The sequence below is a fragment of the Labrys sp. 22185 genome (genome assembly GCF_052045555.1).
Lineage (GTDB): Bacteria > Pseudomonadota > Alphaproteobacteria > Rhizobiales > Labraceae > Labrys > Labrys neptuniae.
Genome location: NZ_JBQEPH010000019.1, coordinates 80,820 through 134,225, shown reverse-complemented (window position 1 = coordinate 134,225; position 53,406 = coordinate 80,820). Strand labels below are relative to the sequence as shown.

The following is a 53,406-nucleotide window of genomic DNA, read 5'->3' as shown; positions in this document are numbered from 1 at the left end:
TTGGGGGCATAGCCCGCATCGACCGCGGCGCGCGAGGCCCCCATGGCGGCGCCGAGCTTGTCGGCCACCGGTTCGATATAGGTGGCGAAGTTCTCGCGGTTGGCCATGGCCCGCCCGCCCGAGATGATGATCTTGGCCGAGGCCAGTTCCGGACGGTCGGACTTGGCCAGTTCCTCGCCCTTGAAGGTCGACAGGCCCGGATCGGCCGCGGCCGCTGCCGGTTCCACCACCGCCGAACCGCCTTCGCCGGTGGCGGCGAAGGAGGCGGTGCGCACGGTGATCACCTTCTTGGCGTCGACCGAGGTCACGGTCTGGATGGCGTTGCCGGCATAGATCGGCCGCTCGAACGTATCGGACGAGACGACCTTGACGATGTCGGAGATCTGCATGACGTCGAGCAGGGCGGCGACGCGCGGCAGCACGTTCTTCCAGGCCGCCGTCGAGGGCGCCACGATGGCGTCATAGCCGCCGGCCAGGCTGACGATCAGGGCCGCCGTCGGCTCGGCCAGGCGATGCTCATAGGCGGCATCGGCCACCAGGACCTTTTCGACGCCCTGCAGCTTGGCGGCCTGTTCGGCGGCAGCCTGGGCGTTGGCGCCGGCCACCAGCACATGCACCGGGCCACCGAGTTCCTTGGCGGCGGTGAGGGCACGGTTGGTGACGTCCTTGAGGCCGGTGGCGTCGATCTCGGCGATGAGAAGAGTGGTCATGATATCAATCCTCCTGCGCTCAGATGACGCCGGCTTCGTTCTTGAGCTTGTCGACCAGCTCGGCCACCGAGGCGACCTTCTTGCCGGCCTGGCGCGCCGGCGGCTCCACCGTCTTCACCACGGTCAGGCGCGGGGCGATGTCGACGCCCAGCGCCTCCGGGCTGGTCTCGTCGATCGGCTTCTTCTTGGCCTTCATGATGTTGGGCAGCGAAGCATAGCGCGGTTCGTTGAGGCGCAGATCCGTGGTGATGATCGCCGGCAGGTTGAGCGCAACCGTCTGCAGGCCGCCATCGACCTCTCTGACAACGTCGATCTTGTCGCCGCCGACCTCGAGCTTGGAGGCAAAGGTGCCCTGCGGCCAGCCCAGCAGCGCCGCCAGCATCTGGCCGGTGGCGTTCATGTCGTCGTCGATGGCCTGCTTGCCCAGGATGACCAGGCCCGGGTTCTCGTTGCCGATCACCGCCTTCAGGAGCTTGGCCACCGCCAGGGGCTCGACGGTGGCATCGGTCTTGATCAGGATGCCGCGGTCGGCACCCATGGCCAGGCCCGAGCGCAGCGTCTCGGCCGCCTGGGCCGGGCCGATCGAAACCACCACCACTTCGCTCGCCTTGCCGGCTTCCTTCAGACGCAGCGCTTCCTCCACGCCGATCTCGTCGAAGGGGTTCATCGACATCTTGACATTGTTGAGATCGACACCCGAACCATCGGCCTTGACGCGGATCTTCACATTGTAGTCGACCACCCGCTTCACGGGCACGAGCACTTTCATTTTTTCGTTTCCCTGAGTTTGCATTGGGCAACGTTACATGCGGCTGCGAAAGCCTTGAGGATCGTAGGGGGACTCTGAAATCACCTGCGCTCTGCGCATATCGCCGAGGATTGGTACTTCGAGCTTGGTACCTGGATCAGCCAGTTCCACCGGCAGCAGTGCAAAGGCTATGTCGTGCCCGAGGGTGTAGGAATAACCACCGGACGTGATGCGACCGACAAGCTTGCCGTTGTGATAGACGCCTTCGTAGATGAGAGAGCTTGCTCCATCGGTGTCGATGGAAATCGTAACGGAACGCTGGCGAATTCCCTGTTCTTTCTGGCGGATGAGCGCGTCCCGACCAGTGAAATCCGCCTTGTCGAGCCGGATGAACCGATCCAGGCTGCTTTCCCACGCTGTCAATTCTGGGTTCATATCGCGAGACATGGCGCGATAGGATTTCTCCAGCCGCAGCGATTCAAGCGCGTGCAGGCCAACCAGTCGCAAGCCATGCGGCTCGCCCGCCTCCAACAAAGCCTCAAGAAGGTGGCGTTGGTAGCAGAGCGGGTGATAAAGTTCCCAGCCAAGCTCACCCTCGTAGTTGACGCGCAGCAGGCGAACGTCGCTTGCAAGGCCGACCGTGCCGGACCTGACGCTGAACCAGGCAAAGGCCTCGTTGGTAAGATCGATCTCGGTGAGTTCCTGAAGCACATCGCGTGCTTTCGGCCCGACGATCGTGAAACAACCGCGCTCGTTGGTTACATTCCGCAGTTGCACGCCGCCGTCCTTGGGCAAGAGCCGGGACAGGTCATCGAAATTCCAGCGCTCGGCCTTAGGCGTCGAAACCAGGTAGAACATGTCGTCGGCAATCCGCGCAACGACGTACTCGGCCTGCACTCCGCCCGACCGCGTCAGATGATGACTAAGATTGACTCGTCCTGTCTTGGGCAGGCGATTGGCTAGAATGCCGTCGAGCCATGTTTCGGCGGCGGGACCGGACACCTCGAACTTTGTCATCGGCGTCATCTCGACAAGGCCAACGCCATTGCGGACGGCATGAACCTCTTCGCCGACATATTGTCCCTTCTCGGTCCAGCGCCAGCTGTACTGATCTTGGGCCTCTATCCCCGCCGGCGCGAACCAGTTCGGCATTTCCCAGCCATTCAAGACGCCCCAGACGGCGCCCCGCCCGGTGAGAATGTCATAGGAGGGAGCAGTCTTCTGCGGACGGGCGGCGGGCATGTCCTGCCCAGGATAATGCTGCTCGGCATGCGTGCCCCAGCTCTCGCGGACCTTGCGGCGTGTCCACTCCTTGTTGGCATAGTCGCCGAATCTGCGCGGATCCAGTTCGGACGTATCCAGGCTGTTCCCGCCCTCGACGATCCGCTCGGAGAGGTAGTAGCCGATCGCCCCGCCCCAGAGGATACCTCCCGGCACGCCTTCAGCGAGCCAGACATTTTCCAATCCCCAGGCAGGCCCCATCAGAGGCAATTCGTCGGCCGTCATCTGGAAGGGGCCGCGCACATTGGCCTTGATGCCGACCCGCCCGAGCGCTGGAACGAGGTCCATCGCGCGCTCCCAGTTCCATGCCACGGCGTCGAAATCCTCCTCGACGAGATCAGCTCCGAACCACTCCGGAACGCCATTTTCGGCGAAGAGCTTGAGATGCTCGGTCTTCTCATAGGGACCGAACATCAGGCCGTCGCCTTCCTCTCGTAGATAGCCTTCGAAGGCTTCGTCGCGCAGGATCGGCATTTCCCGCAGACCCTGCCGCTTGCGATCCGCGATCTCCGGAACGGTATCGGTGATCCAGTACTGATGAAGGATCGGAATGGCCGGAATCTCCAACCCCAGCATCGCGCCGGTCTGCCGGGCATAGTTGCCGGTCGCGGAAATGATATGTTCACAGACGATCTCGCCCTTGTTCGTCAGAACTTTCCATTCGCCGCTCATAAGACGTTCGAAGCCGCGTACTTCGGTGTTGAGATGGACCTTGGCACCGCGGTCGCGAGCGCCCTTGGCCATGGCCTGGGTCACGTCGGCGGGTGCAATATGCCCATCATCGGGATGATAGAGTGCACCAAGCATCTCATGATTGTTCTCCAGCAGCGGCCAGAGCGCCTTGATTTCCTGTGGAGTTACCAACTCCGCCCGGATCCCCTGGACCTCGGCTACACTCATGTAGCTCTTGTATTCGTCGAGGCGATCACGCGTATTGGCGACCCGGAGCTGACCGCATTTGTGCCAGCCGACATGCTGCCCTGTTTCGGCTTCCAACTGCTCGTAAATTTCAATCGTCTTGGCGATCATACGCCCGATATTGATACTGCGGGCATAGGAAGGAATAAGCCCGGCGGCATGCCAGGTCGAGCCAGCGGTCAACTGCGTGCGTTCCAGCAGCGCTATATCGGTCCAACCTCGCTTGGTCAGGCCATATAAAATGGCCGCGCCAACGCAGCCGCCACCGATAACGACCGCTCGAGCATGAGTCTGCATGAATACCGATCCCAATAAGATTTCATGTGAGACTACAAAGCCATCCGCCGTTTGTGACGTTGCAAAAAAATGCACCAAAGCATAACTTCAATTCATGCATAGACTGCGATCCCTGGTCCCCTCCGCGAATTACCTGTTCGTCTTTGAAGCTGCGGCGCGGCGAAGAAGTTTCACGGCCGCCGCCCAAGAACTGAACGTATCGCAGCCAGCGGTCAGCAAGACGATTAAACTTCTGGAAGAGGCGACCGGTCTGAAACTGTTCAGACGTGAAAATGCGCGCCTGGAACTCACCGCTGAAGGACACAGATTCTACAAGGAAACGCAGCAGGCCTTCGATCATCTGCACATGGTGCTGACGTCGCTGAGAACCAGGCATTCGAACGACACGGTCAGAGTGTCGTTTTCCGCTTCGTTCGTGCAGCTATGGCTTTTGCCGCGCCTGAAGGATTTCAAGTCCCGGCATCCGGACATTGTCCTGCGTATCGAGGAAAGCAGCCGCGACGACCAAGACCTCAACGAAGAGGACATCGATATTTCCGCGAGGCTGGGCAACGGCAAGTGGCCGGGGCTGGAGGCATGGCATTTCGTGACCGAGGAAGTCGCGCCGGTCTGCAATGCGGAGTATTTGCGGGATCATGGCGCCATCGATACGCCCGCTGATCTACTGAGCCACCCGCTTCTGCATTTCGAGGAGCGGCATCGTACGCGCTTGGGATGGCGGGAATGGCTCACACGTCAGGGCGTGCCCCTGCCGCGTCTTCGCCAGGATTTCGTTTTTACCGATGCCCTTGGATCGATCGAAGCCGCGGTTCTTGGCCAAGGCATAGCGCTCGGCTGGAAGCATCTCGTCCATGACCATGTCGAGGCGGCACGCCTGGTCTACCCGATCGATGCCGTGCATCGTTCGGGGCAGGCGATCTATCTCATCATGCCGACACAACGTCCCGCCAAACCAGCGGCCATGCTGTTTCGGGACTGGCTGCTCCAGCAGAACGCGGACGCACCCATTCGCATGATCGGCGGAACATCCGCGAATGCACAGAGCGCACCCCCCTCAGTTCCGCCCGAGGGAAAGAGATAGGGGTCCGTCGGCGCTGGATGGTGCCTATGGTCGGGGTTCCGAACCTTACATGTTGCCGGCATACGAACGACGAACAAGGCTTTGCTGGACATAGTTGATCATCGTGATGAAGTCGAAAACCGGCCGTCCGGTAGCTGCCTGTACGGCATGCGCATAAGGCGGCAGATCACTGCATTCCAAGAGGATGGAACGCACCTGGGGATGTTGCTCTACCAATTTGCTGGCGACCTCGGTCACCTCGCGTTCGATTTCGTCAGAATCCAGCGTACCCTTTTCTTCGAGAATCGCTCCCCGAAATTCCGTCTGGCCCTCCATGCCGGCGATTGCAAGGGGAATGTCGCCGGGCACCGAGCAGGCTGAAAAATGCCGTGGCGTTAGCCGTGAGGCGTCCGCCGTGATGATACCGACACTGCCGCCGCAAAGCGCATGCATGAAGGGTATCTGCATGAGGCTGGACAGGAAGACCGGAATGTCGACCGCTGCCGCCACCTCCTCCTGGAAGTAAGCCATGAACCCGCAGGCACCGGTGATGGCCCGCACGCCTCTGTCCCTCAATTCGACCGCGGCTTCCACGAAAGCTTCCTTCAGAGCTGGATCGCGCTGGTTCAGCAGCCGATCGATGGAAGCGCCACGCACCTCCTGGAACCGCACGGGATAGTCATAGGTGGTTGCGTTGCCGACATTGCCGGGAATGCAGGGATAAGCGGCATCCAGTATGAGAATGCCGATCTGCTCGCCGTACCAGGACTGGGACTTGCGCCGAACCTTGTACACACTCATCGTTATTGTCTCAGTGTCATCAAAAAAGGGGGAGCAGAAGATAGTTCTGCTCCCCTGGCCCGGCTATTGAACCAGGCGCGGAGCGCCGGTATCGGCTGCGGTACCGTCGAGACCGTAGGACTTCAGGATCTTGACGATGGTGCCGTCCTGATGCATCGCCGCGATATCGGCATCCAGGGCCTGGCCAAGGTCAGTCGCCTTCATGGAGTAGGGGAAGGCGGCCTGAGCGGCTTCCTTCGTGGCTTTCACGCGATCATCGGGTGCCGCGATCTCGACCTTGACGTCCTTCAAGGCACCTTTCTGCGCGGCGACGACGCCGGTGGAATAGCCGTCGACGGCAACCTGGATACGGCCCGCGAACAAATCCTGCTGCATGTTGACCGAGTTGGGATAAAGCTTCAGCGACGAGCCCAGCATGGTCTTCAGGTCGGCGACCCAGAGATAGCCCTGGACGGTGCCGACTTTCTTGCCTTGCAGATCTGCGACCTGCTTGAAGCCTTCCTTCGAATAGATCGCCATCTGGTCCGTATAGAGGGGCGCGGACAGGCTCATGACCTTTGCTCGCTCCGCGGTGCGATACCAATCGCCGGTCGTGATGTCGGCCTGGCCTGAGAGGATGTACTGGATCGCTGCGGCGGGATCGACAGCCACGGCTTTCACCGTCAGACATTCTCGCTTGGCGAAATCGGCAGCGATGTCTCCATCGATACCTTTCATCGTGCCAGTCTGATCCATGAACGAATGCGGCGCGTAGGTTGTCACGGCGACGGTCAAGGTTCCAGGTGCGATGGTGGTGAACTTGTGCTTGGGCGTGCAATCTTGCGCCGACGCCAGCTGCACGCAGGCGGCCAAGCCGGCAGCGGCTGCCAAGATAGTATAAGCCTTTGATTTATTTGAAGGCACGCTGGGCTTCCTTTCAATGCGGGTTAACGTTGGGCATAGAGGCCCGCCCGCCTCTCGACATGACTCACGAAGAGGGCGGCTGGTATCGATACGCAGGCGTAGAGGGCGCCAGCGCACAGAAGAGCTGGAAAGTATCGGAATGTGGTCGAGCCGATCTCATAGGCGCTGCTGACCAGTTCCGGCAGAGCGATTGCGAAGCAGAGTGACGTACCCTGGAAGATCAGGATCGAAAATCCCAATAGGGCCGGCAGAGCGACTCGCAAACTTTGAGGCAGGAGGATGAAGCGCAGTTCGTCTATTCGGGTGAAGCAAAGCGCCTCTGAAGCTTCACGCTGCCCCTGCGGTATGGACAACAGGCTGGCCCGCATGATCTCGCTCGTATAGGCGCCGGTGTTCCAGGCCAGGGCGATGATCGCCGCGGCGAATGATTCGATCGTGAAGTTCAGGCTGGGCAAGCCGAAATAGATGAATTGCAAAAGCACCAGCGCGGGCGCGCCGCGCCCCACTTCGACCAGGAACAGGCAAAGGGCTCGCAGGGCCTTGTTGCGGACCATCACGCCAAGGGCGAGCAGGAGTCCGAAGGGAATCCCGAGAAGAAGGCTTAAGGCCGTGATCTGAAGGCTGATGGAGAAGCCCGCCAGCAGTTGCGGCATCCAAGAGAGGAATTCGTCATATGTGGGAAACATCAGCGCGCCACCTTGCTTCGAAGGGCGGCATCCGCCTTGCGCGAAAGCCAGGCCACCGGCAGGCTCAACAAGATGTAGAAGAGCCCGACCACGGCGAAGATTTCCAAGCCCCTATACGTCAACTGCGAAAGCTGATTGCCCTGATAGGCGAGTTCCGCCACCCCTATGGTGGAGGCGACAGCGGTTTCCTTCATGAGACCAATGAGGTAACTGGCGGTCGTTGGTATCGCCACCCGCAGAGCCTGGGGAGCGATAATATCCTTCATTGTCGACCAGCGACCGAGGTCGAGCGCAGCACATGCCTCCCATTGGCCGGCATGGACGGCATTCAGCGCGCCGCGATAAATCTCCGCCATGTTGGCGCCGGCGATCAGGCCGAGCCCGCACAAGGCGGCCACGAAGGGACTGATCGGAAAGTAGGACATCCCGACACCAAAAAAGATGATGAACAGCCAGAGCATCGGCGGTATGGCCCGAATGATCTGGATGGCGATCAGGGTAGGCACGCGCACCAAGGCCAGGCGGTTCGTACGCGCCGCCAGGAGCGGCGCACCCAATATCGCTCCAATGATGAAGGAGCCCAGGGTCAGGGCTGCCGTCCAGGCCAAGCCCCGGAGAAAGATCGTTGTATAGGCCATGCTCATCGGTCATGCACCGCGCGCAAAAATCGCTGCGTCCGCTCATGCTGCGGATTACGCATGACTTGGGCCGACGGGCCTTTTTCGACGATCCGACCATCTGCCATGATCATGACCGTATCGGACACGTTCTCGGCAAATCCCATTTCATGCGTCACGACAATCATCGTCATGCCGCTGTCCGCGAGTGCGCGCATGACTGCGAGCACTTCGAGCCCCAATTCAGGATCAAGAGCGGAGGTCGGCTCGTCGAACAGCATCACTTCCGGATCGAGCGCGAGCGCGCGGGCGATGGCAATGCGCTGTTGCTGGCCACCCGAACAGCGGACTGGAAACTGGGATGCCTTGTCGGCAAGTCCGACTCGGCTGAGCAGTTGCAACGACCGCTCATCGGCTTCGGCGCGCTTGCGGCCGAGAACCCGTTCCTGAGGAAGGCTGACGTTCCGAAGCACCGACATATGGGGGAAGAGGTTGAAGGACTGGAAGACCATGCCGACGCGTCGACGCAGGCCTGACAATTCCTCACGGGAGACTGGCCGTGCGGCGTTGATGGTTGTTGGACCAATTGTGATCGTGCCGCCGTCCGGCCGCTCCAGGTAGTTGACGCACCGGAGCAATGTGCTTTTCCCCGAACCACTCGGGCCTATGATCGCAAGGACTTCGCCTGCCTTTATGTCAAGGTCGATTTTATCGAGGACCGTCAGTGTTCCATAATGTTTGCTAATGGAATCAAGGCGAATGAGTGAATTGTTATTCTCTTTTTTCATCGCCTTATGATTCCTGAATTAGTACAATTCTTCTGCTCCTCGCTGTGACTTTAACAAGTAGATACGCATTGTATCCCATCGAATTCCTCCCCTATATTCAATATTCCGATACAAAAAAGAAACATAGTCTTTATCGAGCTAATTCTTGTCATTTATTATAGTTTTTATTTCCCCTTCGGCGTTTTTTACTTATATTTAAAACGGTTTTAGCATGAGGGGTAGCAGTGGAGGAGTAGGAAAAAAATGTGCCGATGCATATCCTCAAGTTATGCATATTGCTTCAGAATTCCGGGGGGCTCTCCAGGCAGTTGGGCTCAGGACTTCGGTAACGGGGCGTCGCAGTCAGGCGATTTTGGGCGAGCATAGTCGTCCGCTTGCAGGCAGATGTGTCGATGGCTTAGAGCGCTCGACAAAGCCTCTTCCTTGCTCTGAAGGCGATGATGGCGTCGGCGATAGTGAGTTCGACGACCCAACGGAGCTTTCCGAGATGGCTGCTGCTTTCGATGCCCCGTCTGGCGATGCGCGGTATGATGGATCGGTTCCGCAAATAGCGTCGGCAACGATCGAAGTCGTAGGCGTTGTCGGCATGGACCTTGCGTCTGCCGAACCGGTCGGACGGCATCGACGCCGGCGGTGAGGGTCATGCTGTCGTGGCGATTGGTTCCGGTCAGGACGACGGCGAGAGGAACGCCGGCACCGTTGACCATGATGTGGCGCTTGGTGTCCGGCTTGCCGCGGTCGGTCGGGTTCGGCCCCGTCCCGTCGCCCCCCTTTTCGCGGGAACGCAAGAAGCATCCACACTGGCGCGTGACTAGTCGATCTGTCTGGCGAGGCTCAGCCGGTCGAGCATGTGCCGATGGATCTTGTCCCAGAGCCCGGCATCCTGCCAAGTCCGCAGCCGACGCCAGCACGTCATGCCCAAGCAACCCGCTACCTCGAACGGCAGGCGTTCCCAGGGGATCGCCGTGTAGAGAACGAACAGGATGCCGCCGGGCATGCCCCGAGCCTCCACCGAAGGTCGGCCGCCCTTGGGGCGCGTCTCCCAGGCCGGCATCAACGACGCGATCTCAGCTCACAAATCATCAGGAAGAAGCTTCTTCGCCATGCCGACAAACTCAGGCCGGCTTGGTTAACAAACGGTTTTGTTAGGCGTTCTAAGCCATTTCACGAATCGCATGATGGAGGTATTATAATATTGCATTCTCAGGTTCTTCGATAAAGGCAGCTCACAATGATGAGCAAGATGGACTTAGCTGAAGTCACCAACTGTCTTCGCCCGAGACTTCCGCGAGCTAGAGCACCGCGTCGAAGAGTGGATGCCGATTTTCGGAAAAAACGGTGCAACAACAATGATCTACAGAATCAGATCCGATTCCGGAATCGAGTCTGATCCTGTAGCGAATGACGAACATGGAACCAAACGAAGTTACTTTGGACAATTGCCTGGTGGGGGCGGTGTGAGCGACGTGCTACAGCCGCAAAGTCCCCACGGGCGGCAGATGCTGCCTATCATACGCCAAGTGACGCCGGGTTTGGCGCTGGCGTGGCTGGCATTGGTGGCCCTCCTGGGATGGTGGATGTCACAGCGGATCGTGGCGGAGCATCTGGACAGCCTGGCGTCCAGCGCCCAATACGAGACCATCACCACCGCGCGCATCATGGATCGATTGTTCACCGAGATGGTCAGCGTGGCCCACATGGTGGCAGGCCAGGCCGAGGTGATCCAACTCGCAGTCCGCTATCGCACGGATCCGCCCGGCGTCGTCGCCCTAACGCGCCAGCAGCGTGCCGTGCAGTTCACGCAAGATCCCTTGGTACGCAAAGTCGGCGACTTCATGAACGCGCTGGCAAGTGATCTGGGCTATGCTCGCATTTATATGAACAATATGTCGGACGACACGGTGACGGCCAGCAATTGGGCCGCGTCCGATAGCATCGTCGGCATGATTTATTCGGGCCGGTCTTACCTCATCGATGCATTGCGCGACGGCACGGGGTCTTCATTCGGCATCGCCCGGCTGAACAAAACCCCATCCTATTTCGTGGCCAGCCGTATTGTTGACTCGAACGATGCGCCGCAGGGTTCAGTCACCGTTAAGTTCGATGCGCCCAATGTGGCATCCTATCTGACAGGCCGGCACATTGCGCTGATCGTGAACCGCCAGGGGCGTGTGATCACCACTTCGTCCGAACGCTTCATGCTTCGCAATGTAGCGGCACTTCTCTCGCCAGGCACGGTGCTGCCGCCGGACAACGAAGAGGAGCCGGGCGAGCCCATGGACGTGCGCGCGATCGCGGGTTCGGCTCATGCCGATCAATGGCTCATCGACGGCAGGCCTTATCTGCTGAGGCATCAGCCGCTGGCCGGTACGCCGTACCAATTGTTCACGCTTGCTTCTCTCGAGCAATTGGTACCCATGCGCAGGCAGCATTTTTGGACGGCCGGGTTGATGGCGGCGTTCGGGCTGGCCTTGATCCTGCTCTTCGACCGTGTCGCCGCACAACTTGCCGAGCGCCGCCGGCGGGCGGAACAGGATCGCGAGATGGCTCTTTCCCAAGCAACCGAGCGAGAACTGACAATCAAGGTGGGCGAGAGGACTGCGGAGCTCGCGGAAAGCAACAACTCGCTGAAGGCGGAGATCGATCGACGTCATTTGCTCGAGGCGAAGCTCCGGCAGTCCCTCGATTCCGTCAACGACGCTTTGGCTCAGCAACAGGACTTTGTGGCTATGGTGTCGCATGAGTTCCGGGGGCCGTTGGCCGTGATAGCCGCCGCCGCGGACAATTTGATGGCTTCCGTGGCTGAGGGTTCCGACAACATCAAGCTGCGCATCGACAAGATTGGCCGCACGGTCAAAAGGATGTCCATGCTGATTGAAAACGTCCTCGCTGGTGACCGGCTTAATACCGGGCTGGTGCCTTTTGTTAAGGTGGAGGTGTTTGACCTCAACGACATATTGCATACCGCCAAAGCGGGGCTGGATGATATTGCCGCGAGGCGGGTCAGCTTCATTCACGAGGACGCGGCAATGGTAAAGGGTGACCGCGTTCTTCTGGAGATTGCGGTGCAAAATCTGATCCAGAACGCTCTGAAATATTCAGCTTTAACGAAGCCAGTGACGGTGCGGCTCTCGACTAGCCAAGACTCTGCGTTTGTACATGTGACGGACCAGGGTACTGGTGTAGCGCTCGGTGATCGTGATTTCATATTCATGAAATACTATCGCGGATCCGGCAAAAGCGCGAGTGGCTCTGGTCTGGGTCTCTACATTTCACGGGAGATCGCCCAGCAGAACGGAGGTGAGCTTATACTGGCGGCCAGTGACGCTACGGGGGCGACATTCTGTCTTTCACTACCCCTCGAGAGGTCAGCCCGCCCGTCTCAAGAGCATGAACTTCGCAACTCCCAACCCGCTCGGCTCGAGCCCTGAGCGCTTGTAGAGAATTCTGCCTGCGATCAACGTCCTGCGGGCAGGATTTTCTCGCCTGCAATGGATGCCCGGCTTCGTAATACTGGTGTTGACACGGTTCGCACGCAGGAGAGGATTACGGCCAATCCGGCGATCGAGCCGGGCGCAGCTTGGTTTTGCGTATCCTGTATATCACCGTTACTGGTGCTGGCTAAGCAGTCTGGAGGGCAGCCCAGATCGCCATATGATGACGTGATGCTTTTGGGATGGGCCGGCCCTGGCTTTTCGCATTCTCGATCCACAGGCTGATTGCCTCCTGCACTTTGGCTAGCGTTCCCTCAGGTGTCTCGCCATTGCTCGAGCAGCCAGGCAGGTCCGGGACAATCGCGGTGAAACCACCACCATCAACCGCTGATCTTGGCTCGACCAAAATTGCATATTTGAGATCGCTCATGGTTCCCTTCCGATCGAGCCGGACTGCCAATCGACGAGTTGAGCAGCTCGGCAAGAATCTCCTTAGCCGGCTTGTCGCGAGCAGGCTCTTGCGACATTCTCCATACGGTGACCGAACGGCTGGCCATGGGCACATCCAGATGCCAAATCGGCAACAATGCTTTCTACTTTCACAATCGGCAACGTATTTGCTGATGTGAGCAGAGCTGTTCGATCAGGCACTTCTCAACCGTATGTTCAGAATTCAGGGTAAAAGCCTGCCTTCATCGAAAAGCGGCTTTACTCCGAGTGCAGTCGCTGCACTGCGTCAGCTGTCGCTGGCAGGCCGACCTACCATCTATAGCGTGCGCCCACTGTGCCCTTGACCGTGTAGTTGTCGTTCCCAGAGGAGCCGCCGGACAGGGCGGTGGCATAGTCTGCCTCGCCATAGACGCTCCACTTGTCGTTCCAGGCATAGGTGCCGCCGAGACCAACCTCGCCCCAAAGGCCCTTTTCCCGCTGCTTGACCGAGGTGCCGGCGACGTTGATTTTCGTGCCCCGGAGGAATTCGTTGGTGAGGTTGGCGATGCCATAGACCTGCATCCGTCGGATATTGCCGTCGGCGTCCTTCCAACTGTCCAGCTTTTCCACGCGCACGCCGGCTCGGCCCTTGAGGCTGTTGCCGTCGCCGAGGGAAACCTTGTTGCCGAGCGTATCGGCGAAGCTGTCGAAATTGACATATGTCCAGGCGAGCTGCACCTGCGGCACCACGCTCCAGCCCGAGCCGAGATCGAAACGCCGGCCTATTTCGAGGCTGAGGGCGGTGGAGTAGCCCCGATTGTCGCCGCCGACCTTGTTGGAAAGGCTGCTCTGGTAAAGGGTGAACTGGCCAATGCCGTCGGCGTAGAAGCCATTGGCTCCGAGCCAGGTCGCATTGACGCCGATGCCGTAGCCCTCACTGGTGATCTTGCCCTTGCGCACCGCGCCGGTGACAGGATCGCGGGTAATGTCGATGTCGGCCCGCGAGGTGCCGATAGTGGCATAGCCGCCGAGCGTCATCTCGCCGGCCGCGCTTTCGGATACCGTGCCTTCATAGCCGGCCTGCAGGAAACCAATGCTTTCCTTGTAGGACGAGCCAATCGAGGGGCTGAAGGATGAGTATTGCCCTCCGATACGCCCCCAGGCGCCCTGGCCATAGATGACCGGGCCGCCATTGACATAGACGCTGGCCTGCTCGGCATTGACCTTGCACTTGTAATTCTGGGCCGGGTCCTTGCACCAAATGGTTTCCGCCGGGGTGCCGTTCGGCCAGATGCGGTTGCCGGTGCGCTGCTGCAGCGTCCCCAGCGTCGAAAAGGCGAAGTTGCTCAGGATCTGGGCATAGGGCAGGGAGGTTTGCGTCGGCTCGTTCAGGCCGACATTGCGCAGGAACCAATTCTCGTCCGTCGGCGTGCCCGTATTTGGATCGAGGCCTCCCCGGAACAGGTTGTAGTCATAGGCGCCCGCTGAAACGGTCCGGGTGAGATGGAAGGCATCGGAGTTGGTCGTTCCGCCATTCTCAACCTGCACCACTTCGATGCCGTCCTTGATGGTCGCCGCGCCCGGGCCGCCATTGTTGACGATGGTCAGGCCGGTCGATCCCGTGGCGGTGCCGCCATCGATCACGATCTTATCGGACGGCGAGGAATCATCGCCCAGATAGGTATTCAGGACGACCGTCCCGATTGCGCCGCCGGTTCCTCCAACGAAATTCGAGGTCGTCAGTGTCTTGTAGGCGCCGCCCGCGGGCGGCGTGAAGACGATGAGACCTGTATTGTTGGTGGTGCTAGCAGCATTGTTGTTGACTGTGGAACTGGCCGTCATGGTCCAGATGCTGGCGGCGTCGACAGTCATGTTGTCGGCGTTCAATGCTACACCGGTCAGCCGGCTCCCGGTCAGCGTTGCGTTGGCCCTGGCGGCTCCCTCTCCCACGACGTTGCCGGTCAGCGCCATGTTGGTGAAATTGCCGCTGCTGGTGCCGCCAACGGCATGCACCACGATGCCGCTGCCTGTCGTGGGAGCGACACCGGTGAGATTGGCGACGACATTGCCGGCCGTTCCGGTGATCAGGTCACCGGTTGCGCTCAGGGAACCGCCCGTCATCGTCACCGTGCCATCGCCCGTGCCGAGAATACCCGACGAGCCGGCCCCGTTGGCCGTCACGGCGGTGCCGGTCGTGTTGATCTGGCCGCCCCCGTTGACGGAAAGGCCCGAAGCGGCCTGCGTGGTGACGGTCGAGGTTGTCAGCTTGACATTGCTGCTCGCCCCTTCAGAAAGCGCACCGAAGGCTCCGGCGCCACTGGTGTTGACTGTGGTATTCGTGGCGGCGACGATACCACCCTGCATCGCGTGCAGGCCCATGGCGTTGACACCCGAAGTGCTGACCGCCGTGCCGCCGTTCGCACTGCTCGCCAGTGTGACCGTGCTGCCGGGACCGGTTGCCCGGACACCATCGGCGCTGAAATTGGCGGTCGGGGCGCCACCGGTCGTGATGGTGCCTCCGGTAACCGTGGCGGTGCCACCGCCATTGGCAGCGACACCGATGGCACCGTCACCGGTGGTTGTGAGCTCATTGTCCGTGATCGTGATCGTGCTGCCGGCTCCGATGGCCTCCGCGCCGTTTGATTCCTTGCCAATCTCACTCGCCAGGTAATGGCCGCCGGACGTGTCGAAACCCGGCTTGTACCCGGTGGTGATCTCGCCGCCGGTTACACTCATCGTACCGCCGCCCGTGGCACGGACACCGGCGCTGGACGGGCCGGTCGTCCGGACGATGGCATCGGTGATGGCTATCTTGCTGGCTGTTCCGTTCCCATCCGTCCCATCCGCTACCGCGCCGGCGGAGCCGGTCTCATAGGTGAAAATGCCGTAGCCCTTGAAATCGATGAAAGCCCCGCCTTGAGCCACTGCGCCGGCACTGGCCGCGCCATAGGTGGTTACGCTGCCCCCCTGGTCAATCGTGATCTGGCTGCCGGCACCCTGGGCAAGGAGAGCCGCGGAATTGCTGATGAGCGTTCCATGATAATTACCGGTCACGACCGCGCCGCCATGGATGGTGGCTGCTCCCCCGTCGGCAACCAGCATCCCGGCGCTGTTATTGCCATAGGTGTTGATGTAGCTGCCGTTCGTGACGATGCTGCTGCCGGCACCCGAAACGGAGGCGCCCGCCGTATTATCGCCGCTAATGAAGCCGCTCACACCGGCGAGGGTGATCTGGCCGCCTGACTCAGCGACGAAGGCAGAACTGCCCGTGCCATAGGTAATGATGCCGGTTGTCGTGGCATCGATGCCGGTTATCTCGACCTTGCCACCATTGGCTGCATAGGCGGCATATGCATCGTTGCCGTATGTGACCACGATTTGTTGACCGGTATTCGCTGGCAGCGTCACTCCGTTAGAGTCAACCTTCACGTCACTGCCGGTTCCGGTTGCGAAGATGCCGTGGCTGCCATCGCCCGATGTGGTGACAAGCACACCATGTCCGTTGATGTGGCCGCCACCGTCGGCATAGAGGCCGTGACTGCCCGCACCCGTCGTATTGACGTTGGTGGTGTTGTACCCCCCGCTACCATCCGGTGCGCCGTTCAAATTGATCGTTCCGCCGCCGCTTGCGTGGGCGCCGGAGCCGGTACCGCTCGCGTCTAATTCAACGACGTTTCCTGTATAGGTCCCGGTGCCGAACGCGCTGACCGCGTCCGTGGCGTCAGTGCTCGATCGGGTTGGAGTGCCCGGCGAACCGGAATCTGTACAACTGCCCGAGGAGATACTCACAGGCGCGTCCGGTGCCGGTGCGCATTGTGCCAGGGCTTGGGACGGCATTGCCGTCGCTGACAGGGCTGTCGCGAGCAGCGTGCTTCCCAGGAACAGCGCTTTTGGGCTGCACCCGCGAAGGAGGTGACGAAGCACCAATTCTCTTCTCACCATCCGCCTCAGGCTCTCGCCCTGTTCATTGCCAGCCATGTTCCGCCCCCTAACGCGCCCGGTCTCGTAGGCATCCGGCTGGCGATTGACTTAATCACACAGCCGAGTCTGTTCCGTAATGTATCGGGAGATCATGAATATTAAATACGTTTAAAAATGTAAATACGAGTAATGATTTTTAAATTAAATCTATTATATATTTTATTTTCACTTCCTTTCACTTTCTGTCTCTTACTTTCATTTGTGTTTGTGTCGTATTGTTATGTTTTCATGGCGGTGCTCCGTGGCCCGGGCGCGCGAGGACGACCTCGTCGACTTCATTGGGGTTGATTTGCCCGATAAAGTTAAAATTATAGTTATAAATTTTAAAATATATGATCAAATATAGATAATAAATTGAAATATAGTCATTCTTTTTCAATTGTATCTATAATTAATTTTATGTATTAAATATAAAAATTAAGTATTTACATTTCTAAGTGAGTAAGTATATATTTTTTCGGATGTGTTGGCATATATTATCCGAGGGGTGTAGGGCAAAATGGTCTTTGTGACGCGAATTTTCATACCGATGACTGTTGGAGTCGTGCTGGCAGGCTGTGTTTCCAACCCGACTACGACGGTGCGGCAATCGGCGCCTGACCAGTTGGCGATGTCCCAACGAGATGCCCGTTTCCTGGCCTCCCTGCCCGACGTAAAAACAAACCCGTCCTATGTGCGGACAGTGGTCGATACCCCCACCAAGGCGCCGCCCGGAACGATCGTCGTGGATGCACCGAGGCATCTTTTGTATTTGACCCTCCCTGACGGCAAGGCAATTCGGTATGTCGTGGCAACCGGACGTAACGGCTTTGCCTGGCGAGGGTCTGTCTATGTCGATCACCAGGCCGCATGGCCGGACTGGAATCCGCCGGCTGACATGCGTAGCAGGGATCCGCGCGTGCAGAAAACGAGCGGCGGTCCTGAAAATCCGCTGGGAGCCCGGGCGCTCTATCTCTACGCCAATGGTGCGGATACCCTTTATCGTATACACGGCACCAACGATCCCTTCAGCATCGGCATGCCGGTTTCCTCCGGATGCATTCGCATGAGCAATGCCGACATCATCGATCTGGCCAGTCGCGTGCCCAATGGCACGCGGGTTATGGTGTATTGAGGGAGGCCGAAGCCGAAGTAAATCTTCCCTGCCACATAGGGCCCTAATCGCATCGCAAGAACCTCGAACGAGGAAAACCCGTGAAGCGGAACATGCGGCCTCAATGCGTATGGATGTAGCCATGCCGGCTTTCAGGTCTTTGTGGGCTTCTTCTTGGAGGACGGTATTTTCTCCGCTTTGCTTCTTTTGGTTCCGGTTCCAGAAGCCCGCTTTTCATTGGGTTGTAGCTTTGCAGGCTGTTCCGACCTAGCGGTTGGGAGATTGTCGACCGAAGGCGATTGCGTCGGTTCAGGCGGAGCCGCCCCGTAAGCGGTCTGGAAGCTTGGGAAGGCCTGACGCATTACGACAGCGGGGGTCGGTTTGTCGCTCTGGAACGCGGTGGCGAGCTGGCTCGGCACGTCCAAAGCGGTGCGCTGGTCCGGCTGCTCGGCGGAAATCGGCGATTTGAGGCTGCGCTTGGTGCGGTGATCCGGGTCCGCAACCGTTCGCCCACTCGGGGATTTGCCGACAAGATAGTTCTTCTGCCATTTCTGCTCCAAGGTTATCGGATCCCCCTGGGCAAGCCCGATGTTGAACTTGGTGCGCTCGCTGAGCCAGAGTTTGTATTCCCTTTCCAGCTGGGGCTCGTCCGCGAGGGGGCGAGTTACCGGCTGAACGCTCTCGATCGGCAGGCTGGGCACCAGCGTAATGAAGCAGAACGGCTCGTCCTTGGCGAAGTAGACGGTGCCCGGCTCGGTGAATTTCCAGTTCATGGTGAAGGTGAAGGGCAGCCAGCTGGTTTCCACCAAACCGTCAAGCGCCTGGATGCCGTGTTTGAGGCGATTGGGCGCACCACGCGCCCACGTCATCCATCCGGGCGCCGTGCGGAAGAGATAGCCGGGGTGAAATGTGATGATGCCGTGCCCGAAGCCGAGGGACACATGATGCATAGGCGCCTTGGGATCATCCGGACGCAGGATCACATCATCCTTGCCGTTGAGACCCGTCCAGGTTGCCCAAAAGCCGGTTGGATTCAAAAGCTCCCATCCGGTGGTATTGGCCATGGTCAAGGGCGTGCAGCGATAGGCAAAACGCTGGTTGGTGAAGTCCATCCAATCGCGTTCGGCGCTGCCAGGAACGAGGCGAGGGGGGCTTGCTGTGACGGAAAAACATTCCAGCTGCGGTGCGCTGATCGCCAGGTCACTCATGCGACACTCTTACTTGGCACTGTGGTTCACAGGACAGCCGAAGACGGGCTGGTTGAGCGCCCGCTTGACGCGGTGGTCCGCGTCGGCGGCGCTTTTTCCCGAGGGCGACTTGCCGGTCAAATAGTTCTTCTGCCATTTCTGTTCCCGGGCAAAAGGATCACCGGCATCCTTGGCCGCGCTGAATTTGCTGCGTTCGCTCGCCCACACGAGATATTCCCTGTGCAAACCGGGCTCCTCTTCAAGCGGGCGGATGACCGGCTGGACATCCTCGATCGCCACGCTGGGCATCAGCGTAATGAAGCAGAAGGGTTCGTCCTTCTCGAAATGCACGGTGCAGGGCCGCGTGAAACGCCAGTTCATGGTGAAGGTAAAGGGCAGCCAATTGGTCTCCACCACGCCATCAAGCGGATGGATGCCGTCCTTGAAACGATTGGGCGAGCCGCGCACCCAGACGACCCAGCCCGGATCGGTGCGGAAAAGATAGCCGGGGTGAAAACTGATGATGCCGTGGCCGAAGAAGAAGCCAGTCTGATGCAATTTCTCCCCGGCGACATGCGGGCGTAGAATGATGTCGTCACGGCCGTTTCCACCAGTCCAGGTCGCCGAGAAACCCGACGGATTGAGCAGTTCCCACCCCGTTGCATTGGCAATGGCCAAGGGCGTGCAGCGATAGGCATAGTGATCGCTCGTCCGATCCATCCATTCGCGCTCGCTGCCAGCGGCGACGAGTCGCGCGGGATTCGAATGGATTGAAAAGCCTTCAAGCTTCGGCGCCTGCATGATGAAGATTCCGGTTGAATATATCGTCTCGCCCGAAAATCCGGATCGGATCGAGAACTGGAACGGGCATTCCTGGCCTCGGAGCACCCAACAATTATGCGACCCGCGCCTGCCGGACATCGTTCAACGAGAAGCAGTGTCTTTACGCCGGCCTAGGAACTCGCGACTGTCGGCCTCCCGGCCAGTTCAAGATCTCAAGACAACACGTTTAAAGCCAGCCGTTGATGAGCATCAATCTGGGATACTGTCCGGTAGCCTCGACGCCGCCGCGGCAGTTTAAGTAAGACCAAATTGGGAAGGGCGCACCGGACGCACGAACCCGATTTCCGGGCTACCCTCTTCAATTGGCCTCTACACGGTCTGAACTGTCGCAAGACCCGTCTATTCCAGAATTTTCTCGATCTGTACCAATCTCCCATCCGAGGCCTCGGGAATAGCACCTGCTGTCCCGAAGCCTCGTCTGGTCACGGGTGGCCCCCGGTCGTGGGCCACCCGATAATGGAGACCGATCGAACTTCGTGGATCAGACCGTTTATACGCCGGAGGGACCGGGAGGACCGGGAGGTCCCACTGGGCCAGGATCTCCAACTGGGCCGGGCTCACCCGGCGCGCCAGTCTCACCGGACGGACCGGTTGGACCCGTGGGACCGGCTGGTCCGGTCGGACCCAGCGAGCCCGGAAGTCCATCTTTCCCAGGCTCGCCGGGGGCGCCAGGCTGACCAGGAGCGCCAGGCTCGCCATTTGCACCAGGAGCGCCGGGCTGTCCATCTGTTCCAGGCGTGCCGGGCGGGCCTTCGGCCCCGGGCGCACCAGGCTCGCCATTCTGACCAGGCGTGCCGTCTGTTCCGGGCGTCCCGTTCTGTCCAGGCGTTCCGGGAAGTCCGTCCTTCCCAGGCTCGCCAGGCGCTCCAGGCGCGCCCGGCGGACCGACGACCACGATCGGAGGCGGCCGCTTGGTTCCCCTCGGCATCTCGGCGGCGTCTCGGCCGATGTAACTCGGCAGATAATCCTCGCGGTCACGCTGTTTGAGGGTGCGTTCGGTCGGCGAATCCGGCGCGGTGAAGACTCCGCTGCGCTTCTCGCCGAAACCATCGCCGCCATAGGTGACTGCCGGCATGCTGGTGTTGCTGCCCGTGCCCAGGAAGAAGCGCAGACCGCCCTGGACGGTCAGGTCGTTGCCCTTCTTGCGGCCGAAGGAGCTGTCGAAACCACTAACCCTCTTGCCGTAGGCCACATCCGCGAAGAGGGAGGCGGCGGTATTGGTGTTGAAGTTCACGAGATATTCGGCACCGCCGACGACCTGGTTGCGACCGCCGGTGTAACGATGGCCCACATTCAGCTTGAGATTGTCCGTCGCATACCAGGCGACGCGAACATCATCGAAGAATCGCAGCTTGCTGTTGAGGTTCTCGTATTCGAGCCCGGCCACGCCCTGCAGCGTGAAGGGGCCCCAGTAGAGCTGGCCCTCGAGGCCGCCCTTGGCATTCTGGTAGCCATAGACCGAGTTGCCCTGGCGCGACGCGAAATAGCCGGTGCCATAGAGGAAACTGCCGTAGCCGCCGATCGCACCGATGGTGGGATCGCGCCAGAACACATGACCAGCCCCGCCATAGAAGCCGGTATTGCTGGCAACGCCCCCGACGACGTCGGCCTGCGCGCCAAACGACTGCCCGAGTGGCAGCGCCAGCGAGCCGCCGGCATAGCCATAGCCCGAGCCGCCAAAGCTGTTGCCGCCACCCAGTTCCAGCTTGCCGTTGACCGCGGCCACGGCCTGCGTGCCGGGCGGTGCCTGCACGGATCCGGCCACGGGCGTGGCGACCGGGGCCATCTCGACATAGTCGGGCCCAGCCCCGGCCGGCGGTGCATGAGCCGTCTTCCGCCCCAGCCGCCGCAACTCCGCCTTGGCCTTGGAAGCTTCGGACGTCGCGACCTTCAGCTGACTCTCCAGTGCCTTCTGGCGATTCTGGAGGTCCACGATCATTTTGAAGAGTTGTTCATTGGTCGCAGATTGCGCCCAACCCGTGGCGGGCGCCCAGAAGCACGCCATCGCCAGGACAGAACAACTTAGACTAAACTTTCCATGTACGGCCATGATTGACCTTTCTAAACAGAGGTTAGCCTAGGTCATGCACCGAAAGTTTGAGAATCATAATCCCCCCAACATCGACGATCACCAAACAAAGAATCGCTACCGCGATACCTTCGATTCGTCAAGCTTTGTTGAAATTATATCTTAATAATTTGAAAAGTTTATTAAAATTACCTTACGTAATTAAAGCAAATATAGCCACGCGATGTCGTCGCGTGGCTAATAGATAATATCGGAGAAAGTGGGCCATCACAAAACCGTCGGCCCTCGGACCTTCAAAAACCCAGGACGGAGGCGGGGGCGAAGAAGAAGTCCTTCGACCCTCCTGGCCGTACCAAACCGCGCATCGATAGGTGACGCATCGGGCTCTATTTTCTGTCGCCGCGTGAGAGCGGCGACAGATGTGCTTGTGGCTATGGGCCGGTCTTTCCACTTACCACTTGTAGCGGAAGCCCACCGTTCCCTTGGCGGTGTAGTTGTCGCCCGAGGCGAGGGCGTGGCCGTAGCTGGCCTCGGCATAGACGCTGGACTTGTCGTTCCAGGCATAGGTCGCGCCCGTCCCGATTTCACCCCACAGCCGCTTGTCCTGCTGTTCGACGGTCGTCGGGCCGATCTTGGCCGAGGTGTCGCCCATGAACTCGTAGCTCAGGTTGGCGATGCCGTAGAACTGCAGGCGGCGGGTTTCGCCATCCTCGCCCTTCCAGCTCGTCAGGTTCTCGACCCGCACGCCCAAGCGGCCAAGCACGCTGTCGCCATCGCCGATGGAGACCCGGTTGCCGAGGGTGTCGGTGAAGGAGGAGAAGTCCACATGGGTCCAGGACAGCTGTGCCTGCGGCACCACCGACCAGCCCGATCCAACGTCGAAGCGCTTGCCGACCTCGAGGCTCAGCGCGCTTGCCCAGCCCTGGCTGCTGCCGTTCTTATTGGACAGATTGGTGTCATACCAGGTGAACTGGCCGATCGCATCGGCATAGAGCCCATCATTGCCCAGCCAGGTCGCGTTGACGCCCACGCCGTAGCCGTTGCTGGTGATCTTGCCCTTCGAGCGCACCGCCTTGGTGATGGGGTCCCGCGTAGTGTCGACCGTGACCCAGGAGCGGCCCACCGTGGCATAGGCGCCCAGCGTCAGCTGGCCGTCCGTCGTCTCATAAGCCGTGCCTTCATAGCCGGCCTGCAGGAAGCCGATGCCCTGGGTGTAGGAGCCCCCCTTCTTCGGATCGTAGGAGGCATAAAGTCCTCCGACACGACCCCAGGCGCCCTGGCCATAGATCACCGGTCCACCGGGGGCATATTTCATCACCTGGTCGGACGGCAGGTCAGCAGCGACCTGCGATCCGCCGTTCGGCCAGATCCGGCCGCCGGTGCGCTGCTGCAGTGTGCCCAGTGTCGCCTGCGCGAAATGCGAGAGCGCGCCGGCATAGACCACCGTGGTCTGTCCCTCGGCATTCAGTTCATTCGTCGAACGCAAATACCAGTTGTTCGGCTTACCAGCATCGCCGCCGATGCCACCCATGTACAGGCCGTAGTCATAGGCGCCGGCCGCCACGGCGTGGGCCAATTTGAAGGCGTTCGCATCCGAGGTGCCGCCCACAACCACCGTTTCAATGCCGTCCTTGGTTTGTGCGCCCAGGCCGCCGACATTGTTGATTGCCAGCGTTGTGGTGCCGGTGGCATTGCCGGTGATCACCAGCTTATCGATCTTCGAAGAGTCGTCGCCCAACTCCGCGTCGAGCTCGACCTTACCGCCGTCGCCGACATAGTTGCCATCGATGGTTGTGGTGTCGCCGGTACCCCCGTCACCCATGGTCAGTAGGCCGCCATTTCTGAAGGTGCCGACATTGTTGAAGACGGTATTGGCGACGGCCGCGCCGTCCTTGGCGGCGATGATCGTGCCGGTGTTGTTGACGCTGTTGTTGGCGGTTCCCGCGCCGAACTCGTTGGTGGCGCCCGACGTGTCCCAGGTTCCGGAATTGACGAGTGTGTTGCCGCCGGCGCTGACCAGCTCCACCCTGCCGATGATCGTGCCGTTATTGGTGACCTTCGCGGGACCATTGGCGAAAATCGCGCCGTCAGTGGCGACGCCAGAGCGGTTGCGGATGGTGCCGGAATTGTTGATGTCGATCTCCTGCCCGGTGGAAAGGGCATGGATACCGTGGACGCCGCCCTCCGTAACACCGGTCGTGGTGATCGTGGTCTTCCCCGTACCGTAATACTCGGTATAGATGCCGTCGTCGCCGCCCGACGCATTGTTGGAGGTAATGTTCAAGTTGCCGCTGATGGCACTGCCGATGACACGGATACCGGAGACCGCGGTGCCGGTCGCCGTCCCGGCCACCTTGATATCGGTTATACCAGCGCCGGTCCCCGCGACAAGAACACCGACATTGCCACCGGTAGCATCGTTGACGTCGATGGTCATATTGTTCGCGTTGGCGTTTCCGTCGACGCGAATGCCGTCCCAAGCCGTGCCCGTCAGGCTGCCGATCGACTTGATTGTGACATCCCCAGTACCGGCGTTGTTGAGATAGATGCCCCGCAGGCCGCCCACAACATCGCCGCCGCCGGCGTCAATGTTCACGCCGCTTGTATTGGCGCCGTTATCGACATAGATGCCGGTTTCTCTACCGGTTAGCGTTCCTGTGGCGGTGACTGCCGTCGTGCCGCTGCCGCCATTCAGCGCAGTGATGGCGTTGCCACCCTCGGCATCCACGGCCTTGATGTCGATGCCCGTCGTCGAAGCACCATTGTTGACATAGATGCCCGCATATGCCGACCCCATGCCACCAGCGGCTTTTCCGGTCGAGGTTACGTTGGTCGTGCCAGTACCATTGTTAAACACCGCAATGGCAGAGAAAGGACCACTCGTATCTACAGCGTTCACCGTTACGTCGGTGCCGGCGTTATCGACCCTGATGCCGTCGATGCCGGCGCCGCTCACCGTGCCGGTCGCTGTAACGTTCACCGCTCCCGTGCCGTTGTTGACAGCATAAATGCCTCGAGCACCTCCAGCGGTTACATTATTCGCTGTAATGGTAAGGTCTGTCGTATTCGCATTCGTGTTAACCAAGATACCATTGCCAACATTGGCCGTGACGTCGCCGACATTGACCTTCGTGTACCCCGCGCCGGGACTGGCGTCGACATCGAGGTTCACACCATCTCCACCGGTAGTGGTGATGGAGCCTACTGTGATATCGGTATTACCATTGCCGCTGGAGAAGCCAGAGATACCGCCGCCGCCGCCGCCGGTGATCGTTCCGACATTGACGGTGAAGTTGTGGGTGTTCGGACCGTTGTCGAAGATGATGCCGGTGCCGATGCCGCCGTTGTCGGAGTCCGCGTTGATCGTGTTGGCGGTGACCGAAATATCGCCGGTGCCGGCGTTGCCATTCAAATTGATGCCGTTATCGCCAGCATTAACCTCATTGACATTGATCGTCAGACCCGTGGAATTGCCCCCCATGGTAGCGATGATGCCATCACCGCCCGCCGAGGTGATGACGCCGTTGGAGGTAATTATCATGGAACCGGTGCCATTGTTGACAGCATCGATGCCATAGCCGTTGCCCGTAACGTTATTGACGTCAATCGTCAGGCCGGTGCTTGTCGCGGACGTCTGGGCGAGAATGCCGCCGTTGACCGTTCCGGTGATCGAGCCTGTCGACTTTACAACGAGGGCGCCAGCACCTTGCTCGGCGATGTCGATACCGCCAAGGCCGGTGATGGTTGCTCCTGTCGTATCGGTAAAGCTCGTGCCACCGCTTCCCCTGATATAGAAAGCATCACCAAGAACACCGCCAACGCCGGCGTTGATCCCGAAGCCCGACTGGGTGGTGACCGTTACCGGTGCGGTACCATTGCCAAGAATCTGCCCGGTTTCGTTTTGGGTCGGACTGGCCGCTCCCGAGCATACGAAAGTCGCCGGGTCGCAGCTTCCCGCGAACGCCGCGCCGGGAGCCGCTACCATTCCACCGCAGGAAAGCGCGGCGGCGATGGCAATGGTCGAGGTTAAGGCTTTCGGATGAGCGAGGCTACGCTGCGCCACCCGAACCGGGCTACCTACCGTTAAAGTAGCTCCAAGAGGCGAAGAAGACTTCTTGTGCTTGCCGACGAGTCGAGAGGACATGGGGATTTCCATAATTGAACGTATTTTTGAACATATTTACTCCCCAGATTCCTCACAATTTCACGAAATGTCTCTTCATGTCACTTCCTGGCGCAAATTATCTCATTCGGAAGCATTATCCCCCTGGGTCGTCCGAGTATAAATGCGAATTTTTCTGGACAGTGACCGAAAAACCATACTAGTCGGCGAAGGTGAACCCTTGCCCGCGAATGGCATGCAGGGGTGGTAGCATGTTTAACTTCTTAGCCCTTCGACGCAGGCGACTTACGATGGTATCAAGGTGCGCATAGTTGAAGTCATAGACATCGGCGCCCATCGCTTCGACGAGCACGCTTCGGTCGACGGTTTTGCCGCGCTCCCTGAACAGGCATCCCAGGAGGCGCTGCTCCGAGACGGTCAGGCGCAGGCGATGGCCCAGACCGTCGATGAGCGTCCACCCCCCTTCCACCAGGGCCCACTGCGGGGCGTGAGGGGGAGTCGGCACCCTGCGGTCCCTGTCGACCCGTTTTTGCAGTGCGACTACCATGGCGGCCAGTTCTCGAACATCGACAGGCTTGACAAGATAGGCGTCCGCGCCCTTCTCGAGGCTGGCGACCCGGTCATCGATCGAGCCTCTCGCGGTCGCCATGATGATCCCGACTGGTTGGGATGCCCGCAGATGGGCCGCTATGGACAGGCCGTCTTCATCTTGCAGGCCAATATCCAGGACAACGATCTCGGATGGCATGGCAGCATAGGCCCGATAAAGGGCCGCAGCGCTGCCAAACCCCCGTACGTTCAAGCCGAATCTGGTTAGGCCCGACACCATTTCTTCGCGAAAATCCTCATCGTCATCAACCAGATAAACGAGAGGAGCGATCGCAACATCACCCTGTTTAGCCTCTTTTGCGAACATCAATGCCCCCTCCATGTCGCACTTCCGCAGCATCCGATTCCATCTAATCGTTGCTTTGTCTATCTTGTTTAGTTGTTTTGTGGTGCAAGCCTCATGGGGGCTTTCACTTCAGTCGACGGATGGCGTTAGAGGCGCGGTTTCCCTAAGCGGTCACCTCGCCGTCCTCAATGACCGGAGCGGTGCACTCACCATCCAAGACATCGTTGCAGGACAGTCCGATCTTCAATTCGTTGCCGTCCCTTCGATGCTCACCCAGGGGTATCAGAAAGGTGCGATCTGGGTTCGCTTCTCCCTTGCCGCTCCGGAAGATTCCAGGCAGTGGCTCTTGCAGATCGAAAGGCCCCTGATCGAGCAAGTCGCTGTTTACGTCCCGGATGGAGCCGGACACTTCGCAGCCGTGCCACCCAGCCGTTTTCACCTGGAGACCGAAGATGGCGTCGACGCCTATTCCGCTGTTTTCCGGATTTCCGTGCCCTCTAATCCGGCCGATTATTACATTCGCCTGCAGTCATCGACCTCGATCACGACCTCACTGAACATCTGGCAGAGACCGGGATATGAAAAATATATAAAGGTCAATGATTGGATCATCGGCGTTGTGATAGGTTCTATTCTTGCGATGATATTTGCAAATTTGCTATATTATTTTTGGCTTAGGGAAAATCTATTTATAATTTATGCAGCACTGCTGTTGGTGTCGGGTTTCATTAGTGTATATCATATGGGGTATTCGTCCGAGGTATTGGTTTTTTTGGAGCCCGCGGTTGTACGTAGAAGCTGGGGTGCTATTGTTTGCTTATATAGCATATTCATGATGTTGTTCTTGGAAAAGCTGTTCGAGTTTCGTCAACACTCGATCCTGGCATGGCGCGTCTCTCAAGGCGTTACGCTTCTCAACGTCGCCGCCCTGATATTTGCGCTAGCCGGACACTATGGCGACGTTGGGTTCTTCGTGTCGCGATTGCAGCAAATATCCCTTATGTTTGTCGCTCTATTTGCGCTATATCTCCTCATTCTTCGTCGGCAGTATCAATATCTGTTGTCGGCAGTTGCATTCTTGAGCGTAATATGCCTGCTGTCAGTGATGCAGCTGCAGTATACGGGGTTCAACCCTTTGCGGATTGACGGCTCCTTGGCAAGGCTGCTGGCTGCCGGGACTCTAATTCACCTCGTGCTGCTAAGCGCTGCCGTCGCCAAACGAGCTCAGCTTGCCGAGCGCAACCTGAGTAAGGAAAAGGACCGCGTCATTGTCATGGCGCGGCTCGCCGAGCAGGAGCTGACGATCAAGGTGCAGGAGAGAACCGCGGAGCTTGCGAAAAGCAACGCGTTGCTCAAGGAGGAGATGGATCGGCGCCACCTGCTTGAAATGAAACTCCGACAATCACTTGCTTCCGTCAATGATGCCCTGGCTCGGAAACAGGATTTCATTGCCTTGGCGTCGCATGAGTTTCGCGCGCCCTTGGCCGTGATAGCGGCCACCGCAGAGAACCTGTCGTTCTCGGTCGATAAGGACACCGGCAACGTCAGACTAAGCATCGCCAAGATACGCCGTGCTATCAAAAGGATGTCGATGCTGATCGAAAACATCCTGGCGGGTGAGAAGCTCACGGCCGAACAGATGTCGCCCTCGGCGATCGATCTGAACGAGATATTGCATAACGCCAAGGCAGGAATGGATGACGAGAGCGCCAGGCGTGTTTGTTTCATTTCAGAGGAAGGTGCTGTGGTAAATGGGGACCGTAACTTACTGGAGATCGCTTTACAAAATCTGATCCAGAACGCTTTGAAATACTCGGCCGACGATCGTCCGGTCATAGTATCTGTTTCGATCAATGATGGGAGCGCAATCATTGATGTTACCGACAACGGTTCTGGCATATCCATCAAGGATCGCGATTTGATATTCAAAAAATATTATCGTGTCGCGGGCCAGAAGGCGAGCGGCTCCGGTTTGGGGCTCTATATCTCAAGGGAGATCGCACGCCAGCATGGCGGCGACCTCGTGTTGGCCGCGAGCGACCCAAGCGGTTCGACCTTCCGCATCTCGCTACCGCTCGAAAGAGCGCGCACGGGCAACTCCATATCCGGCCCTCCCGTGTCATCCTGATAGAACACAGGAGCGGTTATCGGGCGACTCAAGGAATTTCAGCGCCGATTCGGATTATGGACAGCCGCGGACCTTCCTTCCGTAACCAAGCAGCCGGTGTGCACTGGAGCGATTCGCCCGGATTGCTGGCTAACGATGAGCTACCATACGTGGTTTTGAGCCCCTGCATGGGAACGAGTTTGCGACAGAATATTGCGGCGGAGCAGGAGAGCGGCAAGGGATAGTCAGGCTTGGTCGCTCTACCGTTCGTCTTTGTTCGCATCGTCCGGGAGAATAGCAAAGCATAAATCTGGCTGGCCGGTCCTGGAGGCGCCAAGGCCTACATTCAAGCACGATGCTCGTGAAATCAGAGCCATTGCGGGTAGGCGAGCGCGAGGCGAGCAGGCGACCGAGATTACGCTACTGGCCATTGGGATGCTGCGTGAAGCAATCATTGAAGTATCGATGATCGTGGCATCGCTGCGCGCACCATCAGCCCCGAGCAATCCGACGGTGCTTGTGGCGGATTTACTTTCACACGAGAAAGTCACAATTAACCTAGCGGAAAATTCAAAATATATATCTTTTTATCGTATATTTCGTAAGATGCGAATTCGTATAATGATTTTAATTTAATCAAGTAAGAGATAGGAAATGAAAGAATGTGACAGTAACTGTAATTGTAATACGATTATTCGAATATATGATCTGTTATTCTCTTCAAATTATAGGATGTATGTAGGTAGAGGTTATTCTAGGCAATTTTTATACGAATATATATTTTAGATATGTTCGCAATATCTTTAGGCGAGTGCTGCTTTATTGTGGCAAGTTCAAGGCTGATTTAGTTCGGTTAATCCGCTAAAGTTCTGTCTGTAAGGTCCGTCGATGTCGGCAGAAAAGGTTAAGCAGAGCGATGTTGCAGTCGCTCCTCTGGTTTATCTTGTCGATGACGACGAGGATTTCCGCGAGGAAATGGTACTCGGCCTATCGAGACTGGGTCTGAACGTACGTGGGTTTCCGAGCGCCGGGGCCTTTTACCGCGCCTTTGCCGCCAAGCCATCGCAGGTCGTCATTCTCGATATTGGCCTGGAGGGAGAGGACGGCCTGTCCATAGCGGCTCATCTGCGGGCCTCCCAATCGATCGGGATCATCATGGCGACGGCCCGGGGCTCGATCGAAGACCGGGTTGCGGGCCTGGGCAAAGGCGCGGACGTCTACCTCGTCAAACCAATCGATATCAGGGAGCTCGCCGCCACGGTGGTGGCGCTCAACAATCGCGTCAGCGGGCAGCGCCCCGCCCCGCCACCGCCTCCTGCCCCGCAATGGGCCCTGGTGGAAGGGGGCTGGACGCTCACCGACGGTATGGGCCATCGCCTGCGTCTGACCGTCTCGGAGCAGCGCCTCCTGGGGCGTCTGTTTCGCGAGCGTGGGAATATCGTCGAGCGGAGCGCGCTCGTCGAAGCCATGGGCGCAGACATCTATGACTTCAACTACACGCACCTCGATACCATCATAAGCCGCCTGCGCCGGAGAGCCAGAAAGTCCAACATGGTCCTGCCCCTGCACGCCATTCGCGGGCTGGGCTTTACCTTTGCCGACTAGGTGGCGCATGCCGTCCATAGCCGGCGAAAGTCCAATTTTTAACAATCTGAGGAGAAGGCCGGGCTATCTCATGATGTAGGCAGGTGACGGTGAGTGCATAGATATGACAGTTTCTGAGATTGTAAGGAATACGGATAAAAATATATCCTAATATACAACCTATTTTGGAGTTCTGGCCATCTAACACTAATATAGATCGAACGATCTCGATCATGAAATAGGCAGAAATTTCTGAGAGTTCGAATTCGGCCTGACGGCTGAATTTGAAGAGTACGGTCGATATCAAGGTCTTCGGCGGAAATCGTCCGATCTTGAAAATGTTGTGTGTGTTCAAAATACGCAGAGCAGGTGCAGAGGTATCTCTAAAATTAGATTCTTCGAAAAAGATGTCACTCACAACACAAATACCTCCAGTTCTTGCAAAAAATAACGATGCCGACACAACCTTGTGTCGAACAAGAGCATCAGATATGTCGTATATAGGGATCTGTGGGTGCGCAAAGCGTTCAGATAAGTTTTATATTTTTAGAATTTTAGATAATTTAAAATATAAATTCAATGATTTCCGAATAATATATGAATCAGAGAGCGCAGTCGGCAAAATCGCGGGTGAATGGGGGCGGCGGACCGGTATTTCAGGTATATCGGAACGAGTGTTGTGGTTTAGGTACGGGCCTTCCGCGCGAGCCTTCAGAAGCGAGCATATACTTAATAAATATTCTCCTTTCCTGGTCGTTGGGTTTTTTGAGCGCAAGAAATATCCGGATTTACATATTCGAGCGAAAAGAAGTAATATTCAGACAATGGAATTTTACTTAGAAAGACAAAAATAATTATAGCTTATTTTACTTTTAATCACCGGAGATCGAATCTTAGAGCATAGACGTCGTAGTATAGGTTTTTGACGGGGGCGTGCAAAATGTATGCAATTGATGCGATCGTTGTAGTGTGTCCTCTTGCGCTTTGGCGTGACTGTATTAGTCGCGTTCTCGCTGTCGAATTCCCAAATATCCCAGTCTTGGCATTCTCCGAACTGCGCGAGTGGTACTCAGTTAGCGATTGGTATGGAGACTCTCCGTTATTGCTTATATTTGAAGCAAGTGGCGGTATAGATCTGGAAAGCGTTGCGGAGATTCTTGAGCGTAAGCGTAATATGAAAACCGTTGTATTTTCAAAAAACGGCAATATATCCAGAATTCTTGAGGTCATGAGTGTCGGTGTTCAGGCCTATATTCCAAATAATCTTACACTTGAGATTGCGATGAAGGCAATCCATTTGGTTCTGGTTGGGGGTAGCTTTTTCCCCGTTGCTTCTTTCTTTGAAAAGAAAGCTACTCGTGGGACTGTTCCAGTGGGCCAGGGGCCAAAGGGCGATTTTCGTATCTCCCGGAGAGAGTTGGAGATCATTGCAGGTGTAAGCTGCGGAAGATCTAATGCGTCTATAGCTAAAGCTTTAAATCTAAGGGAAAGCACAATAAAGGTGCACGTTCGAAATATTATGAAAAAGATCGGTGTAAATACCAGAACAGCTATCGCTTATAAATCAGAAGATATATTTCATTCTTCCTTGATTAACGAGATATATTCTGATCTGGGCGAGGCATTTTTGGAAAGCAAGCGTGGCTGAGCTGCTTATGGCATGATAGGGGTTTTCGGACTTGATGCAGAGGTCTGACATTCGAGAGGTGAGGGGAACCCCACTCTCATGACGGGGCCTGGTTAAAGACGATGCCAGCAGCTTGTTCAGGTCCATCGGTCTACGGTGCCGGGGGGGCATGTCTGTAGACCCGCGGCATCAGACCCGGTTTCGAGGCCGGATCCGGTGCGCTAGAGATATCGTTCGAGACGCATTTGCTTTACTTAACGATGACCTTCGCTCCGATGCGGGTGCGGGTATAGAGGTCGATGACGTCCTCGTTGAACATACGGATGCAACCAGAGGAAGCCTTGGTGCCGATCGTCCAAGGTTCGCTGGTACCGTGGATTCGGTAGAGTGTGTCCTTACCATCGGTATAAAGATACATTGCCCGCGCTCCCAACGGATTATCCGAGCCGGGTGGTATTCGGTTCGGCATTCCGGGAGCTTCGCTTAGCATGTCGTCGGTTGGATACCAGGCTGGCCACTCGGCCTTGCGGGCGATAGTCGCTGTGCCTTTCCAAGCATGGCCGGCCTTGCCGACAGCGATGGCGTAGCGCCGCGCTTTGCCATTTCCCTCAATGTGGTAGAGCTTGCCCGCGCCGGTATCGACGATGATGGAGCCGCGTGCCTCCATGGAAGGATAGTCGACGGTGGTGACGGCGAAATCGGTTGGAAATCGCGCCCTGTTGATCAGGCGCACCGGGAATTGTTCGCCGGAAAATTGTGAGGCGCCGGGCGTTGCCGAATGATCCCTCTGCGCGGATGGCGCACAGGCAAGCAATGCGAGCATGATCGCAACAGAAGGGATTGAGAGAAGGCGAGCTTGCATGAGTTCGGGCGCCCAGTGGATCTGGAGGATAGTTTGGCCGTGCTAAAATGGCGTAGGGCGAATTTCAGGTAGGTGATTGGCTCGCTTCATGGCGGTACTCTAATATATAAACGTTATCTCGAACATTAATGCCGTAAAATATAAATGACAAGATAGGGTTTTAGTCGTAGAGAGATTTGACTTTTAACAAATATGGCTTACGCTTCTTCAAATAATTGTTTGGTAATATATGCAACCTCTGTCCGATTCCGCGCTTTGGTCTTTTGCATGATATTGCGAACATGTACCTTCACCGTGTTCACTTTCATGTCCAGTTTCTCGGCAATAACCTTGTTGGATTCGCCTTGTCGCAAGCGCTCGATGATAGCCAGTTGCCTTGTGGTGAGCGGAGTCGGTTTCTCCGGTTGAGCTTGCTGACATGATCGCATGAGACTATCGGCCGGTACAAAGATGCCACCAGCTCGCACAAGGCGAATTGCCCCCACTACGACCTCAAGGTTCGCGTTATCCGGAATATAGCCACGCGCCCCATTCCCTAAGGTTGCGAGGATTGTCGCAGTTGCCGTTACGTGGGAAATGATGATGATCCGGGCACTGGCGGCCACGCTCGGGATGTCGACCATCAGGCTAGCCGGCTCCCGTTGGTCGGCAATACAGAGCAGAACGATCGGCTCGGCGGAATGGCACCCCGCCTGCTTCCATTCGGAAACCGTCCGATAAGCACTGACGCGAAACTCATTGCAATAACCGGCGAGCGCACTCGATATACAGGTTAAGCTGAGATTGTTTTTATCAATAACAATCAGATCCGAGACAATTTCTCCCGTGATACGCGTAAATTGGCCGTATTCCGTCAGTCTCATTCACCTTGGCCTATGAATAACCGTTCTATCTCAATCAGATAAGTTCAAATCCCCGGCGGAAGCGCACGTGCGGACCGAGCCTAATCTGCGAAGGTAAAGCCCAGGCCGCGAATTGCATGCAGGGGCGGTGTCATGTTGGCCGTTTTGGCTCTTCGACGCAGACGGCTTATGATGGTGTCAAGTCGCGTATAGTCGAAGTCGTGAACATCCTCGCCCATGGCTGCGACGAGTGCGCTACGACCGACGGTGTTGCCGCGCTCACGAAACAGGCATGCCAAGAGGCGCTGCTCGGACACGGTCAAGCGCAGGCGGTGCCCCAAACCGTCCGTGAGTGTCCAGCCGGCTTCCACTAAGGACCATTGCGGAGCAGGAGGGGGGGGTGGCGCCTTGTGGTGCCTGCTGACGCGATTGTTGAGCGCCACCACCGTGGCGGCGAGCTCCCTGATATCGATGGGTTTGACCAGGCAAACATCCGCACCTTTTTGCAGGCCGGCAACCCTGTCCTCTATAGCCGCTCGGCCTGTCGCCATGATAATTCCGACCGATTGCGAGGACCGCAAATGGGCCGCGACGGACAGACCATCTTCGCCTTGCAGGCCTATGTCGAGAACAACGATCTGCGATGGCTTGGCTGCGTAAGCTCGATACAGAGCTTCAGCGCTGTGAAATCCATGTGCGTTCAGACCCAATCGAGACAGGCCCGCTACCATCTCTTCGCGAAAATCCTCATCGTCGTCAACAAGATAAACAAGAGGTGTGATTGCAATATCGCTTTTTTTATACTCTTCGATAAGCATCAACGACTTACCCTATGCCGCACTTTCATAATATCCAATCTCCTCTAGACGCTGTGTTATCTGACTGAGGTTTCTTCGGATCCTCGCCATGCATCGCCACCATTACAGCTCGAGCCTGGCGATAAGGGCTTCGGCGACGGTTTCGATTCAGTTCTTGCCCAGCGACATGCCGCAATCCTCCCACGCCACCTAAAAACGTATCCGCGAGCGATGCAGCACTTGTCCGAAATGACATTGTTGCCCCAGAATTGGTCCAACTACACATGGCGAAGCGGCTGGGGACATTGGTCACGGTGTGCTCGACATTGCGAACTGCCCATAAGCGACAACGAGCAGGGTGCCGGCCGGTGCCTTTTACTTGGTGGCGAGGCCGCCTTTCACGAGGATAGTCTGCCTAGTCGAGGGAGAGGCGCATCGGATGTTCATCCGATAAACCCTATCTGGACGGCAAATCCGTCGCACCGTTGCAATGATGCAACAGTTGGTCTAGCTAGCGGTAGCCAACAACCATTCTTGTCTCTCTCGCCGCCTCGTCATCCTATGTTAAATTTCGCCGCTTCCACCGAAGACCGTTCCTCGAAAGTCGAAGATCTACCCTCCGCCGAGGAGATATCAGTGCTCATCGGCGCTATCTATGATTGTGCTCTCGACCCAGGTCTCTGGGAGACGATGCTGATTGGCATCAAGGAAATGTTGCGCGCCCACAATGCGTCGCTGACCATGATCGATCTCATCGACGGCAGGGCTTCGCTCGTCAAGACTATTGGGATCGATTCCTATTGGCTGGAGCGCTTTCCGCTCTATGGCGAAGAGATGGCATCCTGGGAGCGGCTGCCGGCCCTCCGCGACATGCCGCTCGACGAACCGCAGGTGTTCTCGCGTCATCTCACCGCGGAGATCCAGTCGCAATCACGCATGCTCAAGGAATGGGGCGAGCCGCAGGGCATCGTCGATTCGATTGGGTTGACATTGATCAATAGCCCGACCCGGCAAGCACATCTTGGTCTCAATCGTCACAGGGATGCCGGCCTTTATACCGATCGTGAGGTGATGATCGGGCGAATATTGGTGCCACATATCAGACGCGCTGTGACGATCAGCGATCTTCTGGACATGAAAACCTTGGAGCAGCAGGCTCTCGGAGCAACGCTCGACAGTGTAACGGCCGGTGTCGTCATCGTTGCGGGTGAAGGGCGAATTATGCACGCCAATGAAGCGGCGCGCCGCATGCTCGATGCGAGATTGCCGATCCTGTCGTCCGGCGGATGTCTGACCGCTACCGACTCTCGCATAGCCGAAGAACTGCGCAAGGCCATTGCGATGGCCCAGGAAGACGAAACGCAGCTCCCGGAGGCAGGGTTGGGTGTACCCCTCGGCAAGGCAGATGATGGGGCAGCTATCGCTCATATCCTGCCGCTTGCTCGCGGCCAGCGCAGAACGCGACTCGTACCGCAGGCAACCGCCGCCGTCTTCATCGCACTTGACGCAACCCCTTTGCCGACCGAGCTGGGAGCAATCGCCCGCATGTTCGGATTGACACCCGCCGAGACACGTCAGCTCGACCAAATAATGGCGGGAGCGACACTCCGCAGCGCGGCGGCGGCGCTGGAAGTCAGCGAGGCGACAGCCCGGACACATCGCGAACACATCTTTGCCAAGATGGGCGTGTCGCGGCAGAGCGATCTCGTTGCGCTTGTCAGACGTCTCATCCCGCCGGTCCGCCAGCCCAACGGCCGATAGCATCAAGGAGAAGGTCGGCGCGCCCGATTATGTGACGTGCTCCCCAAATTTGAACCATCCGGCTGGAGGATTTTCCGGGGGCTGTGAGGTGCTCCCCGAATTTGGACCGCCCGACTGGAGAATTTTCCAGGCTGAAAGGCTCATGGCGGATGGGGTGCGCCAGAGCCATTTGTGAGCGAAATCGGCACTTTGTTGCCGATGGCGCTGTGAGGACGAAACTCATTGTAGTCTCTACGCCATTGCTCCATCTTCTGGCGGACATCGTCAAGCGTCAGGAACCAATGGGCGTTCAAGCACTCCGCGCGGAACTTGCCATTGAACGGCTCGATGAACGAGTTATCGGTCGGTTTGCCCGGCCGCGAGAGGTCAAGCACGACGTCCTTTTGGTAGGCCCAAAGATCGAGATCGCGGGAGATGAACTCGGACCCTTGGTCGACACGGATCTATTGCGGATAGCCATGCTGACGGCACGCCCGCTCGAGTGTGGTGACGATACCCTCGCCTTCCTGAAGGCGGCCGACAATTCTTCCTGGCCTTCGCCCCCGCGGCATGGTTGTCTGAAGTCGTACTTTATATTGGAGTGTCGAAAGTTCCGGTAGAAAGCAGATCCACGATTGAAGCAACTGCAGGGAAGAGACGGTCGTGCGCTCAAACTCGGATCTGCGGGGCTACGCCGCAGTACGGAATAAACCTCTAGAATCATCGGAAAGCAGGATTTCTAGTACGCTGCGATGCGCCTGCAATGATCGCAAGTAATGATTAAATCCCGCCCCCGCAACCAATTCTGTCATAAGTCAATCGCCATCTGGGTCTAACTACCCAGGTGGCGTTTTGCGTTTAAAGCCTTGAACTTGAGCGAGGTTCGCGTCGTCGACTTATTGAGCGCTAGGCGTGAGCCCGCTCTCCGGTTCTCTGGTGATGTACGGCGCCAATCGCTTGTAGCCATTCAGTTGGCGAAGATGTTCAAGAAAACATGTGGAAACGGCGCTCTAACCGCCTCATCGAACAAAAGACCCAAGGCAATAAGTTGTCGTTCTGCCTGCTCCGGGTGATTTTTACCGAAATACGAAGTGAAGTTGCGCATGACGCAATACAAGTTGTGCTCGCTGGCTTCCACCTTTCGGACCTCATCGGTCGTCGCTGAACTGAGGGAATAGCTCTTGGAGGAATGCGATCAGCTGCAATGGTTCCGGTGGCCGAGTAGAAAAATAGCGCTTGTCATTGGATGACATAATCAAACCTATGGTAGCAGCCGGTCTGAAAGTCCTTTCCTGCCAATTCCAGGACGGAGGCTCGGCAAATTAACCGATCCGGGCCGTCCCTGGCGTAGAGGGGCAGGGCATCCTGGCGCGTCAACGCGTATCGTATTGCTCTGGTTGGTTCGAGCTTCGAGGACAGATGGCGGGATTGCGCTTCGAACCGGACCATCAACTCATCAAGGTGGAGCGCCGCACGTCAAACGTGCGGCCAGCCGACCGGATGCGGCTGGCTGGTGCCATCGTTGGATATAGAGGATCAGTCCGCTATTTGCGGATCATTGCGAGCATATTCCAACTGAAGGGCGACAAGATCTGCCGTGGCATTGCCATAGCGGGTGGCGATGGCGGACAAAGCATCATCGAGGGCTTTCGCCGACCTCGTCCGGGGGAGGGGCAATTGGAAATGCTCGTTCGCCCGGGCAATGTCTGGCAACAACAGGAGGCCATGACGCGATCGGACAGGGCCCTTGGACGGACCAACGATCGCTTGGGAGCGATAGGTCCTCGACCATGCATCGGCGGTGAGAGCCAGCGCAATTTCATCGAAGCCGTCTGCCGTCGGAATGGACAGCGTTTCATGCCGCCAGGGCGAAAGCGCGTTCTTGGTGACGGTCCATATGTGTCCCGCCGTGAGGCGGAATCGGCTTGAATCATGCGCTGGTTTCCAGGCTTGGTCTCCGGTTATGGCTGCTACATTCTCAGCCCTGGCACGTCCTGCCAGTGCTTCGATCAGTGCAAGGCTTGCCGGAATGGAGGCGCTCACGCCCGTAGTGGTCATGACGTTGCGGTCGACGACATAGCGCCTGTCTCTTACCCACGATATCTGCGGAAATGTCCGTGCTATCTTGGCCAATGCGTACCAGTGGGTCGTTGCAGTCCGGCCATCGAGAATGCCAGCCCGCGCGGCAACCCATGCACCTTCGCAGATGGCGGCAATGAAAGCCCCCTTCTTTGCCTGCCCACGTACCCAATCGATGACGATTTCGTTCCTGTCGTTATGCAGGGCCGGCACGATCACAATGTCCGCCCCGGCGGGATGACTCGCATCGAATGCGCGCATGGTCGTGTCCGGTTGGATTGTGAGCGCGGGCATCAGGGTGACTGGGCCGGGATGCGTTGCAACGATAACGACATCAGCGACACCGGCTTCCTTCAATACGCCATAGGGGACGATGAGATCGGTTGTCTCGGTGCCGGCATTATCCGCCACGATGACTATGAGTGGGCGAGGGCGCTTAGACTTGGCCGGCGGCAATTGCAAGGCGTCCATCTCGGCAACCGGGGCTTCCCCGGCGTGAACCGATATCGGCAGAACCAGGAAAAGGAAGAAAAGGGCTTTCAGAAGAAGGCGGTACATCGGGGAAATCTCGAGTTGAAGCGGTCACCGCTAGCGTAGGCGTGGGAAGGCACTGGCGAAAATGTCAAAACTATCGCATTTTACGCCAATGCAGGATCAATCTCGAAAACCAAGACTCGTTGCCGTGGTCGGTTATGACGGCGTTCAGGCCCTGGATGTGGTCGGACCGATGGAGGTCTTCGCGATGGCGAACCTTTATAGGGCCGAGCATGTGTCACCCTACGAACTCATTCTCTCGTCTCCCACTGGCGGATCGGTGACTTGCAGTTCGGCCGGAGGGATTTGCCTCGGCGAGGCCGTCGCTCTCCATGATCTGCCGGAGGACATCGATACCATCATCGTCGCCGGAGGCAGCGAGGACGGATTGCGAAAGGTCATCTATCAGACCGGGCTGATCGAGTGGTTGAAGTCGCGCGCCGGCCGAACGCGCAGGCTTGCCAGCGTGTGCACGGGCGCTTTCGTTCTTGCTGCCGGGGGCTTTCTCGACGGCAGGCGAGCGACGACCCACTGGAACTCGGCAGCTCTCCTCAAACAATTACGTCCGCAGGTCAATGTCGAGCCGGATGCGATCTTCGTAGCCGAGTCGCCAATATATACCTCTGCCGGTATCACGGCCGGAATCGACTTGTGTCTTGCTTTGGTGGAAGCCGATTGTGGCGCGCAGACGGCTCTGTCCGTATCCCGGCAAATGGTGCTTTTCATGCGCAGGCCCGGAGGTCAGTCCCAGTTCAGCCCGGGGCTGGCAACTCAGGCTATGGCGACGCCGCGCCTTCGCAACCTGGTCAATGAAATCGTGGAGGACCCTACCGGCGATCTGTCAGGGCCCGCTCTTGCGATGCGCGCCGGCATGAGTGAGCGCACCTTTTCGCGGTCGTTCCACAAGGAGACCGGCACCACGCCCGCTCAATTCGTCGAGGCAGCTCGCATTGCACGTGCAAAGACGCTGCTGGAGACGTCAGATTGGCCCCTGGCTCGCATTGCCGAACGCGCAGGTTTTGGAAGCCTCCATGCGCTGCATCGAGCATTCCATAAGCGGCTTGGCATTACGCCTGGCTTCTATCGCGAACGTTTCGGGGCGGGGTAGGGCACTATTGTTGCGGTGGCATGAGGCCGCCAATCGCCTACGTCGTAATCCGTCGAGAGAATATTGTGGCGTGCTGTGGAGTATGACTTGGCTGCGCTCCCCCCGCGACCAATTCTGTCATAAATCGCTCGCCATCTGGGTCTAACCGGCCAGGCAGACCGGTTAAATGAGTGAGGTCGGACCGGCCGTGATGACCTCGCGGTTTGTCCGGCTGCCGTTGACGATAGCGCGTACGGGCGCCGGAGTGCCCTGCGGATAAACCGTTCGCGACCGCCACATCCCGGTGCTCGTTGAAGAAAAATGCAACCGTGTCGCTAACACCGTCAATGGTTCGGTACATACACACCCAGTGTCCGCCGTCCCAAATGTAAATCTTGCTGCTCAGCGCTCCCCTTCGGGTCATCGATATGCCATCGTCTCGTGATGATCGGTTTGCGCCGGTTGAACCGCTCGAACAGCGGCGGAGAGAAGCCAACAAACCAGCGGTAGATAGTGGACTGATCCACGGGGATCCCATGCTCGGCCATCATCTCTTCCAGATCGCGCAGGCTGAGGTTTGTACGCCAGATCCCAGCGAATGCGCAGCAAGATCTCAGAACGATCGAAGTGGCGACCTTTGAACATCACGAGCTGCTCAAAGACGGGGAGCTTCATGGTCTGACATAGCTTGCCGTCCGCTTGCGACAGAGCCGATTATCTCGCCACTTTGCGCTTGTAAAAGCTCCAGAAGGTATCGATCAGCACGGGGTCGAAGATTTGGTCCTTCTTTGCCTTCAGCTCCGATGCAGGTGTCGTTTTGTAAGGTAACTGGGTGGCGAGCAGTTGCATCTGCGCGCGGCAAGCCCCTTCAAGAAAAATGCCCATCAACGCCGCCTCCGCAATCGAGCCGCCCACGAACAGGACGCCATGGTTGCGCATGAGCACTGTCGATTGCGAGCCGAGTGAGCGGGCCAGACTCGCACCAAGCGCCGGCGTGTCGATCAGGCCGGTCGTCTCATCGAAACGCCCAACCGGCAGGCCAAGATTGGCCGCCTCATTGGTGACCGCCTGCAGTTCGACATCGAGGGCGGAGAAGGCCGTGGCAAAGAACGGATGACTGTGCCCAACGCAGTGCACATCCAAACGGGCGCGCAAGACTTCGGTGTGGATGGGCCATTCCTTGTGGATACGCCCCTCTCCTGTGAGCCTGCGTCCCTCGAAATCGATCAGGACGAAATCCTCCGGCCCTATGGCCTCACCGAGCCCGATGCCGGAGCGTTTGATCCAGACGCCCCGGCCGGAAGGGTCACGGAGCGACAGGTGGCCGAGTGTCATGTCGGCATGCCCTTCCATGTGCAGAATACGGCAAGCGGTCGCGACCTCCAGCAGGTCGTCATGGGGAATGTCGGTCATTGGTGTTCTCCGGGGTTTGTAATAGTGAAGCTGAGGGCGAGGCTGCTGCCTATCTGGACGCAAGGCCCGTGACGCGGCGCCTGAAACCGACCAGGGCAAGGATCAGGGCACATCCTGCCATCGCGGCTGCGACCCGGAACGTGCTCTCCATGCCTCGTGCAATTGCGGCCTGTGTGGCTGCGGTAGTGCCGCCGCTCGCTGGACCGGTCTGGCCGGCAGCGGCACCGAAGATGGCTCCCATCAAAGATGCGCCGGTGATCAGGCCGAGATTGCGGCCAAGGGCGAGGAGCGCCGACACCAGGCCGCGCTGCTCGGATCGCGCAGCGCTCATCACGGCCGTATTATTGGGCGTCTGGAAGAAGGCCAGGCCCACGCTGATGAGAACGATCGAGGCGACATACTCCTGAACGCCGTGCTCTATAGTGATCAACGACATGAAGGCCGAGCCGATGGTCATTAAGGTGAGACCACCTAGCAGTGTGAGCCTTGGCCCAACGCGGTCGGACATCCAACCGGCTGGAATGCTCATCATTGCTGAAGTCAACGGGCCAACTGTCATGACGAGGCCGGTTGTACGGGTATCGAGGCCGACTCCTCGTGTCAGAAAGATAGGGCTCAGTACCAACGTCGCCATCATGACTGCGTAGGCGAGGACGCTGACCATCATGCTTGTCGAGAGCAATCGGTCCCGGAACAAGCCCAGCGATAGCAGCGGCTGCCGGGCCTTGATCTCGATTGCGAGAAAGAGGACCAGTCCGAGAACTGCTCCGGCGAGGTACTCGAGGACCAGGGAGTGGTTGATGCCATGACTTCCCGACAACGTCATGGCGACGCAATAGGCAAGAAGAGTAAGGCTCAGGACGATCGTGCCAGACCAATCGAAATTGCCAAGGGATCGAACGCTGCGCGCCGGGTCGACGGTTCGAGGCAAATAACGGCTTAACAGAACATAAGTGAGCAGCCCGAACGGCAGGTTTATCCAGAACATCGCCCTCCAGCCGAAGGTCACGAGCGCGAGGGACCCGAGCGAAGGGCCTAGTGCGATGCCCAGAGCAACCATCATCGAGAGGACGCCCATGGCCAGGCCGATGCGATCTTTTGGCATGATCTCGCCGACAAAGGCGAAGCTCAAAGCCATGATGACTGCGCCGCCCAGGCCCTGGAGCCCTCGGCCGACAATCAGTACGACCAAGTTCGGCGCCAAGGCACAGATCACGGATGCTGCCAGGAAGCTGATGAGCCCGGCAAGATAAAGCCTCTTCTTGCCCAGTTGATCGGCGAAGCGACCGACACCGACGATCAAGGCGGTAACGGTTAGAAGATAGGCGACGACTACCCATTGGACTTCAGCAAAGGTCGCGCCGAACTCCTGCATGAATGTCGGCAGGCCGACGCCGACGACGTTCGTACCGAGCTGCGACAGCAGGATGCCCACAGACAACCCCGTCAACGCGTATCCGAAATGAATGGGCCGATGATGCAGCGCAGGATGACTGTGCTGATAAACTGTCTGAGCCATTGCTATGCCGAGGTTGTCATCCTGCAACACGGTCAGGTGGGGCCGGCCGCCACACATTTCGCATGGGGCACGAAGGAAGTAGCAGTACGGCATTGATGTGAAAATTGCATGCTTGTAACTCTATTCGTGCGTCAAACGCACTTCAGGAAGCATGCTCACCCGGAAAGCGCAGCCAATGATTTTGCCCGATCTGAACCTGCTGATCGCGCTCGATGTCCTACTGACAGAAGGGAGCGTCGCCGCCGCAGCGAAGAAGATGAATCTGTCTTCCCCTGCCATGAGCCGGACACTGGGCCGTATTCGGGATTTGCTCGGCGATCCGGTGCTTGTTCGCTCGGGACGTGGTCTCACGCCAACAGTGCGGGTCGAGGCTCTGCGCGAGCGTTTACGTGCGGTCGCGGAAGATGCGCAGGCCATCATCCGCACCGAAAGGGGGCTCGATCTGGCGCGATTGGAGAGAACGTTCACCATTCATGCCAATGATGGCTTTGTGGAAACCTTTGGCGCGTCCCTGATCGCAAGAATCGCGGAGGTGGCGCCGGGGGTACGGTTACGCTTCGCCCAGAAGCCGGAGGGCGACGATATGGCATTGCGCGAGGGGCGCGCAGATCTGGAGACCGGCGCGACAAGCCGACCTTTGCCCGAGCTACGGGTTCAAGCCCTCTTCAAGGACCGATTCGTGGGCGCTGTTCGCGTAGGGCATTCCTTGCTCGAAGGCAGGGTGACACCGAAACGCTTTGCGGCCTTCGGACATATTTCCGCGTCAAGACGTGGCCTCGACCACGGACCGATCGACGATGAACTAGCTACCAAGGGGCTTCGGCGCCGAGTTGCCGCAGTCGTTCCGGGCTTTTCTGCAGCACTGGCGCTTGCTCGAGATTCGGATCTCGTCGCGAGCGTACCGGAAAAGGAGACGAGCCGTGCCCGCAACGGCTTGGCGATGTTCCCATTGCCTGTTAGCACGGCGACCATCACCGTCTCTCAATTCTGGCACCCGCGCCTCGATGCGGACCCGGCCCATCGATGGCTGCGATCATGCGTGAAGGATATCTGCAGATAAGATGTCACCGAACCGCGCCAGCAACCTCTCCGAAGCAGATGATTTGACCGGCACGCTCCTTGGTTTGGTACCCAGCACACACCTTCGGCCATAGTTCCATTTTAGCCATTGGCCGTTCCCAAGGCCGGGCCGGTCGAGATGAATCAAGCAGCTCCGCGCCGACGGTGTTAGGCTGGCCGCGCTATGGAAAATCGGCCAAGGCTTTGCAGCGGCCGTCGCGAGACGATCAAGCCCGCAATCGAAGGTGACGTGCTTTGACTGGCTGCCAATAGACGAGGCCAGTGCGGGCCACCGCAAAGTTCGGTTGAAGCTTCCCGCGCCACGGCAGAATTTGTCCGCGCAGCGCCCGGCAATGACAGCATATTCTTCCCTCTCCGCGCGATACAGGGGCGCGCGGTATCCGCATCCCGGCGTGCCGCTGTTCATAGCGAGGTTATGCATGCCACAGGTCAGGAACAACTATATCGATGGTGCATGGCGTCCGGCCGAACTTTGCAGCGAGAGCTACAATCCGTCCGACACGAGCGAGTTGGTCGGCCGCTTCGCCATTGCCAGCACCGCCGATGTCCGCGACGCGGTGAACGTCGCCCGTAAGGCTTTCACCCACTGGAAGGAGACCTCACCGCAACAGCGTTCCGATATTCTCGACCGTGCGGCCGACGCGATCGACCGCCGAACGCCGGAGCTGGCGACGCTGTTGTCGCGCGAAGAGGGTAAGACCTTGCCGGAGGCCGTCGCCGAAGTGACCAAGGCCGCGCATACCTTCAGATATTTCGCCGGCGAAGCCGTGCGCCTTGCCGGTGCGAGCCTGCGTTCCGTGCGCAAGGCCGTCGATGTCGATGTTCGGCGCGAGGCAGTCGGCGTCGTCGGCCTTATCACGCCATGGAACTTTCCTTTCTCGATCCCGGCTTGGAAGAGCGCACCGGCGCTGGCCTATGGCAATTGCGTGATCCTAAAGCCGTCGGAACTGACCAATGCCATCGCCTGGGAACTGGCCAGCATCCTGCACGAAGCTGGCGTGCCGCCTGGCGTCTTCCAGATGGTCATGGGCGGCGGCGACATCGGCGCGGCCCTGGTTTCCAACCCTGATGTCGATGCGGTCAGCTTCACGGGATCGGAAGCTGTCGGTCGCCTGATCGCGGTACAGATCATCGGCCGCGGCGCCAAGCTGCAGCTCGAACTCGGCGGCAAGAACCCGCTTGTGGTCGCCGATGACGCCGACCTTGACAAGGCCGTGGACGCCGCCGTGCGGGGCGCCTTCTATTCGACCGGACAGCGCTGCACGGCATCCAGCCGTATCATCGTCGACGCTGCCATCCACGATGACTTCGTCGAACGGCTGCTGGAACGAACGGCCAGGCTGCGTGTCGGCCATGCCCTGGATGAGGCGTCCGACATCGGCCCGCTGGTCAGCGCCGCGCAACTGGAGCGCGTGTCCCGCTATGTGCAAGCCGCGCCATCCGGCGGCGCGCGCCATGCCTACGGTGGTCGCGTGCTTGAGACGCCGGCAAACGGCTACTACTTCGAACCGGCGATCTTCCTGGACGGCAACATGCGCCAGAGCATCAACCGAGAAGAGGTCTTCGGGCCGATCGTCTCGGTGTTCAAGGCTACCGATTTCGAGGATGCCGTGCGCCTCGCCAACGCTACCGAATTCGGCCTTAGTGCCGGTATCTTCACCGCCTCGCACGCGAAGGCCCGCGCCTTCATCCGCGCCAGCAACAGCGGCATGGTGATGGTCAATCTGCCGACGGTCGGTTCCGACTACCACGTGCCGTTCGGCGGGCGCGGCGCCTCCGCCTATGGGCCGAAGGAAATGGGGCTTGGTGCGGTCGAATTCTTCACCCAGACCAAGACCGCCTACATCGCGGACTAGCTCAGAGGGTGTCACGACACCTTCTGTCATGAACCCAGGCAAGGCGACAAAATCCGCTTTCTGCAACCGGGGAAACGGAAACTTGTGCTCCTCCCGGTGGCCTATCGTCGGCTTCTGACACCGGCAAAGAGGCCGGCGCATGAAAGGAGCCAAGATGTCCAATTCGCCGCACGTGATCGATCCCGCAAGCATCGAACCGGATACGAGATCGACCTATCCGGAGCATCTGCAGGGACCTGTCAAAGGCCGCTGCAAGCGGCGGCTTGGCTCGCTCACGGGTCTTGGCAATTTGTCGGCCGTCCATGTCGAGCTGCCCTCTGGCTGTGCATCGTCGCTCAGGGTCTGGCATAGCCACGAGGACGAACTCATTATCGTGCTGAAGGGCGAGGCGACGCTCGTCACCGACCAGGGCGAGCAACCGGTGCGTGCCGGTCAGGTCATCGGCTTCCCGGCGGGGGAAGCCAATGGCCATCAGATCGTCAACCGTGGCGAAGCGCCAGTCGTCTTCATCGAAGTGGCCAGTTTTGCCGAAGCCAATGTGTCAACCTATCCGGACGACGACCTGTTGCAGATACCGGACGGCCGCGGCCGCCGCTTCGTGCGCAAGGACGGCACTCCCTACTGAGGTCCGGTATCATGCAATCGAAGATTTCGCCGCGTCTCGCCCAGCCACTGGCGCCCGAGATACTCGATTTCGTCTTCATGCCGCGCATCGAGCGCGAGCTGACGCTCGGCATCGACGATCTGTGCGCGGTCAACGAGGCCCATCTCGTCATGCTGGCCAGTACCGGGCTGATCGAGCCCGCGATCGCTTGCGAGCTTGCCGAGGCACTGTCCGGCATCCGTGAGGAAGGCGAGGGTGCCGTTCCACGCGATCCGGCCCGCGAGGACGGCTACTTCAATTTCGAGGCGCTGCTGATGGCCCGCGCCGGTGCGAAGGCAGGTGGGCGGCTGCATGTCGCACGCAGCCGTAACGATATCAACGCCACGCTCGACCGCCTGGCGATGCGGCGGATGGTTCTCGACCTCCTGGCCAAAACCATCGCGTTGCGCCAGGCCCTGCTGCGTCGGGCGAGCCAGTTTGCCGACACCCTCATGCCCGGCTACACGCATATGCAGCCGGCACAGCCGATCACGTTTGGCTTCTACCTGACGGGCGTCGCGCAGGCTTTGGCTCGCGACGCCGAGCGGCTCTTCAACGCCTATGGCGCGGCCGACTCCTGCCCACTTGGAGCCTGCGCCTTTGCCGGCACATCCTTCCCAATCGACAGGCAATTGGTTGCAGGCCTGCTTGGTTTCGGTGCCATCCAAGTCCACGCGCAGGATGCGGTGACATCGCGCGACTATGTCTGGGATGCAGGTGCTGCCGTTCTGGCCATCGCGTCGAACTGGGGGCGATTCGCACAGGACATGTATGTGTGGAGCACGCAGGAATTCGGCCTCGTCCGCTTTCCCGACAGCATCGCCGGCACGTCGAGCATCATGCCGCAGAAGAAGAACCCGGTGGCGGTCGAATATCTCAAGGCGAGTTCCGGTGAAGTGATCGGTGGCCTGACCGCCACCTTCGCGATCCTGAAAGGCGGACATTTCAGCCATGCGGGCGACACCGGCCGCTCGTCGCTGGCGCCACTGTGGCCGTCCTTGCGCCTCGTCGGCAATGCATTGACGATCGCCCGTCTCGTTGCGGAGAAAATCGAGCCCAATGTCGAGACGATGCGGCAACGCGCCGGGGCCGGTTTCTCGACGGCAACCGACCTTGCCGATTGCCTGGTGCGTGAAGGAGGCTTGTCGTTCCGCGAGGCGCATCACGTCGTGGCCGACCTGGTAAGGGATGCCCTCGAGCGCGGCTTGAACCCAGACGAGCTCAGGCATGGCGATGTGCTTGCCACTATCGAGTGCGTGCTCGGTCGGACCATAGAGTTGCCCGACGAAGCCGTCGCGCAGGCGTTCGACCCGGGTCGCTCCGTCGAGGCACGGCGATCGGCGGGTGCTGCTTCGCCGGCCGAAACGCGGCGCATGATCAAGGCGGCTCTGGTCAAGCTGGATCGCCACCGGGCCAGGCTCGACGCGCTCCACGCACATCTGGCATCGGCGCGCGGGCGGCTAGAAGAGCGGCTCGATAAGCTCAGGCAGGCGGTTCCGTCGAACTGATGCGGCAGGCATCCGATGTTTGGAAGAATCTGCTCGTGGAGACATTTCATTTGGAAGAGTCCGCGAGCGGACAATCGCTAGGTTAGTCCCGGTATTTCGAGTTTTGATCCAATGACAGGCAGCAGTGCAGGACAATTCATCCGCTTGGGCGAGACCGACAGGACGCCGGTTGCGATTCTTATCAATGGCGAGAGTGTCTCTTGCCTCGCCGGTGATACGCTCTTGACCGCGATACTCTTGAACGGCCGGTTCCTGCGTCATTCCGAATTTGGCGACGGGCCGCGCGCTGGTTTCTGCAACATGGGCGCCTGCCAGGACTGCTGGCTGACGCTCGCATCGGGAGAGCGGATTCGCGCCTGCACCACCGAAGTGCGCGACGGCATGGTCGTGTTGACGCGCGAGGCAAGGTGATCATGGCCAGCAATGACCGCATCGTCATCGTGGGCAGTGGGCCAGCGGGTACGCGGGCAGCCGAAACGCTCCATCGCGCCGGCTGCCGCAACCTCACGGTGATCAGCGAGGCCCCGGCAAGCGGCGGCCAGATCTACAGGCGCCAGCCCCAAGGCTTCAGTCGCCCGCCGGCTAGCCTCTATGGTGACGACGCGCCGAAGGCAGTGCGCTTGCACGACATGTTCGATGCCTTCGCGGGCAAGATCGACTATCGACCCAATACGCTGGTCTGGAACATTTTCGATCATGCCGTGCACACCAGCGACGCATCCGGTACGGACAGGCTGGAGTTCGATCGGCTGGTGCTGAGCACCGGTGCGATGGATCGGATCGTCCCGATACCGGGATGGACCCTGCCTGGTGTGTTCACGCTCGGCGGTTCGCAAATTGCGCTTAAGAACCAGGCCTGTTCCATCGGCCGCGCCGCCGTCTTCGCCGGCACGGGACCGCTGCTCTATCTCGTTGCCTACCAATACGCCAAGGCCGGCGCCAATGTCGCGGCGGTGCTTGATTCCGCCTCCTATCTCGACAAGGTGCGCGGTGCCGCGCGCATGGCCCGCCTGCCCAGATTGCTGCTGCGCGGGCTTACCTATCGCCGCTATCTCTCGCGCAAGAATGTCATGCTGCGTGAGGGGGTGCGGCTGCGTTCGATCGCAGGTAGTGACAATGTGCAGGGTATCCACTTCAGTGCCGTTGGCCGGGATGAATTCGTGGCATGCGACGCCGTTGGCTTCGGTTTCGGACTGAGCCCCGAGATGCAGCTTGCGGAGATCGCCGGATGCCAAACCCACTTCGATGCGGCTAACCGGCAGTGGGTCGTCGCGCATGACGGACAGGGCCGCGCGGGCGATGGCATCTATGTCGCGGGCGACGGCAGCGCGATCGGTGGGGCCGATGTTGCCGAACTGGCAGGCGAGCGCGCGGCACTGGCGCTGCTCGCTGACATCGGGATGCCGTCGTCGAAGACGCGGCTGCGCCAGATCGAGCGTAAGCTCGGTCGGCTGGCGACATTCCGCAAGGGTGTCGAGACGAGCTTTCCCTTTCCGGCAGACTGGATCGGCGAGGCGCCCGACGAAACCATCCTTTGCCGCTGCGAGAACGTCACCTTCGGCGAGGTCCGAGCCGCCATTGCCCGGTTCGAGCCGCAGGAGGTCAACAGGCTGAAGGCGCTTGCACGTCCCGGTATGGGACGCTGCCAGGGGCGCGTCTGCGGCCCGGTCCTGGCCGAGCTGCTTTCAGCAATGACCGGAAAGCCACTCGATCAGGTCGGCAAGCTTCGCGGGCAGGGACCAGTAAAACCGATTTCTTATGGACGCACTTGCGGCCAGGCCGACCCACAGGTCGACGCCTGGATGCGTGCCGGTGAAAAGCGTGACGGCGATGACCAGGGTTTTTGAAACGGATGTCATGATCATCGGCGGCGGCATAGCCGGCGTCTGTTCGGCCTATTATCTCGCACGGCGCGGCGCCCGGGTCAGCCTATTCGAACGTGGCGCGGTCGGAGCCCAGGCCAGCGGCGTGAACTTCGGCGGTTTACGCACGAACGGCCGCGCCGAACCCGAACTGCCGCTCAGCCTGCGCGCCCGCAATCAGTGGCAGAAGATCGACGCACTTGTCGGCGACAGTTGCGAAACGGAAATCACCGGACATGTGGAGATCTGTGACCGCCCCGACCATATGGCGGCGGTCGAGCAATGGGCCGTCATGGCCGAGCGTCACGGCGTCGGTGCGCAGATGCTGACAAGTACCGAAATTGCCAGGCGCTTCCCCTGGATCAGCACCAAGGTACTCGGCGGATGCTACGTCGCCGGGGATGGCGCGGCCAACCCGCGGCTGGTTACGCCGGTATTCGCCATTGCCGCACGCAAGCTGGGCGCCGACATAGTCGAATACGACGCGGTGCGGACTGCTCATCATGACGGGACGTGCTTCAGAATCGAAACAGAGGCCGGCACCAAAGCCCGCGCACCTACCCTGATCAATGCTGCCGGCGCCTGGGGCGCGCGTCTCGCGGCCCAGTTCTCGGAGAGTTTCCCTCTCGACGTGATGGCGCCGCAGATGGTGGTGAGCGAGCCGTTTCCGCGCTTGGTCACGTCTACGGTGGATTATCCGGTCAATGGGCGCTTCTTCTATGCCCGTCAGATCGGGCGAGGCAATTTGCTGTTCGGGCGCGGTCCCGGCCGCGCCGACCTGGATACAGGCCGCGCGAAATATGTTCCGCAGAACCTGTTCGATGCCTCCCGCATCGCTGTGGATGTCCTGCCTTTCCTGCGCGGACGCAATTTCATCCGCAGTTGGGCCGGCGTCGAAGGCAAGTCACCGGATTCACTGCCCTTCGTGGGCAGGAGCCGTGCCATTGACGGGTTGATTCATGCCTTCGGCTTCTCCGGACACGGTTTCCAGCTCGGGCCAGGCATCGGCGAAGTGATAGCCGAGCTGGTGCTCGATGGCCGCACATCCACGCAGATCGAAGGTTTCGACCCCTACCGGTTCGACAGACGGGCCGATGGCGCGGGCAAGTCGACACACGCCCAGACCGCCTGAACCGAGGCGGTCCGGCCCAGGTCACCGGATCAGGCGACCCGCCGCAATTCATCCTGTGATCCCTGCAGCGAGGCGAGCGCCGGCGACAAGGGCTCGTTCTTGATCTCGCGCAGCACCACGAAGCTGTCGAAACGCGAGAAGGACACGTCGCCGTCGAGAAGTTCACGCGAGATCGCTTCATAGGCCGCGATATCGCTACAGTCGAAGCGCAGCATGTAATCGTAAGGCCCGCACAGTCCGAAGCAGTTGGTGATTTCCGGATGGTGTTTGATACGGCGCTCGAAGGTCTGGAAGTCGGCAGAACCGTGATTCTTGAGCGACACGGCAGCGAAGACCGAGACGTTGGAGTAAAGCCGGGACCAATAGATCTGCGCGCGGTAGCCCCTGATCAGCCCCATCTTTTCCAGGCGGCGCACGCGCTTGTGACACGGGCTGGCGGAGATGCCGACGATCGAGGATAGCTTGAAGTTCGTGATCCTGCCATTCTTCTGCAATTCGGTGAGGATGCGAAGGTCGATGCGATCGACCTTGCCGGGCAGGCCTGCGAATTCCGGTTTCAAGGGCACCATGTTCATTGTGTTTTCTCCTGACGAGGCTCAACTGTGGCGGCATGCGCACCGTCGGCCAGTTGGTCTGCTGGGGCACTGTCACAATGAGGGGACGCCCTGAGCTTGCAATGGAAAAATGGTAACGCCTGAATGAGCATCAGACATGCACAGACCGTCAGGCTCCCCTGGCTCAACACACTGGTCGCATTCGAGGCCGCATCCCGTCTCGGCAGCCTGACGCTTGCGGCCTCCGAATTGAACCTCACCCCCGGCGCAGTGAGCCGGCAGATCAAGCTTCTCGAACAATCCCTCGAGGTGACGCTGTTCCAGCGCAGCCACAACGCCATCGAACTGACGGATACGGGCAAAGCCTTCCTCGGCCATGTCAGGAATGCACTGGCCGAAGTTCGCAAGGGTGTGCGCGAGGTTTCCGGCCAGGCCACCAAGCTGACCATACGGGCACCGCTGACACTGACGCAGCGCTGGCTGATCCCGAGGATAGAGCACTATCGTCTCGGCCACCCGGGGGTCGACCTGCGCTTTCGCACCATCGGGTCGGCGGGCGGCGACCGGATCGACATCGAAATCAAATATGCCCGCGGCTTGCCAGCGGCAGCGGATGCCGAGGGCGAGGTGTTCCTGGCGGACAACACGGCGCCGATCTGCCGGCCGGAACTCCTGGACGGCAGCTCCCTCGAGGTCGAACCGGCACAGGTTCTCGCCCTGCCGATCCTGCAAGACACGGCAGATGCCTGGTCCTGGCGACAGTGGTGCAAAGGGGCCGCCATCCCCTTCGAGCCGCTGGGCCGCAGCATGGTCTTCGATACCGACGAAGCGTCGATCGACGCCTGCCTTTCGGGTCTTGGCGTCGCCCAGGCCAACACGGCCTTCGTCGCCTCCCTCTTGCAGTCCGGGAGCATCGTCCGGCCATGCCCGTCGGTCGAAGTCGTGCTTGGAGCCTACTATGCCGTCGTCCATACGCCGGGGCGGGTCTCGGAGGCATTCGTGGCTTGGCTGAAGAGTCAGGGAACCCAGATCGAGCTGGCGAAATAAACTGTCGGGCCGAGCGCCAAACCAGACATATTTTGCCACCTGCCGCGGCTCGTTTGACCAAACGTGGCTATCTTTCGGCCTACTCTCGACAAGGCTCCGCGCAAGACGTCCGTTCCGGGCGCTTCATGGGCGGCGTAAACGAGAACAGAGGGTGAGCGAAATGAACATGAAGAGACGAGTTCTGCTTGTCTCCGTGGCGACGCTTGTCGCCGGAGCCGGAATGGTCCATGCGGCTGATCAGCGGGTGGTGAAACTCGCAACCGATGGCACCTACGCGCCATTCAACTATACCGATCCTTCAGGCAAACTGGTCGGTTTCGAAGCCGATCTGGCCGATGACATCTGCAGACGCATGAACGTCAAATGCGAGTGGGTCATCCAGAATTTCGACGGCATGATCCCGGCCCTCAACGAGAAGCGGTTCGATGCCATCCTGGCCTCGCTCTCCATCACAGACGAACGCGCGAAGGCCGTTGATTTCTCGATCCCCTACTATGCCGGTCCGACGCGCCTGATTGCCTCCGCCGACAGTCCGCTCGGCCAGTTCAAGAGCGGAGAAGGCACGACCATCCTGGTGGGTTCGATGAGCGACAAGGATAAAGCGGTCATTGGTGATGTGGCGATGGCCCTCAAGGACGCAACCGTTGGCGTGGAACGCGCCTCGACCCATGCGAAGTTCTTCGACGAGACCTTTCCGGGCATGAAGGTGA

At 59.0% G+C, this 53,406-nt stretch carries 41 protein-coding genes and 2 pseudogenes (1 of these 43 cut by a window edge); 17 read left to right on the top strand and 26 right to left on the bottom strand.

From position 1 onward, the window contains the following. The 3 genes from ACTJKX_RS27655 to ACTJKX_RS27645 form a co-directional block, all read right to left on the bottom strand. The coding region (locus ACTJKX_RS27655) for an electron transfer flavoprotein subunit alpha/FixB family protein (RefSeq protein WP_440727203.1) at window positions 1-710 on the bottom strand (710 nt) is incomplete at its 3' end. Between the two features lie 19 nt (window positions 711-729). Next, entirely contained in the window at window positions 730-1,479 is a 750-nt protein-coding gene (locus ACTJKX_RS27650; RefSeq protein ID WP_440727202.1) for an electron transfer flavoprotein subunit beta/FixA family protein, read from the bottom strand. Window positions 1,480-1,512: 33 nt separating this feature from the next. Continuing rightward, complete coding sequence (locus ACTJKX_RS27645) at window positions 1,513-3,954, bottom strand: GcvT family protein (RefSeq protein WP_440727201.1); 2,442 nt, start codon at window positions 3,952-3,954, stop codon at window positions 1,513-1,515. A 94-nt stretch (window positions 3,955-4,048) separates the two neighbouring features. Here ACTJKX_RS27645 and ACTJKX_RS27640 point away from each other — a divergent pair, with 94 nt between their 5' ends. After that, window positions 4,049-5,035: a LysR substrate-binding domain-containing protein gene (locus ACTJKX_RS27640; protein WP_367626478.1), complete on the top strand. Its 987-nt coding sequence runs from the start codon at window positions 4,049-4,051 to the stop codon at window positions 5,033-5,035. Window positions 5,036-5,080: 45 nt separating this feature from the next. Here the strand turns inward: ACTJKX_RS27640 and ACTJKX_RS27635 are convergent, their stop codons facing one another. From ACTJKX_RS27635 to ACTJKX_RS27610, 6 genes are all read right to left on the bottom strand, one after another. Further along, a complete protein-coding gene (locus tag ACTJKX_RS27635) occupies window positions 5,081-5,815 on the bottom strand; it encodes an aspartate/glutamate racemase family protein (RefSeq protein WP_440727200.1) in 735 nt (244 codons plus the stop codon). A gap of 63 nt (window positions 5,816-5,878) precedes the next feature. Further along, window positions 5,879-6,685: an ABC transporter substrate-binding protein gene (locus ACTJKX_RS27630; protein ID WP_440727199.1), complete on the bottom strand. Its 807-nt coding sequence runs from the start codon at window positions 6,683-6,685 to the stop codon at window positions 5,879-5,881. Between the two features lie 56 nt (window positions 6,686-6,741). Continuing rightward, entirely contained in the window at window positions 6,742-7,404 is a 663-nt protein-coding gene (locus tag ACTJKX_RS27625; RefSeq protein WP_440727198.1) for an amino acid ABC transporter permease, read from the bottom strand. Then, complete coding sequence (locus tag ACTJKX_RS27620) at window positions 7,404-8,042, bottom strand: amino acid ABC transporter permease (protein WP_440727197.1); 639 nt, start codon at window positions 8,040-8,042, stop codon at window positions 7,404-7,406. The genes ACTJKX_RS27625 and ACTJKX_RS27620 overlap by 1 nt, the downstream gene beginning before the upstream one ends. A 2-nt stretch (window positions 8,043-8,044) precedes the next feature. Next, complete coding sequence (locus ACTJKX_RS27615; RefSeq protein ID WP_440727196.1) at window positions 8,045-8,809, bottom strand: amino acid ABC transporter ATP-binding protein; 765 nt, start codon at window positions 8,807-8,809, stop codon at window positions 8,045-8,047. An 811-nt stretch (window positions 8,810-9,620) separates the two neighbouring features. After that, on the bottom strand, window positions 9,621-9,866 hold the full coding sequence (locus tag ACTJKX_RS27610; protein WP_440727195.1) for a transposase: 246 nt from the start codon (window positions 9,864-9,866) through the stop codon (window positions 9,621-9,623). 259 nt (window positions 9,867-10,125) lie between these two features. Here ACTJKX_RS27610 and ACTJKX_RS27605 point away from each other — a divergent pair, with 259 nt between their 5' ends. Next, on the top strand, window positions 10,126-12,240 hold the full coding sequence (locus ACTJKX_RS27605) for a sensor histidine kinase (RefSeq protein WP_440727194.1): 2,115 nt from the start codon (window positions 10,126-10,128) through the stop codon (window positions 12,238-12,240). Between the two features lie 190 nt (window positions 12,241-12,430). Here the strand turns inward: ACTJKX_RS27605 and ACTJKX_RS27600 are convergent, their stop codons facing one another. Both ACTJKX_RS27600 and ACTJKX_RS27595 read right to left on the bottom strand, forming a co-directional pair. Beyond that, window positions 12,431-12,673 carry a type II toxin-antitoxin system HicB family antitoxin gene (locus tag ACTJKX_RS27600; RefSeq protein ID WP_440727193.1) on the bottom strand — a complete coding sequence of 81 codons (243 nt, stop codon included), beginning with the start codon at window positions 12,671-12,673 and terminating at the stop codon, window positions 12,431-12,433. A gap of 329 nt (window positions 12,674-13,002) precedes the next feature. Then, a complete protein-coding gene (locus ACTJKX_RS27595; RefSeq protein ID WP_440727192.1) occupies window positions 13,003-16,278 on the bottom strand; it encodes an autotransporter outer membrane beta-barrel domain-containing protein in 3,276 nt (1,091 codons plus the stop codon). Window positions 16,279-17,152: 874 nt separating this feature from the next. On the opposite strand from ACTJKX_RS27595, the gene ACTJKX_RS27590 reads away from it, so the two are divergent. Then, entirely contained in the window at window positions 17,153-17,767 is a 615-nt protein-coding gene (locus ACTJKX_RS27590; protein WP_440727191.1) for a L,D-transpeptidase, read from the top strand. Between the two features lie 131 nt (window positions 17,768-17,898). Here the strand turns inward: ACTJKX_RS27590 and ACTJKX_RS27585 are convergent, their stop codons facing one another. From ACTJKX_RS27585 to ACTJKX_RS27565, 5 genes are all read right to left on the bottom strand, one after another. Further along, entirely contained in the window at window positions 17,899-18,954 is a 1,056-nt protein-coding gene (locus ACTJKX_RS27585; protein WP_440727190.1) for a DUF6065 family protein, read from the bottom strand. Window positions 18,955-18,963: 9 nt separating this feature from the next. Next, a complete protein-coding gene (locus ACTJKX_RS27580) occupies window positions 18,964-19,734 on the bottom strand; it encodes a DUF6065 family protein (RefSeq protein ID WP_440727189.1) in 771 nt (256 codons plus the stop codon). A gap of 532 nt (window positions 19,735-20,266) precedes the next feature. Further along, on the bottom strand, window positions 20,267-21,715 hold the full coding sequence (locus ACTJKX_RS27575) for a hypothetical protein (protein WP_440727188.1): 1,449 nt from the start codon (window positions 21,713-21,715) through the stop codon (window positions 20,267-20,269). Window positions 21,716-22,256: 541 nt separating this feature from the next. Continuing rightward, entirely contained in the window at window positions 22,257-25,949 is a 3,693-nt protein-coding gene (locus ACTJKX_RS27570; RefSeq protein ID WP_440727187.1) for an autotransporter outer membrane beta-barrel domain-containing protein, read from the bottom strand. 178 nt (window positions 25,950-26,127) lie between these two features. Next, on the bottom strand, window positions 26,128-26,859 hold the full coding sequence (locus ACTJKX_RS27565) for a response regulator transcription factor (RefSeq protein ID WP_440727186.1): 732 nt from the start codon (window positions 26,857-26,859) through the stop codon (window positions 26,128-26,130). Between ACTJKX_RS27565 and ACTJKX_RS27560 the strand changes: the two genes are divergently transcribed. From ACTJKX_RS27560 to ACTJKX_RS27550, 3 genes are all read left to right on the top strand, one after another. Beyond that, entirely contained in the window at window positions 26,858-28,951 is a 2,094-nt protein-coding gene (locus ACTJKX_RS27560) for a sensor histidine kinase (RefSeq protein WP_440727185.1), read from the top strand. The two genes, ACTJKX_RS27565 and ACTJKX_RS27560, sit on opposite strands and share 2 nt — an antisense overlap. Window positions 28,952-29,818: 867 nt before the next feature. After that, entirely contained in the window at window positions 29,819-30,535 is a 717-nt protein-coding gene (locus ACTJKX_RS27555; protein WP_440727184.1) for a response regulator transcription factor, read from the top strand. A 919-nt stretch (window positions 30,536-31,454) separates the two neighbouring features. After that, window positions 31,455-32,162 (top strand): LuxR C-terminal-related transcriptional regulator, encoded by a 708-nt coding sequence (locus ACTJKX_RS27550; protein WP_440727183.1) that lies wholly within the window; start codon window positions 31,455-31,457, stop codon window positions 32,160-32,162. Window positions 32,163-32,391: 229 nt separating this feature from the next. Here ACTJKX_RS27550 and ACTJKX_RS27545 read toward each other — a convergent pair whose 3' ends face one another. From ACTJKX_RS27545 to ACTJKX_RS27535, 3 genes are all read right to left on the bottom strand, one after another. Further along, window positions 32,392-33,003, bottom strand: coding sequence for a L,D-transpeptidase (locus ACTJKX_RS27545; protein ID WP_440727182.1), 612 nt, complete (start codon window positions 33,001-33,003; stop codon window positions 32,392-32,394). Window positions 33,004-33,200: 197 nt separating this feature from the next. Next, complete coding sequence (locus tag ACTJKX_RS27540; protein WP_440727181.1) at window positions 33,201-33,866, bottom strand: LuxR C-terminal-related transcriptional regulator; 666 nt, start codon at window positions 33,864-33,866, stop codon at window positions 33,201-33,203. An 80-nt stretch (window positions 33,867-33,946) separates the two neighbouring features. Beyond that, on the bottom strand, window positions 33,947-34,663 hold the full coding sequence (locus ACTJKX_RS27535) for a response regulator transcription factor (protein ID WP_440727180.1): 717 nt from the start codon (window positions 34,661-34,663) through the stop codon (window positions 33,947-33,949). 615 nt (window positions 34,664-35,278) lie between these two features. Here ACTJKX_RS27535 and ACTJKX_RS27530 point away from each other — a divergent pair. Continuing rightward, entirely contained in the window at window positions 35,279-36,403 is a 1,125-nt protein-coding gene (locus ACTJKX_RS27530; RefSeq protein WP_440727179.1) for a helix-turn-helix transcriptional regulator, read from the top strand. Between the two features lie 140 nt (window positions 36,404-36,543). Here ACTJKX_RS27530 and ACTJKX_RS27525 read toward each other — a convergent pair. The 3 genes and pseudogenes from ACTJKX_RS27525 to ACTJKX_RS27515 all read right to left on the bottom strand — a co-directional run. After that, a pseudogene (locus tag ACTJKX_RS27525) lies at window positions 36,544-36,906 on the bottom strand (integrase core domain-containing protein); the annotation flags it as partial. A gap of 443 nt (window positions 36,907-37,349) precedes the next feature. After that, window positions 37,350-37,520, bottom strand: coding sequence for a hypothetical protein (locus ACTJKX_RS27520; RefSeq protein ID WP_440727178.1), 171 nt, complete (start codon window positions 37,518-37,520; stop codon window positions 37,350-37,352). Between the two features lie 398 nt (window positions 37,521-37,918). Continuing rightward, a complete protein-coding gene (locus ACTJKX_RS27515) occupies window positions 37,919-39,019 on the bottom strand; it encodes a DJ-1/PfpI family protein (RefSeq protein ID WP_440727177.1) in 1,101 nt (366 codons plus the stop codon). Window positions 39,020-39,080: 61 nt separating this feature from the next. Between ACTJKX_RS27515 and ACTJKX_RS27510 the strand changes: the two genes are divergently transcribed. After that, entirely contained in the window at window positions 39,081-40,103 is a 1,023-nt protein-coding gene (locus tag ACTJKX_RS27510) for a GlxA family transcriptional regulator (RefSeq protein WP_440727176.1), read from the top strand. Between the two features lie 183 nt (window positions 40,104-40,286). Here the strand turns inward: ACTJKX_RS27510 and ACTJKX_RS27505 are convergent. From ACTJKX_RS27505 to ACTJKX_RS27495, 3 genes and pseudogenes are all read right to left on the bottom strand, one after another. After that, window positions 40,287-40,727, bottom strand: a pseudogene (locus ACTJKX_RS27505) (DDE-type integrase/transposase/recombinase); the annotation flags it as partial. Between the two features lie 69 nt (window positions 40,728-40,796). Then, complete coding sequence (locus ACTJKX_RS27500) at window positions 40,797-41,495, bottom strand: class II aldolase/adducin family protein (RefSeq protein WP_440727175.1); 699 nt, start codon at window positions 41,493-41,495, stop codon at window positions 40,797-40,799. A 49-nt stretch (window positions 41,496-41,544) separates the two neighbouring features. Beyond that, entirely contained in the window at window positions 41,545-43,014 is a 1,470-nt protein-coding gene (locus ACTJKX_RS27495; protein ID WP_440727174.1) for an MFS transporter, read from the bottom strand. 175 nt (window positions 43,015-43,189) lie between these two features. Here ACTJKX_RS27495 and ACTJKX_RS27490 point away from each other — a divergent pair, with 175 nt between their 5' ends. The 7 genes from ACTJKX_RS27490 to ACTJKX_RS27460 all read left to right on the top strand — a co-directional run bounded on the left by ACTJKX_RS27490 (window position 43,190) and on the right by ACTJKX_RS27460 (window position 51,095). Next, window positions 43,190-44,074 carry a LysR substrate-binding domain-containing protein gene (locus ACTJKX_RS27490; protein ID WP_440727173.1) on the top strand — a complete coding sequence of 295 codons (885 nt, stop codon included), beginning with the start codon at window positions 43,190-43,192 and terminating at the stop codon, window positions 44,072-44,074. A gap of 439 nt (window positions 44,075-44,513) precedes the next feature. Next, complete coding sequence (locus ACTJKX_RS27485; protein ID WP_440727172.1) at window positions 44,514-45,950, top strand: aldehyde dehydrogenase family protein; 1,437 nt, start codon at window positions 44,514-44,516, stop codon at window positions 45,948-45,950. 154 nt (window positions 45,951-46,104) lie between these two features. Then, a complete protein-coding gene (locus ACTJKX_RS27480) occupies window positions 46,105-46,575 on the top strand; it encodes a cupin domain-containing protein (RefSeq protein ID WP_440727171.1) in 471 nt (156 codons plus the stop codon). A 77-nt stretch (window positions 46,576-46,652) separates the two neighbouring features. After that, complete coding sequence (gene argH / locus ACTJKX_RS27475) at window positions 46,653-48,101, top strand: argininosuccinate lyase (RefSeq protein ID WP_440727170.1); 1,449 nt, start codon at window positions 46,653-46,655, stop codon at window positions 48,099-48,101. 144 nt (window positions 48,102-48,245) lie between these two features. Next, entirely contained in the window at window positions 48,246-48,512 is a 267-nt protein-coding gene (locus ACTJKX_RS27470) for a (2Fe-2S)-binding protein (protein WP_440727169.1), read from the top strand. 2 nt (window positions 48,513-48,514) lie between these two features. Beyond that, window positions 48,515-49,948, top strand: a complete 1,434-nt coding sequence (locus ACTJKX_RS27465; RefSeq protein ID WP_440727168.1) for an NAD(P)/FAD-dependent oxidoreductase — start codon at window positions 48,515-48,517, stop codon at window positions 49,946-49,948. Continuing rightward, window positions 49,914-51,095, top strand: a complete 1,182-nt coding sequence (locus ACTJKX_RS27460; RefSeq protein ID WP_440727167.1) for an NAD(P)/FAD-dependent oxidoreductase — start codon at window positions 49,914-49,916, stop codon at window positions 51,093-51,095. The genes ACTJKX_RS27465 and ACTJKX_RS27460 overlap by 35 nt, the downstream gene beginning before the upstream one ends. Window positions 51,096-51,124: 29 nt before the next feature. On the opposite strand, the gene ACTJKX_RS27455 is transcribed toward ACTJKX_RS27460, so the two are convergent. Next, window positions 51,125-51,670 (bottom strand): Lrp/AsnC family transcriptional regulator, encoded by a 546-nt coding sequence (locus ACTJKX_RS27455; protein WP_440727166.1) that lies wholly within the window; start codon window positions 51,668-51,670, stop codon window positions 51,125-51,127. Between the two features lie 123 nt (window positions 51,671-51,793). On the opposite strand from ACTJKX_RS27455, the gene ACTJKX_RS27450 reads away from it, so the two are divergent. Further along, complete coding sequence (locus tag ACTJKX_RS27450) at window positions 51,794-52,696, top strand: LysR family transcriptional regulator (protein WP_440727165.1); 903 nt, start codon at window positions 51,794-51,796, stop codon at window positions 52,694-52,696. Between the two features lie 166 nt (window positions 52,697-52,862). Beyond that, window positions 52,863-53,406, top strand: the 5' portion of a protein-coding gene (locus ACTJKX_RS27445) for a transporter substrate-binding domain-containing protein (RefSeq protein ID WP_440727164.1). 323 nt of this gene lie beyond the right edge of the window; the window shows 544 of its 867 coding nt (coding positions 1-544); its start codon is at window positions 52,863-52,865; its stop codon lies beyond the right edge, outside the window.

Coding starts and splice junctions, on each gene's coding strand:
- ACTJKX_RS27650 (WP_440727202.1), bottom strand. CDS start 1,479: ATGAAAGTGCTCGTGCCCGTGAAGCGGGTGGTCGACTACAATGTGAAG.
- ACTJKX_RS27645 (WP_440727201.1), bottom strand. CDS start 3,954: ATGCAGACTCATGCTCGAGCGGTCGTTATCGGTGGCGGCTGCGTTGGC.
- ACTJKX_RS27640 (WP_367626478.1), top strand. CDS start 4,049: ATGCATAGACTGCGATCCCTGGTCCCCTCCGCGAATTACCTGTTCGTC.
- ACTJKX_RS27635 (WP_440727200.1), bottom strand. CDS start 5,815: ATGAGTGTGTACAAGGTTCGGCGCAAGTCCCAGTCCTGGTACGGCGAG.
- ACTJKX_RS27625 (WP_440727198.1), bottom strand. CDS start 7,404: ATGTTTCCCACATATGACGAATTCCTCTCTTGGATGCCGCAACTGCTG.
- ACTJKX_RS27620 (WP_440727197.1), bottom strand. CDS start 8,042: ATGGCCTATACAACGATCTTTCTCCGGGGCTTGGCCTGGACGGCAGCC.
- ACTJKX_RS27615 (WP_440727196.1), bottom strand. CDS start 8,809: ATGAAAAAAGAGAATAACAATTCACTCATTCGCCTTGATTCCATTAGC.
- ACTJKX_RS27605 (WP_440727194.1), top strand. CDS start 10,126: ATGCCGATTTTCGGAAAAAACGGTGCAACAACAATGATCTACAGAATC.
- ACTJKX_RS27600 (WP_440727193.1), bottom strand. CDS start 12,673: ATGAGCGATCTCAAATATGCAATTTTGGTCGAGCCAAGATCAGCGGTT.
- ACTJKX_RS27590 (WP_440727191.1), top strand. CDS start 17,153: ATGGTCTTTGTGACGCGAATTTTCATACCGATGACTGTTGGAGTCGTG.
- ACTJKX_RS27585 (WP_440727190.1), bottom strand. CDS start 18,954: ATGAGTGACCTGGCGATCAGCGCACCGCAGCTGGAATGTTTTTCCGTC.
- ACTJKX_RS27580 (WP_440727189.1), bottom strand. CDS start 19,734: ATGCAGGCGCCGAAGCTTGAAGGCTTTTCAATCCATTCGAATCCCGCG.
- ACTJKX_RS27575 (WP_440727188.1), bottom strand. CDS start 21,715: ATGATCGTGGACCTCCAGAATCGCCAGAAGGCACTGGAGAGTCAGCTG.
- ACTJKX_RS27570 (WP_440727187.1), bottom strand. CDS start 25,949: ATGTCCTCTCGACTCGTCGGCAAGCACAAGAAGTCTTCTTCGCCTCTT.
- ACTJKX_RS27560 (WP_440727185.1), top strand. CDS start 26,858: ATGTCGCACTTCCGCAGCATCCGATTCCATCTAATCGTTGCTTTGTCT.
- ACTJKX_RS27565 (WP_440727186.1), bottom strand. CDS start 26,859: ATGGAGGGGGCATTGATGTTCGCAAAAGAGGCTAAACAGGGTGATGTT.
- ACTJKX_RS27555 (WP_440727184.1), top strand. CDS start 29,819: ATGTCGGCAGAAAAGGTTAAGCAGAGCGATGTTGCAGTCGCTCCTCTG.
- ACTJKX_RS27550 (WP_440727183.1), top strand. CDS start 31,455: ATGTATGCAATTGATGCGATCGTTGTAGTGTGTCCTCTTGCGCTTTGG.
- ACTJKX_RS27545 (WP_440727182.1), bottom strand. CDS start 33,003: ATGCAAGCTCGCCTTCTCTCAATCCCTTCTGTTGCGATCATGCTCGCA.
- ACTJKX_RS27540 (WP_440727181.1), bottom strand. CDS start 33,866: ATGAGACTGACGGAATACGGCCAATTTACGCGTATCACGGGAGAAATT.
- ACTJKX_RS27535 (WP_440727180.1), bottom strand. CDS start 34,663: ATGCTTATCGAAGAGTATAAAAAAAGCGATATTGCAATCACACCTCTT.
- ACTJKX_RS27515 (WP_440727177.1), bottom strand. CDS start 39,019: ATGTACCGCCTTCTTCTGAAAGCCCTTTTCTTCCTTTTCCTGGTTCTG.
- ACTJKX_RS27510 (WP_440727176.1), top strand. CDS start 39,081: ATGTCAAAACTATCGCATTTTACGCCAATGCAGGATCAATCTCGAAAA.
- ACTJKX_RS27500 (WP_440727175.1), bottom strand. CDS start 41,495: ATGACCGACATTCCCCATGACGACCTGCTGGAGGTCGCGACCGCTTGC.
- ACTJKX_RS27495 (WP_440727174.1), bottom strand. CDS start 43,014: ATGGCTCAGACAGTTTATCAGCACAGTCATCCTGCGCTGCATCATCGG.
- ACTJKX_RS27490 (WP_440727173.1), top strand. CDS start 43,190: ATGATTTTGCCCGATCTGAACCTGCTGATCGCGCTCGATGTCCTACTG.
- ACTJKX_RS27485 (WP_440727172.1), top strand. CDS start 44,514: ATGCCACAGGTCAGGAACAACTATATCGATGGTGCATGGCGTCCGGCC.
- ACTJKX_RS27480 (WP_440727171.1), top strand. CDS start 46,105: ATGTCCAATTCGCCGCACGTGATCGATCCCGCAAGCATCGAACCGGAT.
- argH (WP_440727170.1), top strand. CDS start 46,653: ATGCCGCGCATCGAGCGCGAGCTGACGCTCGGCATCGACGATCTGTGC.
- ACTJKX_RS27465 (WP_440727168.1), top strand. CDS start 48,515: ATGGCCAGCAATGACCGCATCGTCATCGTGGGCAGTGGGCCAGCGGGT.
- ACTJKX_RS27455 (WP_440727166.1), bottom strand. CDS start 51,670: ATGAACATGGTGCCCTTGAAACCGGAATTCGCAGGCCTGCCCGGCAAG.
- ACTJKX_RS27450 (WP_440727165.1), top strand. CDS start 51,794: ATGAGCATCAGACATGCACAGACCGTCAGGCTCCCCTGGCTCAACACA.